Source organism: Helicobacter cholecystus (genome assembly GCF_003364215.1).
Taxonomy (GTDB): domain Bacteria; phylum Campylobacterota; class Campylobacteria; order Campylobacterales; family Helicobacteraceae; genus Helicobacter_G; species Helicobacter_G cholecystus.
Genome location: NZ_NXLU01000002.1, coordinates 1 through 57,671 on the forward strand (window position 1 = coordinate 1; position 57,671 = coordinate 57,671).

55 protein-coding genes (1 of these 55 running past the window's edge) are annotated in these 57,671 nt (G+C 35.9%); 34 read left to right on the forward strand and 21 right to left on the reverse strand.

Annotated elements, in window-relative coordinates; all coding sequences use genetic code 11:
• The 8 genes from CQA62_RS01835 to CQA62_RS01870 all read right to left on the reverse strand — a co-directional run.
• The coding region (locus CQA62_RS01835; RefSeq protein ID WP_147288244.1) for a beta strand repeat-containing protein at nucleotides 1-3,387 on the reverse strand (3,387 nt) is incomplete at its 3' end.
• Between the two features lie 241 nt (nucleotides 3,388-3,628).
• On the reverse strand, nucleotides 3,629-3,883 hold the full coding sequence (locus CQA62_RS01840) for a 4Fe-4S dicluster domain-containing protein (RefSeq protein WP_115585106.1): 255 nt from the start codon (nucleotides 3,881-3,883) through the stop codon (nucleotides 3,629-3,631).
• A gap of 10 nt (nucleotides 3,884-3,893) precedes the next feature.
• Entirely contained in the window at nucleotides 3,894-5,264 is a 1,371-nt protein-coding gene (hemN, locus tag CQA62_RS01845) for an oxygen-independent coproporphyrinogen III oxidase (RefSeq protein WP_104724634.1), read from the reverse strand.
• The gene (locus CQA62_RS01850; RefSeq protein ID WP_104724633.1) at nucleotides 5,257-5,664 is read right to left on the reverse strand and encodes a DUF2603 domain-containing protein; all 408 of its coding nucleotides are present in this window, start codon (nucleotides 5,662-5,664) and stop codon (nucleotides 5,257-5,259) included. The genes hemN and CQA62_RS01850 overlap by 8 nt, the downstream gene beginning before the upstream one ends.
• Complete coding sequence (gene argF / locus CQA62_RS01855; protein WP_104724632.1) at nucleotides 5,658-6,599, reverse strand: ornithine carbamoyltransferase; 942 nt, start codon at nucleotides 6,597-6,599, stop codon at nucleotides 5,658-5,660. The genes CQA62_RS01850 and argF overlap by 7 nt, the downstream gene beginning before the upstream one ends.
• Nucleotides 6,596-7,198 carry a hypothetical protein gene (locus CQA62_RS01860; protein WP_104724631.1) on the reverse strand — a complete coding sequence of 201 codons (603 nt, stop codon included), beginning with the start codon at nucleotides 7,196-7,198 and terminating at the stop codon, nucleotides 6,596-6,598. Before CQA62_RS01860 ends, argF begins: the two co-directional genes overlap by 4 nt.
• Before the next feature lie 27 nt (nucleotides 7,199-7,225).
• On the reverse strand, nucleotides 7,226-7,921 hold the full coding sequence (locus CQA62_RS01865; protein ID WP_104724630.1) for an LPP20 family lipoprotein: 696 nt from the start codon (nucleotides 7,919-7,921) through the stop codon (nucleotides 7,226-7,228).
• Between the two features lie 57 nt (nucleotides 7,922-7,978).
• A complete protein-coding gene (locus CQA62_RS01870) occupies nucleotides 7,979-8,503 on the reverse strand; it encodes a hypothetical protein (RefSeq protein ID WP_104724629.1) in 525 nt (174 codons plus the stop codon).
• Nucleotides 8,504-8,575: 72 nt separating this feature from the next.
• Here CQA62_RS01870 and der point away from each other — a divergent pair, with 72 nt between their 5' ends.
• Both der and CQA62_RS01880 read left to right on the forward strand, forming a co-directional pair.
• Nucleotides 8,576-9,955 (forward strand): ribosome biogenesis GTPase Der, encoded by a 1,380-nt coding sequence (gene der / locus CQA62_RS01875; protein WP_104724628.1) that lies wholly within the window; start codon nucleotides 8,576-8,578, stop codon nucleotides 9,953-9,955.
• Between the two features lie 3 nt (nucleotides 9,956-9,958).
• Nucleotides 9,959-10,387, forward strand: a complete 429-nt coding sequence (locus CQA62_RS01880; RefSeq protein WP_104724627.1) for a GNAT family N-acetyltransferase — start codon at nucleotides 9,959-9,961, stop codon at nucleotides 10,385-10,387.
• A 399-nt stretch (nucleotides 10,388-10,786) separates the two neighbouring features.
• Here CQA62_RS01880 and CQA62_RS01885 read toward each other — a convergent pair whose 3' ends face one another.
• A complete protein-coding gene (locus CQA62_RS01885) occupies nucleotides 10,787-12,754 on the reverse strand; it encodes an LTA synthase family protein (RefSeq protein WP_158653690.1) in 1,968 nt (655 codons plus the stop codon).
• A complete protein-coding gene (locus tag CQA62_RS01890) occupies nucleotides 12,747-13,607 on the reverse strand; it encodes a menaquinone biosynthesis family protein (protein ID WP_104724625.1) in 861 nt (286 codons plus the stop codon). Before CQA62_RS01890 ends, CQA62_RS01885 begins: the two co-directional genes overlap by 8 nt.
• Before the next feature lie 105 nt (nucleotides 13,608-13,712).
• On the opposite strand from CQA62_RS01890, the gene recA reads away from it, so the two are divergent.
• From recA to CQA62_RS01915, 5 genes are read left to right on the forward strand one after another with little or no spacing between them, the layout of a single operon-like run.
• The gene (gene recA / locus CQA62_RS01895; RefSeq protein WP_104724624.1) at nucleotides 13,713-14,750 is read left to right on the forward strand and encodes a recombinase RecA; all 1,038 of its coding nucleotides are present in this window, start codon (nucleotides 13,713-13,715) and stop codon (nucleotides 14,748-14,750) included.
• 12 nt (nucleotides 14,751-14,762) lie between these two features.
• Nucleotides 14,763-16,040, forward strand: a complete 1,278-nt coding sequence (eno, locus tag CQA62_RS01900; protein ID WP_104724623.1) for a phosphopyruvate hydratase — start codon at nucleotides 14,763-14,765, stop codon at nucleotides 16,038-16,040.
• Nucleotides 16,037-16,315 carry a septum formation initiator family protein gene (locus tag CQA62_RS01905; protein WP_104724622.1) on the forward strand — a complete coding sequence of 93 codons (279 nt, stop codon included), beginning with the start codon at nucleotides 16,037-16,039 and terminating at the stop codon, nucleotides 16,313-16,315. Before eno ends, CQA62_RS01905 begins: the two co-directional genes overlap by 4 nt.
• Nucleotides 16,312-16,917, forward strand: a complete 606-nt coding sequence (locus CQA62_RS01910; RefSeq protein ID WP_104724621.1) for an AMIN domain-containing protein — start codon at nucleotides 16,312-16,314, stop codon at nucleotides 16,915-16,917. The genes CQA62_RS01905 and CQA62_RS01910 overlap by 4 nt, the downstream gene beginning before the upstream one ends.
• Nucleotides 16,917-17,393, forward strand: a complete 477-nt coding sequence (locus CQA62_RS01915; protein ID WP_158653689.1) for a shikimate kinase — start codon at nucleotides 16,917-16,919, stop codon at nucleotides 17,391-17,393. Before CQA62_RS01910 ends, CQA62_RS01915 begins: the two co-directional genes overlap by 1 nt.
• Here CQA62_RS01915 and CQA62_RS01920 read toward each other — a convergent pair.
• The 5 genes from CQA62_RS01920 to secG form a co-directional block, all read right to left on the reverse strand.
• Nucleotides 17,374-18,051: a F0F1 ATP synthase subunit A gene (locus tag CQA62_RS01920; RefSeq protein WP_104724619.1), complete on the reverse strand. Its 678-nt coding sequence runs from the start codon at nucleotides 18,049-18,051 to the stop codon at nucleotides 17,374-17,376. The two genes, CQA62_RS01915 and CQA62_RS01920, sit on opposite strands and share 20 nt — an antisense overlap.
• A 105-nt stretch (nucleotides 18,052-18,156) precedes the next feature.
• Nucleotides 18,157-18,612 (reverse strand): RDD family protein, encoded by a 456-nt coding sequence (locus tag CQA62_RS01925; protein ID WP_104724618.1) that lies wholly within the window; start codon nucleotides 18,610-18,612, stop codon nucleotides 18,157-18,159.
• Nucleotides 18,612-19,223 carry an orotate phosphoribosyltransferase gene (gene pyrE, locus CQA62_RS01930; protein WP_104724617.1) on the reverse strand — a complete coding sequence of 204 codons (612 nt, stop codon included), beginning with the start codon at nucleotides 19,221-19,223 and terminating at the stop codon, nucleotides 18,612-18,614. Before pyrE ends, CQA62_RS01925 begins: the two co-directional genes overlap by 1 nt.
• A gap of 10 nt (nucleotides 19,224-19,233) precedes the next feature.
• A complete protein-coding gene (gene frr / locus CQA62_RS01935; RefSeq protein WP_104724616.1) occupies nucleotides 19,234-19,791 on the reverse strand; it encodes a ribosome recycling factor in 558 nt (185 codons plus the stop codon).
• A complete protein-coding gene (gene secG / locus CQA62_RS01940) occupies nucleotides 19,791-20,123 on the reverse strand; it encodes a preprotein translocase subunit SecG (protein ID WP_104724615.1) in 333 nt (110 codons plus the stop codon). Before secG ends, frr begins: the two co-directional genes overlap by 1 nt.
• Nucleotides 20,124-20,231: 108 nt before the next feature.
• Between secG and CQA62_RS01945 the strand changes: the two genes are divergently transcribed.
• From CQA62_RS01945 to CQA62_RS01975, 7 genes are all read left to right on the forward strand, one after another.
• The gene (locus tag CQA62_RS01945) at nucleotides 20,232-20,933 is read left to right on the forward strand and encodes a methyltransferase (protein ID WP_104724614.1); all 702 of its coding nucleotides are present in this window, start codon (nucleotides 20,232-20,234) and stop codon (nucleotides 20,931-20,933) included.
• Nucleotides 20,930-21,913, forward strand: a complete 984-nt coding sequence (gene trpS / locus CQA62_RS01950) for a tryptophan--tRNA ligase (RefSeq protein WP_267891711.1) — start codon at nucleotides 20,930-20,932, stop codon at nucleotides 21,911-21,913. Before CQA62_RS01945 ends, trpS begins: the two co-directional genes overlap by 4 nt.
• Before the next feature lie 241 nt (nucleotides 21,914-22,154).
• On the forward strand, nucleotides 22,155-22,721 hold the full coding sequence (locus CQA62_RS01955; RefSeq protein WP_104724613.1) for a heme-binding protein: 567 nt from the start codon (nucleotides 22,155-22,157) through the stop codon (nucleotides 22,719-22,721).
• A gap of 11 nt (nucleotides 22,722-22,732) precedes the next feature.
• On the forward strand, nucleotides 22,733-25,243 hold the full coding sequence (locus CQA62_RS01960) for a molybdopterin guanine dinucleotide-containing S/N-oxide reductase (RefSeq protein WP_104724612.1): 2,511 nt from the start codon (nucleotides 22,733-22,735) through the stop codon (nucleotides 25,241-25,243).
• Nucleotides 25,244-25,386: 143 nt separating this feature from the next.
• Nucleotides 25,387-26,919, forward strand: coding sequence for a flagellin A (locus CQA62_RS01965; protein WP_104724611.1), 1,533 nt, complete (start codon nucleotides 25,387-25,389; stop codon nucleotides 26,917-26,919).
• Nucleotides 26,920-26,971: 52 nt separating this feature from the next.
• Nucleotides 26,972-27,637, forward strand: a complete 666-nt coding sequence (locus tag CQA62_RS01970) for a 3-methyladenine DNA glycosylase (RefSeq protein ID WP_104724610.1) — start codon at nucleotides 26,972-26,974, stop codon at nucleotides 27,635-27,637.
• Nucleotides 27,634-27,996 (forward strand): hypothetical protein, encoded by a 363-nt coding sequence (locus tag CQA62_RS01975; RefSeq protein ID WP_104724609.1) that lies wholly within the window; start codon nucleotides 27,634-27,636, stop codon nucleotides 27,994-27,996. The genes CQA62_RS01970 and CQA62_RS01975 overlap by 4 nt, the downstream gene beginning before the upstream one ends.
• Here the strand turns inward: CQA62_RS01975 and CQA62_RS01980 are convergent.
• Together CQA62_RS01980 and galE are read right to left on the reverse strand one after the other, a co-directional pair.
• Complete coding sequence (locus CQA62_RS01980) at nucleotides 27,982-28,989, reverse strand: glycosyltransferase family 4 protein (protein ID WP_104724608.1); 1,008 nt, start codon at nucleotides 28,987-28,989, stop codon at nucleotides 27,982-27,984. The genes CQA62_RS01975 and CQA62_RS01980 overlap by 15 nt on opposite strands.
• Nucleotides 28,986-30,020, reverse strand: a complete 1,035-nt coding sequence (gene galE / locus CQA62_RS01985) for a UDP-glucose 4-epimerase GalE (protein WP_104724607.1) — start codon at nucleotides 30,018-30,020, stop codon at nucleotides 28,986-28,988. The genes CQA62_RS01980 and galE overlap by 4 nt, the downstream gene beginning before the upstream one ends.
• Nucleotides 30,021-30,109: 89 nt before the next feature.
• On the opposite strand from galE, the gene CQA62_RS01990 reads away from it, so the two are divergent.
• From CQA62_RS01990 to CQA62_RS02015, 6 genes are all read left to right on the forward strand, one after another.
• Nucleotides 30,110-31,024 carry a biotin synthase gene (locus tag CQA62_RS01990; RefSeq protein WP_267891712.1) on the forward strand — a complete coding sequence of 305 codons (915 nt, stop codon included), beginning with the start codon at nucleotides 30,110-30,112 and terminating at the stop codon, nucleotides 31,022-31,024.
• Nucleotides 31,021-31,827, forward strand: a complete 807-nt coding sequence (locus tag CQA62_RS01995; protein ID WP_104724606.1) for a YihY family inner membrane protein — start codon at nucleotides 31,021-31,023, stop codon at nucleotides 31,825-31,827. Before CQA62_RS01990 ends, CQA62_RS01995 begins: the two co-directional genes overlap by 4 nt.
• 43 nt (nucleotides 31,828-31,870) lie before the next feature.
• A complete protein-coding gene (gene tkt / locus CQA62_RS02000; protein ID WP_104724605.1) occupies nucleotides 31,871-33,775 on the forward strand; it encodes a transketolase in 1,905 nt (634 codons plus the stop codon).
• A gap of 325 nt (nucleotides 33,776-34,100) precedes the next feature.
• Nucleotides 34,101-34,916: a fumarate reductase cytochrome b subunit gene (locus CQA62_RS02005; protein WP_104724604.1), complete on the forward strand. Its 816-nt coding sequence runs from the start codon at nucleotides 34,101-34,103 to the stop codon at nucleotides 34,914-34,916.
• Entirely contained in the window at nucleotides 34,916-36,895 is a 1,980-nt protein-coding gene (locus CQA62_RS02010; protein ID WP_104724603.1) for a fumarate reductase flavoprotein subunit, read from the forward strand. The genes CQA62_RS02005 and CQA62_RS02010 overlap by 1 nt, the downstream gene beginning before the upstream one ends.
• Nucleotides 36,892-37,620, forward strand: coding sequence for a fumarate reductase iron-sulfur subunit (locus CQA62_RS02015; RefSeq protein WP_104724602.1), 729 nt, complete (start codon nucleotides 36,892-36,894; stop codon nucleotides 37,618-37,620). Before CQA62_RS02010 ends, CQA62_RS02015 begins: the two co-directional genes overlap by 4 nt.
• Nucleotides 37,621-37,686: 66 nt before the next feature.
• Here the strand turns inward: CQA62_RS02015 and CQA62_RS02020 are convergent, their stop codons facing one another.
• Nucleotides 37,687-38,811: a metallophosphoesterase gene (locus CQA62_RS02020; protein ID WP_104724601.1), complete on the reverse strand. Its 1,125-nt coding sequence runs from the start codon at nucleotides 38,809-38,811 to the stop codon at nucleotides 37,687-37,689.
• Between the two features lie 266 nt (nucleotides 38,812-39,077).
• Here CQA62_RS02020 and CQA62_RS02025 point away from each other — a divergent pair, with 266 nt between their 5' ends.
• From CQA62_RS02025 to CQA62_RS02090, 14 genes are all read left to right on the forward strand, one after another.
• Nucleotides 39,078-39,662 carry a restriction endonuclease subunit S gene (locus CQA62_RS02025; RefSeq protein WP_104724600.1) on the forward strand — a complete coding sequence of 195 codons (585 nt, stop codon included), beginning with the start codon at nucleotides 39,078-39,080 and terminating at the stop codon, nucleotides 39,660-39,662.
• A 2-nt stretch (nucleotides 39,663-39,664) separates the two neighbouring features.
• Nucleotides 39,665-41,155 carry a type I restriction-modification system subunit M gene (locus CQA62_RS02030; protein ID WP_104724599.1) on the forward strand — a complete coding sequence of 497 codons (1,491 nt, stop codon included), beginning with the start codon at nucleotides 39,665-39,667 and terminating at the stop codon, nucleotides 41,153-41,155.
• A gap of 100 nt (nucleotides 41,156-41,255) precedes the next feature.
• Nucleotides 41,256-42,161, forward strand: a complete 906-nt coding sequence (locus tag CQA62_RS02035) for an Abi family protein (protein WP_104724598.1) — start codon at nucleotides 41,256-41,258, stop codon at nucleotides 42,159-42,161.
• 106 nt (nucleotides 42,162-42,267) lie between these two features.
• A complete protein-coding gene (locus CQA62_RS02040) occupies nucleotides 42,268-43,503 on the forward strand; it encodes a restriction endonuclease subunit S (protein ID WP_104724597.1) in 1,236 nt (411 codons plus the stop codon).
• The gene (locus CQA62_RS02045; protein WP_104724596.1) at nucleotides 43,503-45,245 is read left to right on the forward strand and encodes an AAA family ATPase; all 1,743 of its coding nucleotides are present in this window, start codon (nucleotides 43,503-43,505) and stop codon (nucleotides 45,243-45,245) included. Before CQA62_RS02040 ends, CQA62_RS02045 begins: the two co-directional genes overlap by 1 nt.
• The gene (locus CQA62_RS02050; protein WP_104724595.1) at nucleotides 45,242-48,289 is read left to right on the forward strand and encodes a type I restriction endonuclease subunit R; all 3,048 of its coding nucleotides are present in this window, start codon (nucleotides 45,242-45,244) and stop codon (nucleotides 48,287-48,289) included. The genes CQA62_RS02045 and CQA62_RS02050 overlap by 4 nt, the downstream gene beginning before the upstream one ends.
• Nucleotides 48,264-48,926: a M48 family metallopeptidase gene (locus CQA62_RS02055; RefSeq protein ID WP_104724594.1), complete on the forward strand. Its 663-nt coding sequence runs from the start codon at nucleotides 48,264-48,266 to the stop codon at nucleotides 48,924-48,926. The genes CQA62_RS02050 and CQA62_RS02055 overlap by 26 nt, the downstream gene beginning before the upstream one ends.
• A 37-nt stretch (nucleotides 48,927-48,963) precedes the next feature.
• Nucleotides 48,964-49,668 carry a peroxide stress protein YaaA gene (gene yaaA, locus CQA62_RS02060; RefSeq protein ID WP_104724593.1) on the forward strand — a complete coding sequence of 235 codons (705 nt, stop codon included), beginning with the start codon at nucleotides 48,964-48,966 and terminating at the stop codon, nucleotides 49,666-49,668.
• A gap of 40 nt (nucleotides 49,669-49,708) precedes the next feature.
• A complete protein-coding gene (locus CQA62_RS02065) occupies nucleotides 49,709-51,427 on the forward strand; it encodes a pyruvate carboxylase subunit B (RefSeq protein WP_104724592.1) in 1,719 nt (572 codons plus the stop codon).
• Between the two features lie 11 nt (nucleotides 51,428-51,438).
• On the forward strand, nucleotides 51,439-52,473 hold the full coding sequence (locus tag CQA62_RS02070) for a D-alanine--D-alanine ligase (protein ID WP_104724591.1): 1,035 nt from the start codon (nucleotides 51,439-51,441) through the stop codon (nucleotides 52,471-52,473).
• Nucleotides 52,474-53,190, forward strand: coding sequence for an alpha/beta fold hydrolase (locus tag CQA62_RS02075; protein WP_104724590.1), 717 nt, complete (start codon nucleotides 52,474-52,476; stop codon nucleotides 53,188-53,190).
• Nucleotides 53,187-54,644, forward strand: a complete 1,458-nt coding sequence (locus tag CQA62_RS02080; protein ID WP_104724589.1) for a Mur ligase family protein — start codon at nucleotides 53,187-53,189, stop codon at nucleotides 54,642-54,644. The genes CQA62_RS02075 and CQA62_RS02080 overlap by 4 nt, the downstream gene beginning before the upstream one ends.
• A gap of 8 nt (nucleotides 54,645-54,652) precedes the next feature.
• Complete coding sequence (locus CQA62_RS02085; protein WP_104724588.1) at nucleotides 54,653-55,138, forward strand: HIT family protein; 486 nt, start codon at nucleotides 54,653-54,655, stop codon at nucleotides 55,136-55,138.
• Nucleotides 55,139-55,147: 9 nt separating this feature from the next.
• Complete coding sequence (locus CQA62_RS02090) at nucleotides 55,148-55,993, forward strand: ankyrin repeat domain-containing protein (RefSeq protein ID WP_104724587.1); 846 nt, start codon at nucleotides 55,148-55,150, stop codon at nucleotides 55,991-55,993.
• Here CQA62_RS02090 and xseA read toward each other — a convergent pair.
• The 3 genes in view from xseA to rsmH are tightly spaced (at most 1 nt apart) and all read right to left on the reverse strand, a layout consistent with a single transcriptional unit that may run on beyond the window.
• Nucleotides 55,979-57,205, reverse strand: coding sequence for an exodeoxyribonuclease VII large subunit (gene xseA, locus CQA62_RS02095; protein ID WP_104724586.1), 1,227 nt, complete (start codon nucleotides 57,203-57,205; stop codon nucleotides 55,979-55,981). The two genes, CQA62_RS02090 and xseA, sit on opposite strands and share 15 nt — an antisense overlap.
• The gene (locus CQA62_RS02100) at nucleotides 57,205-57,474 is read right to left on the reverse strand and encodes a hypothetical protein (RefSeq protein WP_104724585.1); all 270 of its coding nucleotides are present in this window, start codon (nucleotides 57,472-57,474) and stop codon (nucleotides 57,205-57,207) included. Before CQA62_RS02100 ends, xseA begins: the two co-directional genes overlap by 1 nt.
• A gap of 1 nt (nucleotide 57,475) precedes the next feature.
• Nucleotides 57,476-57,671: the final stretch of a 16S rRNA (cytosine(1402)-N(4))-methyltransferase RsmH gene (rsmH, locus tag CQA62_RS02105; protein ID WP_104724584.1), read on the reverse strand. Its footprint extends 716 nt past the window's final position; 196 of the gene's 912 nt are visible here — the last part of the coding sequence; the start codon falls outside the window, past its right edge — the gene reads right to left on this strand; the stop codon is at nucleotides 57,476-57,478.

The following is a 57,671-nucleotide window of genomic DNA, read 5'->3' on the forward strand; positions in this document are numbered from 1 at the left end:
AGTCTCTAAGAAAGATTTTTGAGTATCTCCAATGCTGACTTGCTTATCAGAGAGAGCAAGTTTGACTCCATCTTTATAGGTTTTACCTAAAACTTTATTGCTTGTAATATCTGTTGCACTTGAAGCATCAAAGGAATCTGCTGCATTATCATTATTGTTTGCAAAGAGTAGATTGACATTTCCTCCATTAGCATAAGAGATATAAGAAGAGGCCACAATATCTCCTTGCATCACAATATTTGTCTCTCCCTTTAAAGAAACTACTTTATACACTGGAATTGAGAGTGTAGATGTATCTATAGCTGCTACTCCTGGAGCTCCTGTTGAACCTCCTGCTGAACTTGGAGATTTTCTGAGGATGAGATTAGTAGTTCCATTATTTGTGAGGATACCGCTATTGTTTGTGGAGCCAGAAGTATTTTTAAGGCTAGGAGCAGTGGAGCTATTTTCTACTTGTAGGGTGAGGTAGGGAAGCCAAGTTCCATCTTCAAGGATAATGGAGTTAGAACCATTAGCAGTAGTAATATTTCCTGTGATTGTAGGAGCAGAAGTGGATTTACCTAAAAAAATGGCATTACTTCCACTATCTCTAGCTTCAATATTTCCTGTGATTGTGGCATTGTTTGAGGAAATTGCATTATCTCCGCGACTTGCAAGAATAGCTATTGGATTGTCTGCTTCAGTAGAAGTGTTGCCAATCTTAAGAGTGGAGACATTAATGGTGTTTTGACCGCGTAGATTATAGAAGTTGCCAATTCCTCCAATAGCTTTAATTGAGCTTGTCTCAATATTTGCATTAGCTTGAGCAGTCATCCAGTTTTCTTGTATATCTGCATCAGTAGAAGTAGGGGTAGTGTTAAACTCTTTACCTAAAATAATATTGACTCCATTATCTGTACCTGAGTTTTGAGCAAGAATATCTCCCTTAATTGTGCTTTGGTTTGAAGATCTATAAGAAGGTTGAGAGTTGGCAGAAGAAGTTTTGCTTAGATAGATTATATTTTTTCCACCAAGAGCTTGAATATTTCCATTAATTGTAGCTTGTGAGGCAGCAAGGTTGTTAAATCCATTATTTTGTGCTGAGATTGCAATAGGAGTTTCTCGACTTGTATTTTTGCTCTCAACCTTAAGAGTCTGCACATTAATTGTGGTTGTTGCAGTACGAGAATACCAGTTAGACTCTGATCCTGTAGATTTAATTGAATCTGTCTCAATATTCGCATTAGCTTGAGCATCGCTCCAATGCAAAACTTGTGCGGTTTGTGCAATCCCTCTTGCTGAGGGTGTCTCACTGCTTGCGATCTCTTGACTTAAGATGATAAGAGAAGCATCTTGATTTCCTGCATTATGGGCATAAATATTCCCTTTAATTGTGCTTTGCTCTGAAGTGTTTGTTAAATAAATTGCATTGCTCCCCCCAGCTGATTCAATATTTCCTGTAATGGTGGCTTTTGAGGCAGTAATCTTATTTTTTCCAGTCCCTCTAGCATAGAGATTACCTTGGAAAGTCAAGCTAGGACTAGTGTTGCTTGCTCCAGTATTTTGTGAAGCATCTCTAGTAGTTGGAGTAGCTCCTACCCAGATTGCATTGCTTCCACCACTTAGACTTTCAATATCTCCTGTAATACTTAGAGTGTTTGCAGCAAGGACATTGGAGCTTCTATTATTTGCTGCAGTAATGACTGTGCTTGTCTCTCTTGAAGATGAAGCGCTTCCAATTGTAAGTTCTTCAACGTTAATGTAATTCCCCCCAAAAATATATCCATCACCCTTGATACTCTCAACGCTATATTTCCCTTTTGCTTGGTATTTGCTATTTGCAAATTGAATATCAAAATTGTCTTTTTTCTTAGGTTTATCATTTGTTGTTTCAAATAATTCAGAGTCATAAACATATGTTTTTGTGCTTGATGCACCTCTTGCATTACTTTGAGTTGTAGTGTCTTCTTTATAGAGATCTTTCCCAATGATATTGCTTCCATTTCTTGCATTCAGTGTTTCTACTTTGAGAGTATGCCCTGAGCCTGTGCTCGTAGTGGCATTGAAACTTAGGATATTAGAAGTGATTGTAGTGGCTGGATCTTTCCAGTTTCCATTAATACTGATTTCTTTTAAAGTTAATGCATTATCTTGGCTCTTAAAAACCAAAATATTATTAGATGTTGTAGGAGATCCTACATTGGTATCAATAACTTTGATTGATGAGAGAGTTTGGGTGTCTCTAGTGTTTGTAGAACCAAATGTAGGCTTACTTTCAAAAATAAGGATATTGCTTCCACCTTGTCTTGCAAGAATATCCCCTGTGAGTTTTGGAGATTCTCCACTAGAAGTGCTTGAACCTAAAATCAGAACATTGCTTCCACCACTGGTTAAAATATTTCCATTGATTGTAGCTTTGTTTGCGATGATAAGATTTACTGTGCCGCTAGAAGCAGTAGTAATAACACCACTAGGTTCTGTGGAATCTGTTTGGCTAGAATTATTGCCAATGATAAGGGTTTCTACATTTAGGTAATTATTTCCAGAGATTTGAGTTGCCACAGAGCCAATAGAATATTCCCCTTTTGCTTGATATTTGCTATCTGCAAATAGGGTAGCAAAATTGTCTTTTCTTTTTGGTTGATTAGGATTAGAAGAGGTCTCAAAAAGTTCTTGGGCATACTGATAAGGATTTTTTGTAGTGTCTATATTGGTTGAAGGATTAGGAATTGCATAGAGATCTTTTCCAATGATATTAGCTCCACTTTTTGCACTAAGAGTCCCTACTTTAAAAGTAGTGCTTCCATTATTACTATCTGCAGCATTAAAACTTAAAATATTAGCAGTTGTTGAGGGAGCACCGTAAGCCCAGTTTCCAACTACACTCATTTCTGCTAAGTTTATTTTATTTTCACTATTACTAAAAGCTAATGTGTTAGTTGATGTTGCACCTCTTCCATTGTATGCATCAACGACTTTGATTGAAGAAGAGGAAGAAGTTTTGGTTGTATCAGTCTCTCCAATTGTGGCTTTATTTTGAAAGATTAGGAGATTAAAACTACTTCTTCGCACACTGCTACCCCCCACAAGAATATCTCCTTTAATTGTAGTAGAGAGGTCTGCAGCATCTCTAGTTACATTATTAACTTCAGAAGATCCAAAGATAAGGGTATTATCTCCAGATGATGAAACAATATTTCCTGTAATGGCGGTTTTACCTGCAACTATAAGGTTAGTGGCATTACTTGAAGCAGAAATTGCACTTTTATCTGTTTCACTTGATGTATCAATGGTTAAAGTTTTGACCGTAAGAGTGAGTGCTCCACTTGTTGTAATGATAGGTTGATTATATGTATCCATTGGATGTGTAGGATCATCTTGTATTGTTTGTGCGACCCCCTCACTCACACCAAGAGCTAAAGCAAGTGAACTTGCAATTATGGGCTTAAATAAAGAATATTTAGGGTTTAATTTATCCCCCCCCCCTTGACCTTCCTTGAAGAAGTAAAATTATTCTTTTCTTTCATTATGCTTTCCTTATAAGATAAAGTTATTTATTCTTTTTTAAAAAAAGAGCACGAATTATAACACAAATTAGCGGGGGGGGGGGGGTATCTTTTAGTAAGATAATATAAAATTTAAGTTTTTATTAAGAGATTATAGATTGGATTGAAAGTTCTTTGAGTTTTTTCTCTATTGTTTGTGTAATGGGCAGTTTAATAGGACAGAGTTTTTCACATTCTTTACAGAGTGTGCAGGTTGAGAGAATTTTGCTTGTAGAGGGAAATGCAGGAAGAGAACATAGATGCAAATAGCCTCTAGGAGAGTAAGTTTCATCACCGCTTAAGAGGAAAGTGGGGCAAATGGGATTGCATTTGGCACATTTGATGCAAACTTTATGCATTACTCTTTCCTCAAAGAGTTTTGCTAAATTTATTCTCCCCAATAGGGGCTTTGGCTAAAAACCCATCAAACTCCATAGCAATATTCCTAATGAGCATTCCTCCAGTAGGCGTGGCTTTAAGATGATTTTCTCCTATTTCAAGCAATCCTGCTTCTTTGTAGGGTTTAAGTGCATTAAGAGCGGTGTTAAAATAGGATTTAAAATCAATGCCAAATTGCTCTTGAATTTTTGAAAAATCTAAATAGAGATTGTTCATAATCTGCATAATGACTTCTTTTCTTAGGCGATCTTCATCACTGAGCCAAATCCCTTTGCTTGTAGGTAGTATCCCCTCATCTAGAGCCTTTTGGTATTCATGGAGATCTTTGTGGTTTTGAGCATAGAAGTTTACCCCCTCACTGATACTTGTAAGGCCAATTCCTACAGTTTGAGAAAATCCTTTTGTGGTATAGCCTTGAAAATTGCGTCTTAGCTCACCATTTTCTTTGGCGTAATAGAGCTCATCATCTTTTTTTGCAAAATGATCCATTCCAATAAGCTCATAGCCATGATTTGAGAGAAAAGAAATCATAAATTCTAGAATTTTAAGTTTTTCTTTAGGTGAAGGCAATGTGGTTTCGTCAATTTTCCTCATTGTTTTTTTCATCCAAGGCACATGAGCGTAATTAAAGATTGCCAATCGATCAGGAGAGAGGGTAAGAACTTTTTGGAGTGTTTGTTGGAAAGTTTGGAGGTTTTGATAGGGTAAACCATAAATAAGATCAAAATTAATGGAGTGAATGCCAAATCTTCTTGCAATTTGCACAGCTTCTGCCACAAGCTCAACGCTTTGGATTCTGTGGATAGCTTTTTGCACTTGAGCATCAAAGTCTTGCACACCAAAACTTACACGATTAAATCCCCCCTCTCTAAGCACTTGCATTTGATTAGAGTTAAAAAATCTTGGATCAATTTCACAGCTTATTTCTGCATTTGTGTGAAAATTGGGGAAGAATTTTCTAAGGAGCGCAATGACTTCTTTGAGTTCATCAGCATTGAAAAATGTAGGAGTTCCACCGCCAAAATGAAGTTGAATGACCTCACGTTTTGTATTTAGAAACTTTGATAAGATCTCTAACTCTTTTTTTAAATAAGAAATATAGACAGCTTTGTTTTCTTCTTTGCTTGTATAAATGACATTGCATCCGCAAAAATAGCATGCACTGCGACAAAAAGGCAGATGCACATAGAGTGAGAGGGGCAGAGAGCTAGAGTTGGATTGTTGCAAGGCTTTTTGATAGTCGATAGGATTAAAACCAGAGTGAAATTCATTTGCGGTGGGGTAGCTAGTATAACGAGGACCAGCTTTAGAATATTTGGCTATTTTTTCAAAATCAATCATTGTGCCTCCTGAGATAATCATCAAAATTAAAAAACAAATTAGGGTATTCTTGTTTGATTGTCTTTGCAAGAAGTTGAGTATCGACTTGTGCAATATCAAGATTAAGTTCTTCTAGCTTTTGTTTGGCTACGCTTAAGACATCATCAAAATCTAAGGGCATTAAATTTGCAATATCTTTTTCAAGGGACATTGCAAATCGCTCTTCTTGGGCTTGTTTCATATTCTGTAAAATTTGTTGAAGTAAATGGGCTGAGAGAATAACATATTCGTGATTTTCTTCATCGCAAACAAAACAAGGCTTATCCTCACTAAGACTACCTTCTGTAAATTTGATACTTAAAGTCTTGCTGTCAATCTGTTTTAATAATCCACTAGCAACACTTTGGGTAAGGTCTAGCATAGTTTCTCCTTATTTTGATACAAGTACACCATAATTCCTTTTTGGGCGTGCAAACGATTCTCTGCTTCTAGAAAAACTCTACTTTGAGTTCCTTCAAGCACCTCTTCGCTCACCTCATATCCTCGATATGCAGGAAGACAATGCAAAAAAATTGCATGGCTTTGGGCTAAGTGCATCATCTCTTTATCAACCTCAAAACCTTTGAAATCATTGATTTTTTTATTCTTTTGATCTTCTTGTCCCATAGAGATCCAAGTATCTGTTGTAACTACATTACACCCTTTTATTGCTTCTTTTGGATCATGGGTGGTGATAATCTTAGATCCACTTTCTTGAGCAAAACTCATAGCTAGGGCAAGAATCTTATGATCAACTTCATAGTTTTTGGGTGTAGCGATTCTAAGCTCAAAACCAAGTTTTGAGGCAAGGAGGAGCCAAGAGTGAGCCATATTATTCCCATCCCCAATATAGGCTACTATGGGTTTTTCACCCTCGAGACTGATTCCGCACTCAAGCATTGTGAGATAATCTGCCATTAATTGCACGGGATGGTAACTATCACTTAATCCATTAATCACAGGCACACTGCAATAAGAGGCAAATTCTTCAAGCCTAGAGTGTTCAAAAGTCCTGATCATAATCATATCTACCATTGAGCTAATTACTCTTGCAGTGTCTTTGATGGGTTCACCACGAGAAAGTTGAATGTCATTGCTTGAAAGAAATAATCCCACTCCTCCAAGTTGATAAATTCCTGCCTCAAAACTTACTCTTGTGCGAGTAGAATTTTTCTCAAAAATCATTGCTAGGATTTTTTGGGGCATCAAAGGGGTGGGAATATTATTTTTGAAGTCGTGTTTGATGTGTTTGGCTAGAGAAATGATTTCTAAAATCTCTTCTTTACTAAAATCTTTTAAGCTTAAAAAGTGTTTCATTGTCGTCTCCTAATGTTGGGTGGATTCATATCAGGAAAAGTATAATTTTGAATTGAGATAACAATCCCTTTGGTGAGATTTTTAAAAACGGTGTATTGAGGAGTTCTTTCATAAAAGATTTCTTGATTGTTGAGTAGAAATCTTTGTGTTAATACCCCTTCTTTTGTCATTCGCAATCCTCTAGAACCAAAAATATCTTGTGCGAAGAAAATATCATCAAAAAGATCACCATAACTCACATCCCCCAAAATTTTACGTGCCGCAAGAGATTTTGGAGCACATTCTCCTTGAAAACAAACCTCATTTTTTGTAATTTCAAGAGCTCCAATAGGAGCTCCCATTTCAAAAAGATCGATATGGATTGCATATTGTGAATATCTTACAACGGCTAAATCATAAAACTTAATTGTTGGAGTATTGATTAATAAAAGTTTTGTGCCTGAAACTCCTTCTAATAGCTCTAATGAATTAGGATCAATAGGCTCACCTTTTCCAAAGAGAGAAAGAAAATCATTCCAACCTTGTGAAGTTGATGAGCAGGCACTAAGAAAAAAGGCAAGAGAAATTCCCAAGATCAAATTGGTCAATGTTGCCTTCATTTCTTCTCCTTTTATACTCCAAACCTCTTAAATATTTCCTGAGAGAACTTTGTGCCAAATTTTACCATCAAGTTTGAGTTCCATACTCACTTGGCACAACCCATCTTTATAAACAGTTTCTGTAATTTCTGCATTTCTAATTAATGCTTGGACCTTTGTTTTAACAACAGAGTTTTGAAGCATCATATCCTTTACAGTATCTTGACCATTTACTCTAATCCCATACATTTTTTCACCAATTTGTCTGTAAGCATCAACAATTGCTGCCCTTTTAGCAAGAGCCAAAGCTTGTGAAGGGGAAATTGAAGTTTCAGGTGCAACACCCATTCCTACAGCATTAAGCTCAATTACATTGCTAGGAGTTAGCATTGGAGAATTTGGAATTAATGGCTCTTCTAACTCTGCACTTTTGCTAGGTTTGGCAAAACTTGGCTCGGGTGCTGGGGCAGGAGCTGGAGCTGGTGCTGGTGCAGGTTGTGGTGTCATTGAGGGTTCTATCTCATCAATAACAATAGTATTCACTCTTTGAATCCTTGAATCTTGTGGAAGCATATTTCCATTATTTCCATACATTGGGACAGGGGGTTGAAGTGGCACATAGTTTGCCTGATAATTTGCTGAAGGTGGAATCAAAGCTGTATCACTCACACCATCTGTGAATGCGCCACAGCCCACTAAGCTTAAAGCCGCCATGCTAATCATACTTGAGTAAGTCACTCTCATATCTCATCCTTTAATTTGAATTAATATTAAGAGCATATAGCAAATGGTGTTCCAATATTATTTATCACATTGAATAAAACGATAAGTTGCAATCAACTTATCAAAATAATACTGGTTATCAAGGTTGATGACAAAGTCTCTTTTTCCCGCAAGAGTATTGATAAGATCTTTTTGGATTACAAACTTACAATGTTCAATCTTAATAGGTTGTGTTGCATACATCAATTTGAAGACATTAGATTCTACTTCTTGAAGTCTATAGGCAATGGCCTTAAGATTAAAGCGATGTTGAAACTCATTGGAATTGGAATAAGACTTGACATTTTCATCATGGGATTGAAATTCTGTCCAAGTTCCATTAAGTCTAACAGTTTGTGTGGCTAAAGTGTTGTGAGGATTTTTGGAATTTAGAAAATCCAAAAGAGATGGTGAAGTGATTTGCAAATAGATTTCTCCATCTTTTTGTGTTTGGATAAAATCACCTTCTTTTGCTTCATACACATAGCTTTGAGTGATTTTTGCTCTTTGGATTTGAGAAAAAATAAAACAAAAAAGACTTAAAAATATGAGGCAATAACGCACAATCAAACCTTTATTTAAGCAAGTTTTTAATATTATACCTTTTTAAATTGATTCTCATATAAAGATAGGAAGATGAAAAGAATTGCAATTTTGGGAAAACCTAATGTTGGGAAAAGCTCTCTTTTTAATCGTTTTTTAAAACAGAGAAAGGCTATTACTTCAGATGTTGCAGGAACAACAAGAGATGTGAATTGCAGTGTTATGGATTTTGATGGAAATTTGATTGAAGTGCTTGATACTGGGGGCATTGATGAAGGCAGTGAGCTATTTTCAAAAATCAAGGAACTTAGCATTAAAGCAAGTGAAGAAGCGGATTTAGTTCTTTATATGGTTGATGGAAAGCTTTTACCTCAAGAAGAAGATAGGATGCTCTTTTATGCTATAAGCAAGAAAGCAAAACGCTGTGTGCTTGTGATTAATAAAATTGATAATGATAAAGAGAAGCAGAGGGGATGGGAGTTTGCAAGTTTTGGAGCAAAAGAGAGTTTTATGATTTCAGCAAGTCATAATCGCGGGATTTTAGCCCTCAAGGCTTATATTATTCAAGCTTTAGGCTTACAAACTCAAGTAAGTTTACAAAATGATGAAGAGCAAAGTTTGGAAGAGTTTTTAGCTCAAGAAGAAAAAGTAGAGGGAGAAGAGGGCAAGAGTATTAATGTAGGAATCATTGGAAGAGTGAATGTGGGGAAAAGTTCCTTGCTTAATGCCTTGCTTGGAAGACAAAGAAGTGTAGTGAGTTCTGTGGCGGGAACGACTATTGATCCAGTAGATGAGGAGATGGAGTATGAGGGGCAGAGGATAAAGTTTGTGGATACGGCAGGAATTAGAAGAAGAAGTAAGATTGAGGGAATTGAACGTTTTGCTTTGGATCGCACTCAAAAAGTCTTAGAGCAAAGTGATATTGCTTTATTGGTGCTTGATGTGAGTGAGGGCTTTGTTGAGCTTGATGAGCGTATTAGTTCTCTTGTAGATAAATATTCTTTGGGTGTGATTATTGTGCTGAATAAATGGGATATTAAAGCCAGTGAATTTGAGGAGATTAGAAGTGAGCTCAAGAGGAAATTCAGATTCTTAGAATATGCCCCATTTTTAAGTGTGAGTGCAAAAAATGGTCGCCATATTGAAGAGATTAAGAAAAAAATCCTAGAAGTGTATGCAAATTATTCTTTTAGAATCCCTACCTCAAGGCTTAATGAATGTATTGCAGAAGCAACAAAGCGTCATCAACTTCCAAGTGATCATGGAAAAATTGTGCGCATTTATTATGCAACCCAATATGAGACTTGCCCTCCACAAATTGCCTTAGTGATGAATCGTCCTAAAGCATTGCATTTTAGTTATCGAAGGTATTTAGTGAATTTTTTGCGAGAGAGTTTTAATTTTATAGGCACACCTATTCTTATCAGTGCAAGAGGGAGAAAAGAGCAAAGTGCTATTGAGGGTGAGGGATAAACAATGGAGTTTATTGTAAAAACTTTTGATGAGTTGACAAGCAGGGAACTTTATGAGTTGTATTATCTTAGAGTGAGTGTGTTTGTAGTAGAGCAAAAATGTGCTTATCAAGAGGTTGATGAACTAGATCTAAAAGCTTTTCATCTTTATCTCAAAGAAGAGGGGGAAATCAAAGCGTATTTACGAATTTTGCACAACAATGATGAGGCTAAAATTGGTCGAGTCATTAGCAAGAAAAAGGGAGGGGGAAGAGCGATTATGCAATATGCTTTAAAATATATTTATACACGTCTTAATATGTCAAAAATTAGCCTTGAGGCACAATGTTGTGCTCAAGGATTTTATGAAAAGTTTGGGTTTAAGAGTGTGGGTGAGAGATTTTTAGAAGATGGAATTTGGCATATCAAGATGATAAAGATTGAGAATATATAAGACTTTGATGGGTAAAAAGGATTTTTAGATCACTTTTGCAATGATGATTTTTCCCTGTTGGACTTTGTGCAGTTATTATTTCTTGGTATAGCCTAATCAAAAGATTAAAATCATGAATACAGATTTGGGTTTAACTGCTTTGTTGGGTGGATTTAGTTATTTCTTTTATTGTTTGATTGTATATGCCTTACTTTCATTATCAGGCATTTGAAAGATTTTAGCCTAGCTTAAATCATTGGATTGTATTGGTGGAATTTCTTTTATTTCTATATATTTTCTGATACTTCTTAAGAGTGAGATTCTGCGAATATGTTTAATCATTTTGTTTCATATTTTCTATGAGATATTTTTAATCCCCCTATGCTTCTGCCTCTGCTTCTTTATTTGCTTTCCCTAAAGTCAGGGATTTAGCACTCCCTTTGTCCTTGCTTGGATTTGCCACCATTGCAAATCTTGATAGCTTTGAAATTTTTGAGCTTTTTGTTTGGGAATGGAAATGGGGATTGTGGAGATCTCAAGGGGTGAAGTCCAAGGATAGAGACCACCACCCATATACACTCCTTTGCAATCTGCTTTAATAGCTTCATTGTAGGCAAAATTGCATGTTTCTTTAGAGTGCAACAAACTCACTCCACCATTGGCAAGATAATTTTGTTTGGAGAGTGAAAGATGATAGAGGGTGGGAAAAATATCTTTGTGTGAGCCTAGCATTTGGGGATCATAGTGAGCATTTGTATTTTTTAAATAAGCTTTGGGGACATAGAGATATAGGGGGACTGCAAAATCTATAAAACTTTTTTGCATTCCAAGACTTGAGAGACTTCGCATTCTATGATCTCCCGTGGCAAGTACAATTGTGTTGTTTTGATAGGGTGAGTGCTTAAGCCAAGTGAGGAATTGTCCAAAAGTGTCATTGCTGTATTGATAGGCTAGGGGCACAAGGGGAAAGTGCTTTTGTTCAAGATATTTTTTGAGTGATTCTTGATGATTGAGAGGATAGGGCTTGTAATGAGTAGGCACAATTTCTGGAGGATGATTAGAGATGGTGAGTGTAATAAAAAGTGTGGGTTTAGCACAAGAAGTTAAAAGCTTTTTAAGCATTTTATATAGGTATTCATCAGGGATTCCATAAGCACTTTGAAAGTTTTTAGCTTCAGGAAAAATATCAATCATGGAGTTCATATCATAAATCTTATTAACTCCTAAAATACGTAAATAATCCCCATATTCATGCCAACTTTCACTTCCTCCTGTAATAAAAATAATCTCATATCCAGCTTTAGAAAAAGTTTCAAAGATATTATTTTTTGCTTTGATTTTCTTGATTGAACTAAGAGAGATAGTTGCTGAGGGGGAATTGAGATAAAGAGAGGCAAAGCTTGGTGCAGTGCCATTACCAGCGGGCAAAAATCTTGTAAAGACTAAATCATTTTTATAATGTTCTCTAAATTCTCCAAGTAAATCAAAGTTTAAAGAATCATCAAAACTTAGCAGATTAAGCCCAAAACTCTCCATAAGATTGACAATGATATGAGGAGGATTTTTAGATAAGAAATCATTTTGAGGTGTGGTGGCATATAGGGCAGTGGGAGAACCTAGTGCAAGAGTGGAAAGTCTATCTCCTTCACTTTGTGAAACTATAGAGTAAGAGGCATTTTTCTTATAATCACTAATAGCCCAACTAAAGGCAATCACTGGATTTGGAACAAGGTGATTAATTGTAGGATTATTAGAAACTGTGCTTTGGGCCCTAAGTAATGGAGTGGAGATAATAGATCCCCTTAAAGCACAAATAAAAAGAGCCAAAAAAATGAGATTGAGAGGAATCAAGATAAGAGAAGGTAGGTTTAGGTTAGAAAAAAGCTTTTGATTTGCAAGTTTATACGTAAGGAGGGCAAAAGCAAGGGAGGTAAAAAGAATAGAGAAGATGGGATAATCTTTGAAAATAATCTGCAAAATCGCCCAAGTATCATCATTGGCTAAACCAAAGATAAAAATATCAATTTGGGTGTGATAGGTTTTGAAATAATAAAAACCAATCAACCAAGTTAAGGGGAATAGAAATCCTAAAAATGTAAGAAAATAGGTGCTAAGCTTATAAAAGAGTGGGGCAAGTTTTGGCATAAAAGGAGTGCAGAGTAAGCCAAAAAGGTAAAAAGGAATGAGTGCAGAGCAGATGATCCTCCCATCATAAAGTAATCCAACTTTCCATAATCTCATCAGGCTTTGTGAGGAATTTTGGAACAAATCGCTAGGAAGAAAAGAGCGAATCATTATGTATCGAGCAAGGATTCCTACAGCTAAAAAAAGTAGAGCAAAAAACAGTGTATTGCAAAGGATATAAAGATTAAAGCGAGTTTTATTCATATCGTAATTCTTTATATTCTTGGGGAATGATATAGTCTTTTGAGAGAAGTTTTTGTGTATAGAATCCTGCATTATAACCTAGCTCAAAGAGCTTATCTATAGCTTTATATTGGAGATCATTTAAGCATATAGAATGATGATTTGCATAAAGATTGAGATAGGTCTCCAGCTCTTGAGGATTGACGCGAATGAGCCCTCTTTGTAAAAGCATTTTAGAGAGTAGGGGTTTGTGATGAGTGGCAATTTTGACAGCTTTAATGAGAGTTTGTTCATAAGAGATAGCTTGAATGAGCGGAATTGAGCGAGAGAGTGCCATACCTCCTAGAGGTAAAGGCAGATCTTCTTTGGCAAGCTCACACCAAATATCCCACAAATGCGCCTCAACTTCTAAACTCTGATCAAAATTTAAAATCGATTCATGAATAAGCACTCCAGCATCCACCTCTCCTTCTAATACGCATTTTTCAATCTCTAAAAAATTTTTATACACAATCCTTGCGTCAGGATAATAGATGCGAAAAAGCAGAGCATTGCTTGTGTGTTCACCACTCAGAGCAACTTTGAAATTTCTTTTTAATTTTGCTCCTTTCTTTTTAATCAACTTAGGACCATAGCCCTCTCCAAAACTCACCCCAGTTTTTAGGAGTGCGTAATCTTTAGCAATAAGGGGATATAAAGCAAAGGAAATTGCTGTAATAGGATAGGTTTTTTGTAAAGCTAGAGCATTAAGTGTCTGAATATCAAGAGCGATATTTTCAAAAGATGTAGGAGGGGTAACCCAACCAAAGACAATTGCATAATACATAAATAAATCATCAGCATCAGGGCTGTGAGCAACAATAATTTTCTTCATTTTAAACCTAGACGATGAATTGTGATCATAGTGGGATTTTATCTAAAAGTGCAAAAATAAGATAGAATAAACGAAAATACATTTTTTGGAGTAAAAGAGGAATAAATGAGTATTGATGAACAGAAGAAAAAAGCCATCGAACTAGCACTCAAACAAGTTGATAAAGCCTTTGGAAAAGGTGCTTTAGTGCGTTTGGGTGATAAACAAGTTGAAAAAATTGATGCAATTTCTACAGGCTCGCTAGGCCTTGACATGGCCTTGGGGATTGGTGGAATCCCAAAAGGAAGGATTATTGAAATTTATGGACCAGAGAGTTCAGGTAAAACAACTTTGAGTTTACAAATCATTGCGCAATGCCAAAAAAATGGAGGGATTTGTGCCTTTATTGATGCAGAGCATGCTCTAGATGTATATTATGCAAAGAAGCTTGGAGTAGATACTGAAAATCTTCTTGTTTCCCAACCTGATAATGGTGAGCAAGCACTTGAGATTCTAGAAACTCTAAGCAGAAGTGGAGCAGTGGATTTAGTCGTGATTGACTCTGTAGCAGCTCTTACCCCAAAGGCTGAGATTGAGGGAGATATGGGAGATCAACATGTGGGGCTTCAAGCAAGATTAATGAGTCATGCATTACGAAAAATCACAGGTGTGCTTCATAAAATGAATACAACACTTATTTTTATCAACCAAATTAGAATGAAAATTGGAATGATGGGATATGGAAGTCCTGAGACAACTACAGGAGGAAATGCATTGAAGTTTTATGCAAGCGTGAGAATTGATATTAGACGCATTGCAACACTCAAACAAAATGAACAACAAATTGGAAATAGAGCCAAGGCCAAAGTGGTAAAAAACAAAGTAGCACCTCCTTTTAGAGAGGCTGAATTTGATATTATGTTTGGTGAGGGAATTTCTCTTGAGGGAGAAGTGATTGATTATGGTGTGAAACTTGATATTATTGATAAAAGTGGAGCATGGTTAAGCTATGGCGCAACAAAGCTTGGACAGGGAAGAGAGAATGCAAAGTTTTTTCTTAAAGAAAATCAGGCTGTGCGTGAAGAGATTGTGGCAAAAATCAAAGAGCAAATTGGTGTGCAAGAAGAGATTATGCCTTTGCCTGATGAACCAGAGGAGTTATAACAAAGGAGTAAAATGCCAAAGATAGCAGATATTAAAGCGTTTGAGGTTTTGGATAGTCGTGGGAATCCTACATTAAGAGCTGAAGTTTTACTTGATGATGGAGCTTTGGGTGAAGCGATTGTTCCTAGTGGGGCAAGTACGGGAAAAAAAGAGGCTCTTGAGCTTCGCGATGAAGATAAGCAACGTTATCTTGGGAAGGGGGTGCTTAAGGCCTGTGAGAATGTCAATACAGTGATTAAAAATAATCTTATAGGACTTGAGGCTTATGAGCAAAGCAAAGTAGATCTTTTACTCCAAGAGCTTGATGGAACGCAAAATTTCTCTAATCTTGGTGCAAATGCAACTTTGGGAGTGAGTATGGCATTCTCAAGAGCTTGTGCAAAATCTTTGCATCTCCCATTGTATCGATATTTAGGAGGTATGAGTGCAAGAGTTTTACCTGTACCAATGCTCAATATCATTAATGGGGGAAGTCATGCAAATAATAATGTAGATTTTCAAGAATATATGATTATGCCCTTAGGATTTGAGAGTTTTTCTGAGGCACTGAGAGCTTCAGCAGAGGTGTATCAAAATCTCAAAAAGATTCTTCATGATAGAGGAGAGATTACTGCTATTGGAGATGAAGGGGGATTTGCTCCAAATTTTTCAACTAATCAAGAGCCTATTGAGGTGATTTTGCAAGCAATTGAGACTTCAGGCTATCAAGCAGGAGATCAAATTGCTATTGCCTTGGATATAGCAAGCAGTGAATTTATGGGGGAGGATGGAAAATATCATCTTAAAGGAGAGGGTAGGGTATTGACTTCAGAGGAGCTTATAGAATATTATGAAAAGCTTATTAAAAGGTATCCTATTGTATCAATTGAAGATGGATTAGGTGAAGATGATTGGCAGGGTTGGCAGCTTCTTACAGAGAAATTGGGGAAAAGGGTTCAGCTTGTTGGAGATGATTTGTTTGTAACTAATCACAAAATTTTACAAGAAGGGATTGATCAAGGAATTGGAAATGCAATTTTGATTAAGCCTAATCAAATTGGGACAATTTCTCAAACAATTAAAGCTATTCATTTGGCCCAGCTTCATTCCTATCGTAGTATAATGAGTCATCGAAGTGGAGAAAGTGAAGATACTTTTATTGCTGATTTTGCTGTGGCACTTAATACTGGGGAGATTAAAACTGGCTCAACTGCAAGAAGTGAGAGAATGGCAAAATATAATCGTCTTCTTCAAATTGAGCAAGAACTTGGAGGGGGAGAATATTTAGGATGGAAGATTCTTAATCAATGAGAGAGGATCTAGGAGAGATCTATATCCAAGAAAAAAAACTCTTTAACAAAAAATATATTTATATTTTTTTGGGAGTTGTTTTAGCCGGAATCTTTTCATATTATCTTTTTAGCTTGATTTGGGGGACAAACTCTTATGAGGTCTATCAAGCCCTTAGAGCAGAAAAAAAAGCACTTCAACAAGAGGTTGTAGAGCTTGAAAGCAAAAATGTTGAATTACAAAAAATAATTTTTGAACTCAAAGGCTTAGAGCCTACAAAAGAGGAGAACAAGTGAAAAAAGCCATTTATATCAGTGTTATGTGTTTAAATTTATTGCTTGGGCGTGAAGATCCTTTTGAATTAAAAATGACACCTAAAAAAAGTCCACAAAGTGTGGAAGGAGAAATTAGCCAACCCTTAGAAAGTCTTGATGTTAAGCTTCCTAGTACAACAAGGATTCTTAAGGAAGTTAAATTTATTTATCAAAAGATTGATGGTTCAATTGGTGAGAAGAGTGTCAAGATTGAGAGAGATATTGATTGGCATTATCCCATTACAATCTCTCAAATTGGGGATAAGAGTATTATAGAAGAGAAAAAACCTATGAGTTATACTTTAGGAGATTTTGAGTTTATTATTATCGGGAAAAGTATTCGTATTTACTCCCCTTATAAAATTTTGCAAAATTTTGTTCTTCCTAAGCCTTTTAGAATTATTATTGATTTGCGCCGGACAGAGAAGATTATTAATCAAGATATCAAACTTAAGGGAAGATTCTTTACTGATATCTCTTTGGGAACCCATCAAGATTTTTATCGTGTGACACTTGCGCTAGATGGGCAGTATGGTTACAATATTGAGCAAGATGAAAAAGGATATATTATTACCTTGAAATGATGCATCTTGTTTTAATTGGCTTTATGGCAAGCGGTAAAAGCACATTTGCTAAGCAACTTTCTGCTTCTTTAAAACTCCCTGTTTTCTCTACTGATGATTGGATTAGCTCACAAACTCAATTGAGTATTTCAGAGATTTTTACTTCTTATGGAGAGAATGAATTTAGAGTCTGGGAGCAAAGGGCATATAGAGTTATTATGGATTTGGAACAAAGATATATTATTGATTGTGGGGGTGGATTTATTTTGCAAGGTCGAATGAAAGAGCTAGGAAGAGTCTATTATCTTGATGTTTCTTTAGAGATTATTGAAAAAAGACTTTGTGGAAAAGAGAGGCAAAAGCGCCCTTTAAGTAAGGATTTTAAAGAACTCTATATCCAAAGAAAGAGATTGTATGAGAAAGAAAGTCTTCTTAAAGTTAATCAGATTGAGGAGATTATAGAAGATTGGAAAAGGATTAATGCTCCTCTTCCATAATTGCTCCAGCAATATAGACATAAGTGAGAATCATAAATACAAAAGCTTGCAAAAATGCCATTAGAGTAAGGATTGCAAAAGCAGGAAGTGGTGCAACCCAAGGGGCAAGCATAAGCATAACAAGCAAGAACATATCATCCCCCTTAATATTTCCAAATAGACGAAAAGAAAGTGAAATAATTCTTGAAATATGAGAAATGATTTCAATAGGGAGCATTAAAGGTGCAAGGATTTTCATTGGACCCATAAAATGAGCAAAATAATGAATAAGTCCCTTTGCTTTAATCCCCTCATAGTGATAATAAAAGAAAACAACTAAAGCAAGAACAAGTGTAAAGCTCCAGCTTGAAGTTGGAGATTCAAATCCAGGAATAATTCCAATGGCATTTGAGAAAAATACAAAAAGTGCAATTGTTCCTGTAAGTGGAAGATATTTGACTGCAATTTCACGACTGACCACATCACTTGCAACATCTAAGATTCCATTGAGTAAAAACTCATAAACATTTTGAATTCCTGTAGGAATGATTTTCATATTGTGTGTTGCAAGTCTTGCAAATAAAACAACAAGCAAGGCAACAATAATTGTATAAAACCCAATGATAAAATCATGATTAGGGTTGATTAAACCGGCAAAAGTAAAAACTCTTCCTTCCATTTTTTAACCTCATTATAAAATCTTGTTGAATTTATAATTCTATCTTAAATTTTTGCAAGAAGTAAGAAAAACAAGGGATTTATGGGCAATTTTACTCTAATAGTGCTAATTTTTAGAGGGTTTATGAGGAGAGATTTCAATCTTAGTTTGACAAAGCCAATCTTGAAAACTCATCCTATCTTTTCTAAAGAGGGGAAAAACAAATCCAAAAACAAGTCCTAGACTGCTTAACCAAACAAAAAATCTCAAAAAGCATCGAAAAAATCCAAGTTTATTGCCTTGTTGATCCTTTAAAACAAGCTCTTGTGCCCTCATTCCTGGAGTTTGGGATACAATAGAGCAAAATAGAGAATCAATAAGCGCATAAAGAAACCAGCAAATAAAGATTGCTCCTTGATTGGCCCAGAGAGCCTCTTTACTTCCTAAAATCACATAAGTGGTAATATAGAGAATAGGGGTGTAAATCATAAAGAGATCAATGACAAAAGCCTTAAATCGTAGAAAAAAGAATTGGCTTGTCTTTTTATTCACTTGTGGAGCTGGGGACTTAATCCTGCCCATCAGTTTCCACGACTTCCTGGTTTAATTGCAGGAGTTTTACCTTCTTTGCAAAGCGGACAATCCTTGGGTGTATAAATATCAAAAATAAAATCCTCTAGTGCAAAAAGAGGAATATGAGAAGGAAGTTTTCCCTCGGGCCTTCCTTCAAGATTTGAACCAACTCGTTTGCAAAAACCACGATTAGCCAAACCACCAAATCCAACAATCTTAGCGCCCAAGCTTTCCACACAAGAAGCAGATTCTAATGCCGATCCCCCAGTGGTGATAATATCCTCACAAATAAAAATCCTCTCACTCTGCATAACTTCAAAACCTCTTCTAAGAGTCATTTTTCCTTCAACTCTCTCTGTAAAGATAAATCTCACATCCAATGCCCTTGCAAGTTCATATCCTGCAAGAATACCGCCAAGAGCAGGAGAGCATACACATTGCACTTCTAATCCATATTCTCTAATTTGTTTAGCTAAGGCTTGAGCTAATTCTTGAGCAATTTTAGGGTTTTCAAGCACTTTTGCAGATTGGAGATAGTGGGCAGAATGATTGCCACTACTAAGGAGGAAGTGTCCTTGAAGTAGCGCATTGCAATCAGTGTAGTATTTCTTAATATCCATCTTTTCACCTTTAGATTTTCATAATCTCTTCTTCTTTGTTTTTAACCATTTCATCAATTTTCTTAACAAATTCATCAGTATATTTTTGGATTTCATCTTGGCCTTTTTTGCTCAAATCCTCTGTGATTTCTTTGTCTTTTTCTAATTTTTTGATTGCATTATTACTGTCTTGTCGCACATTTCTAATCCCAACTTTTGCTTTTTCACCCATAGCCTTTGCATCTTTTGCTACTTCTTTTCTTTGCTCTTGTGTCATTGGGGGAAAGAAGAGTTTGACACTTTCACCATCACTATTTGGATTGACACCAATATTGGCTTCTTGGATTGCTTTCTCCACTTCTTTGATCAATGTTTTTTCCCATGGGGTAATCACAATAGTTGTTGCATCTGTGGCGATCACTGAACCAATTTGATTAAGTGGAGTGGGTGTGTTGTAATAATCTACTTTAATATTGTCTAAAATTGTAATTGAAACCTTTCCACTTCTAAGAGTGGAGAAATCTCTTTTGAGAGAATCAATAGTTTTTGTCATTGAGGTTTTGGTTTGAATATAAATCTCGTTTAACATTATTTAGCCTTTTGTGTTGGGATTGTTGGAGCGCTTGGTATACTGGGAGCCTGTGGAGCTTGGATAGGAGAAGATGTCGGAAGATCTGACATAATGCTTTGTTGTGTCTCTTTAATATAAAGATAGCTAAGGGCAATTGTATTAGCTAAAAATAATGCGCCAAAGAATAGAGTAACCTTAAGAAGAAAACCATTGGCACCTTTTGCACCAAAAACACTCTCATTACTTCCGCTGTAATTTACGAGTCCTCCACTTGAACTTTTTTGAAGTAAAACTAAAAGAGTAATAAAAACTGCCAAAATGATCTGGACAACAAATAAAACTGAAATCATTGAAAAATCCTTGCTCAAAGAATAATAAATTTGAGATTCTACCAAAACTTTTAGACTATAATTTTAGTTTTTAGATAATAAAATAATCAGCAAGATTAAGAAAGAATAATGAGATTTTTTTCCTTTGATTGTAATGCTTCAAGCTATCATAGTTATGCATTAGCACAATGTATTTTTGCAAAAAAATTAGCCCAGAAACTTGCAAATCAACAATTTTATTCTATTGCAGAATTGGGGTGTGGGAGTGGGGTTTTACTCGAATATTTACTCAAAAGTCAAGTAGAATTTAGAGAGTATGATGCTTGTGATATTTCAGAGAAAATGCTCAAAAATTTTATTTTTCAAAAAGAGGGTGTGAGCAAGATTTGTAAAGATTTTGATGATTTTTTATTTGAGAATAAAAAACATTATTCTTTAATTTGTTCAAGCTCAGCATTACAATGGGCAAAAAATTTTGATAAAACCTTAAGGCTTATTGCTCAAAAATGTGATGAAGTTGCACTCAGCATTGTGGATAGTTATACTTTTACGAGTTTGCACTCTTTTTTGGGAACTTCTTCACCTTTGCTAGATTATGAGGAAATTCAAAAAAGTCTTTTAAAGTATTTTGAGGGTGATTTTCAAATCTCACGCGTAGATTTGCGTTTTCAATCTCCCCACAAGACGCTTTTACATCTTAGGAAAAGTGGGGTTATGGGTGGAGGGGTACTAAACTTTGCTCAAAGTAAAAAACTCCTCTTGTATGATGGGGGGCTAGAATATGAGAGTGTGATTTTTATAGGAAAACCAAGAAAAAAGGAGAAAAATTGAAAAAAAGAGTGTTTTCAGGAATTCAACCCACAGGAAAAATGACAATTGGAAATTACATTGGAGCTGTGAGGCGATGGGTGGTAAGTCAAGATGAGTATGAAAATATTTTTTGTGTAGTTAATTCTCATGCAATTACAACTTATCAAGATCCTAAACTTTTAAGAGAGCAAAGCTATGATATGGTAGCCCTGCTTCTTGCTTGTGGAATCACTCCCAGTAAGTCTAATCTTTTTATTCAAAGTGAAATCGACTATCATCCTGCACTTGCGTGGATATTAGATTGTAATATTGCAATGGGTGAAATGGAGAGAATGACGCAATTTAAGGATAAGAGTAAGAAAAATCCCAAAAATATTAATGTGGGCTTATTTAATTATCCTGCACTTATGGCAAGTGATATTTTACTTTATCAAACCGATTTTGTTCCTGTAGGAGAAGATCAAAAACAGCATCTAGAGCTTGCACGTAATGTAGCTCAAAAGTTTAATCGAGATTTTGGAGAGTGTTTTAAGATTCCAGAGCCATTGATTGCAGAAGTGGGTGCAAGAATTATGGGTCTAGATGATCCTCAAAGCAAGATGAGTAAATCCAATCCAGCAAATAATCACGCAGTTTTTGTGCTTGATAGTGCTGATGAGATAATGAAAAAGTTTAAAAAAGCTACAACCGATTCTCTTGCAAGTATCGAGTTTAATCCTGAAAGAAAAGCAATTTATAATCTTTTGAGTATTTATGAAATTTTTTCAAACAAGAGTCGTGAAGCCATTATTCAAGAGTTTGAGGGCAAGGGTTATGGGATACTTAAGACCACTATTGCAGAATGTGTAATTAGTTCTCTAGCACCTATCCAAGCCGAGTATGCTAAGCTTAGAGCAGATGAGAGTTATCTTAAGGATATATTAGCTCAAGGCAAGGCGAATATCCAACCTATTGCAAAAACAACCTATGAGAAAGCCAAAGAACTCATCGGGCTTATTTAAATAATAAATTTTAGAGGATTTTAAATTGTTTCAAAAAGTAACACATATGATTAAATCCTCTAGAAATCATATTTCTAACAATAAAATTTAAAAAAACTTTCAATAAAAGTAATTCAATTTTTTTCTTTTTTACGTTGTATTTAAATTTGTATAACGAGGGTTAAAGATTTTAAAAAAACTAGAGAATATAATTCTTGTCATAGAATTTAATTAAATTCTAATCTTTCTAAGAGGAGTGATGATGTTCATTCGAGTTTTAACCTTGAGTTCATTATTGAGCATATTAGTCTTTGCAGATCAGTATGCAACAAGTGTGAAGCCACTTTTTGCGGATAACTCTAGCACAAAGGTAATTGGAAAACTCCTTCCTACAGCGGAAGTGGAAGTAATCAAAAAAGAAGGAAGCAGAGTGCTTATTTCTATTTCAGGTTTTCAGGATGGCAATAAACCTGCAATTTATTTTGTTGCAGGAAAAAGAATTCTTAATGCAGGATTTGATGGAAAGGCAGAGGTAAAATTTCTCAAAATTGGCGAGGAGGTGGTTGATAAAAAAGTGTATAGCAAAGTAAAAGTTGAAGTATGGACAGAGGATAGTGATTTTACCTCTGATCTTAAAGCTTTGTATACAAAAGCAAATGATCTATTCTCACAAAATTGTTCTATGTGCCATGGCTTGCATCCAACAAAAGAATTCAGCGCAAATCAATGGCCAAGTATGTTTAAGTCAATGGCAGGAAGAACAGGAATTGATAAGAAAGATTATCAACTTGTCATTGAGTATTTGCAAAAACACGCAAAAGATATGTAAAAGGAGAAGATATGAAAACAATTGACACTCATAGAAGGAATCTTCTTAAATACGCAGGACTTTTTGCTTCTATTCCATTTGTAAGTCAGATAATTGATAAAAGCCATCTTCTTGCAGCAGGGGTTAATCAATTTAGTACGGATTTAGTTCTTAATGGTGAAGTTTATACAGCAGCTCATTGGGGTGCTCTTAAGGTTAGTGTTAAAAATGGCAAGATTATTAAGAGTGAAAATGCATTTGAGGGGATGATTGATAATCCACTTCAAAGTGTGACAGCAGATTTGGTTGAAGGTCAACGCACCAATCGAATCAAAGCTCCCATGGTAAGAAAGAGTTATCTTGAGAAAAAAGCTAACCATAGAGAGCTTAGAGGTGCTGATGAATGGGTAGAAGTGAGCTATGATCAAGCAATTAAACTTGTCAGCGATGAGGTTGCAAGAGTAAGAAAACAAAAAGGTGCGAGTGGAATTTATGGGGGTTCTTATGGATGGAAATCTAGTGGAAATTTCCATAATGCTAGAACCTTGCTTCATAGATATTTGACTATGGGAGGCGGATTTGTAGGGGGGCTTGGAGATTATTCTGCTGGGGCTGCTCAAGTGATTATGCCTCATGTTATGGGAACACTCGAAGTTTATGAGCAACAAACCTCTTGGCCATTGATTATGCAACACTCAAAAGTTGTTGTGATTTGGGGAGCAAATCCTGTAGATACGCTTAGAATTGCTTGGACATCAAATGATGGAGTAGGGTTAGAATACTTTACAAAGCTGAAAAATAGTGGTAAGAAAATCATTATTATTGATCCTATTAAGAGCAATACAGTTGAGTTCTATGGAGAAAAAGCAGAGTGGATTTCTCCTAAGCCAAATACAGATGTTGCAGTAATGCTAGGCATTATTCATACAATGCTTTTAAGTGGAAAATATAATAAGGAATTTATTGAAACTTATACAGAGGGATTTGATAAGTTTGCAGACTATGTTATGGGAAAGGGTGAAGATCAAACACCAAAAACTGCTGAGTGGGCAGCTAAAATCTCAGGTGTCAATCCAGAGAAAATTAAAGAGCTTGCAAGCCTTTTCTTTGAAAATCGGACAATGCTTATGACGGGTTATAATATGCAAAGGCAACATCATGGTGAGCAGGTTCATTGGATGGCAGTAGCTCTTGCATCTGCAATTGGACAAATTGGATTGCCAGGGGGTGGATTTGGGATTAGTTATCACTATGCAAATGGTGGAAGTCCAACAACAAATGCTCCTATAATTGGTGGAATGACAGTGGGCAAATCCAGTAGGGGTGGGGCTGAGTGGCTTAATAATGAATCTTCAACTGCAATTCCAGTAGCAAGGATTGCTGATTGTTTGCTTAATCCTGGAAAGACGATTGATTATAATGGAAGAAAAATCACTTATCCTGATATTGATTTAGTGTATTGGGTGGGTGGAAATCCACTTGTTCATCATCAAGATACAAACCTCTTAATTAAAGCTTGGAAAAAGCCAACAACTGTTATTGTGCATGATATGTATTGGACACCCACTGCAAAAATGGCAGATATTGTTTTCCCTATTACAACTCCTTATGAGAGAAATGATCTTACAATGAGTGGGGATTATAGCAACCTTAATATTAATCCAATGAAGCAAGTGGTTGCTAGAATGCCAAAGAGTAAGCATGATTATGAGGTATTTGCAGATCTTGCAAAAGCTGGGGGATTTGGTGAGCAGTTCACAGAAAATAAGAGTGAAATGCAGTGGCTTGAGGAGTTCTACAATGCAGCCTATAATCAAGCAAAAAAAGCTGGAGTATTGATGGCAAATGGAAATGAAATGCCTGATTTTGCAACATTTTGGAATGCAAATAAGCCTCTTGTATTTTCTCCAACGCCAGAGGGTGAGGAATTTGTAAGATATGGAGAGTTTAGAGAAGATCCAATCCTTAATCCTTTAGGAACGCCAAGCGGTAAGATTGAGATTTATTCTGAAACTATTGCAAAAATGAATTATAAAGATTGCAAAGGTTACCCAATGTGGTTTGAACCCATAGAGTGGCTAGGAATGAATAACAAACCTGCCGAGTTTGCACTTGTTAGTCCACATCCAAGCCTAAGGCTTCATTCCCAATTAAGCAATACTGCTTTAAGGGAGAAGTATGCAGTAGCAGATCGTGAGCCTATTTGGATCAATCCCACTGATGCAAAGTCTAAGGGAATTAAAAATGGAGATATTGTAAGAGTATTTAATGCACGCGGTCAGATTCTTGCGGGTGCTGTTGTAAGTAATATTGTTCCAGAAAGTGTGGTGAGAATCTATGAGGGTGCTTGGTATGATCCTGAGGATCCTGCAAAAGAGGGAACACTTTGTAAAAATGGAAATGCAAATGTGTTGACACTTGATCTTCCAACAAGCGAACTTGCAGATGCAAATATTGCAAATACAGCGCTTGTTAATATTGAAAAATATAAAGGTAAAGCACCAAAACTTACAGCCTTTATGCCTCCAAAGGGTGCAGAGTAATCCTCTCTCTCCCTTTAAGGGGGGGGGTCTGTTTCTCTTCCTTGCTCAATAAATCTATAAAAACTCTTTAGAAAAAAAGAAAGCTTCCGATATTCTCATTACTAAACAGGGAAGTTTAGATTAAAAAATAAAAAGGAGTTTAAATGGCTTTTCAAGTCAATACAAATATTAATGCGTTAAATGCGCATGCCCAATCTGCTTTTACACAAAGCAAACTTAAGGGATCATTAGAGAAACTGAGCTCAGGTTTAAGAATTAACAAGGCAGCAGATGATGCTTCAGGTATGGTTATCGCCGATTCTTTAAGAGCTCAAGCTTCAAGTTTGGGTCAAGCAATCCGAAATGCAAATGACGGAATTGGAATGATTCAAATTGCTGATAAGGCAATGGATGAGCAAATTAAAATTTTGGAAACTATCAAAGTAAAAGCTGCACAAGCTGCACAAGATGGTCAATCAGCCCAGTCAAGAAGAGCAATTCAAAATGATATTACTCGTCTTATTCAGGGACTTGATAACATTGGTAATACAACAAGTTACAATGGTATTTCATTGCTTACTGGTTCATTTACTAATAAAGAATTCCAAGTTGGTGCATATTCAAACCAAACAATTCGTGCAACAATTGGTGCGACTACATCTGATAAAATTGGACAAGTTAGAATTGAAACAGGTGCAAATATATCTGGTGCGAGTGAAATTTCTTTGACCTTTAGACAAGCTGATGGTGTAAATGATGTAACTTTAGAAAGTGTGGTTATTTCTCACTCAGCAGGAACTGGTCTTGGTGCTTTGGTAGAAGCCATTAATAAGAATTCTGATAAAACAGGAATTAGGGCTCAAGCTAATGTTCAATCCACTTCTGATAGTGCGGTTAAAGCTGGTGATATCAAGGGTCTAGAAATCAATGGCACAAGCTTTGGTGACATTATTGGTGTAAGGGATAATGATTCTGATGGAAGATTGATTGCTGCAATTAATGCTGCAACATCTGATACTGGAGTTGAGGCTTTTACAGATAATCTTGGACGATTGAATTTAAGAAGCATTGATGGAAGAGGAATATATGTAAAAACTGCTGATTCTGGAGCAAATGCAGCGATCACATCTCTTAATGGTGGACAGACTTTGACAACTGGTTCTAGCAATTATGGAAGATTATCTTTGACAAGATTAGATGCAAGAGATATTCAAGTAATTTCTGCACCTGGTTTTTCTGGAGCATCTGATTTTAAAGCAATTGGATTTGGTATCGGACAAGCTGCTGAGACTACAGTTAATTTAAGAAGTGTTGTTGGAGATTTTGGATCTTCTATAAAATCTGCTGCTGGTGGAAATTATAATGCAGTAATTGCAAGTGGATCAAGTTCACTTGGCGCTGGTGTAACAAGTCTTGTAGGTGCAATGGTTGTAATGAACATTGCAGAATCTGCACAAAAGACTTTGGATAAGATTAGAGCGGATATGGGTTCTGTACAAAATCAAATGACAAGCACAATGGACAACATTACAATCACTCAAGTGAATGTTAAGGCTGCTGAGTCTAATATTAGAGATGTTGATTTTGCCGCTGAGTCTTCTGACTTTAGTAAATACAGTATTCTTGCTCAATCTGGTAGCTATGCACTATCACAAGCAAATTCACTGCAACAAAACATTCTAAGACTTCTTAGCTAAGTTTTTAATCCTTCCCTAACTCCCCTTGGGGTGGGAGGATAAAGTAGAAAATATGCAAATTCAAAATTCTTTTGAACTTCTTTCTTATTTAAAAACTCTTGATTTGCTTGATCAATCTCCCTCGTGGTGGTGGCCAAATTATGGAAGTTTTGAAGTGGTTGTAGGTGCAATTTTGACGCAAAATACACGTTGGGAAAATGTGCAAAAATCTCTTCAAAACCTCCATAGCTCAAAGATTTTACAAAATCAAAATGAAGAGGATTTAATTTCACTTTGTAGAAGTGATGATAAAATTTTAGCCTCACTTATTGCTCCTAGTGGCTTTGCAAATCAAAAATCAAAGCGTCTTATTCTTTTGGCTACAAATATTTTAGAGGAGTTTGGGAATTTTGAGAGTTTTGTCAATAATGTCAGTGCTGAGTGGTTGATTGCTCAAAAGGGTATTGGGGCTGAGAGTAGGGATTGTATTTTAAATTATGCATGTTTAAGAGAGGTAATGGTGGTGGATCGCTACACTCAACGTTTGCTTGCTTCTTTAGGATATGAAATGTTTACATATGATGAAATTCAAAATTGGCTGATGGGTGGGCTTGAATGGGGGGATTTAAATACTCTCTATCCCAAAGAGGTATCATTAGCCCAAATTTATGCACGTTATCATGGCAAAATTGTAGAGTTAGGTAAAAGAGGGGCCAAGGATTTAAAGGATTTAAAATGAGAGCTTTTGTTTTAATGAGTTTTTTTATTTCTCTGCTTTTTTCTTGCACAGGAGATTGCGCAAGTTGTCATGCAAATCTTGATTATAAGAATGATGAGCGCCATAAGGCAATGATTGAATGCAAAAGTTGCCATACTGAGGAGAAGATGAATGCAATTGATATGGGGGCTTGTGGACAAGATTGCTTTGCTTGTCATTCTCCTTTAAAGCTTCAAAATCCCACCTTAAGTAAAGAGCATAAAATGATTGCTGAATGCATTGCATGCCATAAAGATCTACAAAAAAATCCTTTTGATCCCAAAAATCTCTTTAATCAAAAAAGCATTTTTGAGCAAATCCCTAATTCAATGAAAAGATGATCTTTGTAACTTTTGATAGATTAATAAATAGATAAAAATAAAGGTCGCACTTCCTAATACAAGCATCTTTTCATGAGTATAAAAGCAATACGCATAAATCATAAAAGGAAGCACAAAGCTCAGAATAATAAAAGTGGTTTTAGAATTACTTTGTATTTTTTGAAAAAGGAGTTGATGAAGGTGATGATTGTCAGGAAGCATAGCAGCAGTTTTTTCTTTAAATCTGCGTCTATAAATTGAAAAAATCACTTCCCAAAATGGATAAATCAATAATCCCATGCCAAACCATGGGCTAATATTTGAATCTTTTGTTTGTGTAAGCTGGATAAGAAATGCCGCTAAAATAAATCCTAAAAAATAAGCCCCACCATCTCCTAAAAAGATTTTTCCTTTTGGGAAATTTAAAAGTAAAAACCCCAAAATTCCTCCCATAAGCGCAAGTAAAATAAGCAACTCTCTATTTCCTATGCAAAGCAGAGTAATAAAGAATAATCCAAAAAGTGCAATGCCTCCAGCCAAGCCATTAAATCCATCAATAATATTGAGTGCATTAATCATTCCAACAATGGCAAAAATTGTGAAGGGAATTGCAATATAGCTAGGGAGGATGATTCCAAAACCAAGATTGCTCAGGTATAAATCACTCAAATAGATAAAAACTCCGCCCCCTAAGCATTGCAAAAATAGGCGAACTTTTGGACTTAAGGAAGCGTTGAAATCCTCAATTAAACCGCTCAAAAAAACTAAGCTTCCACCAATGAGAATTGCATACAAAAATGTAGATTGTGTGTATAGCAAAGAAAGCGAAGTGAAGAAAAAGGGTGTAAAAATTCCTATTCCTCCAGCACGAGGAGTAGGGAGAGAGTGAAATCTTTGAGGTTTATCACTTGTGGCAGTATCTACAAAAAGTCCAAATTTTCTTGAAACCCAAATTATAAAAAGATTAAGTAGAAATGAGCAGAGCAATCCTCCAAAGATAAAAAAAGCAATCAAACCTTATTCCTTAAATTTTTTTCCCACTCATAAGAACTTTTGCAAATTAATTCTAAATCATTATAAAGGGGTTTCCAAGATGTGTGGGCAAGAAGTTTATCATTCCCTGCAATCAAAATAGCAGGATCACCTTCCCTGCGAGGTGAAATCTTGACTTTAAAATCAATCCCTGTAACTTTTTTCATTGTCGCAATCACTTCTTTTACACTATAGCCTTTGTTATATCCCACATTAAAGATATTAGACTTTTGCTCTCTTAAAAGGTAATCATATGCACTTAAATGTGCTCTTGCCAAATCATTGATATGAAGATAATCGCGAATACAAGTCCCATCGGGAGTAGAATAATCATCCCCATAAATCCCCATACTCTCTCTTATTCCAATTGCACACTCACTGGCTACTTTGATTAAATGTGTAGCGTTAAGGCTTCTTTGTCCCAAACCTTGAGCATCAGCAAGCTCATTTGGAGTGTTATACACATTTGATCCTGCAACATTAAAATATCTTAAGGCAATATAGTTAAAATCATGTGCCAAAGCAGTATCTCTAAGCACCCATTCACTCATTAATTTTGAACTTCCGTAAGGATTAATAGGATCAGTTTGTGTGCTTTCTACAACAGGATTAACCGAGGGCTCACCATAAACTGCTGCAGTGGAACTAAAGATAAAATTTTTAATTTTGTGTTGAATGCAGAGATTAATGAGATTTGTTGTATTAAGAGTGTTGTTAAGATAATATTTTAAAGGATTGCAAACAGATTCACTGACAATGATTGAGGCTGCAAAATGAATAACACAATCAAAATAATTTTCTCTTAAAAATGCATCAATTTTCTCTACTTCTTGCAGTGATACTTCAAACAAGCTTACACGATTGGGAAATTTAGAGTTAAGATATTCAAAAGTTTCTCTAAATCCAGTGCTAAGATTATCAAGTAAAACAATTTTTGCTTGGGTATTTTTCAAAAACTCATAGGCTGTGTGAGAACCAATATATCCGCATCCTCCACTAAAAAGTAGATTCATTGTTTATCCTTAAAAATATTTTTATTCATTATACTGCAAAAAGAAGATGGAATCTTTTTAGCCTTGTTGATACAATACTCTTAGAAAGTTTGAAGAAGGAAGAGGGAATGAATAAAGATATTTTTTTGTGCTCAATTAGCAATGTTAGTAGTGGAGGGTGTAGTGAAGATTGTGCTTATTGCACCCAAAGCGCAAAATATGACACTGGGGTTGCACGTTATAAATACAAAGACATTCAAGAAGTCATTAAAGAAGCTAGGGAGCTTAAAAAGTATGGAATGGTAGGGTTTTGTCTTGTCACTTCTGGACGAGGACTTGATGAGAGGAAATGTGATTATATTGCCTCTTTAGCTCAGGGAATTAAAAAAGAAATTTCAGATATTCATCTTATTGCTTGTTGTGGGCGTGCAGATTTGGATCAACTCAAATATCTCAAGCAAAATGGAATTGATAGTTACAACCACAATCTTGAAACAGCACAAAAATTTTTCTCCAAAATTTGCACAACTCATACTTGGGAAGAGAGATTTGAGACTTGTGAAAATGCTTTAAGGGCGGATCTTGGACTTTGTAGTGGTGGAATCTTTGGACTTGGAGAGAGTTGGGGAGATCGCATTGAGTTGCTTAAGGCTCTAAGAGAACTTTCTCCTCACTCTATGCCTATTAATTTTTTTATCCCCAATCCTCATCTTCCTCTTAAGCAAGATAAATTAAGTGTGCAAGAGGCCTTAGAATGCATTACTTTAAGTAGAGAATATCTTCCTAGGGCAAGATTAATGATTGCTGGAGGAAGAGAGGTAGTATTTGGTGAGAATCAAAAATGTATGTTTGATGCAGGAATTGATGCAATTGTGCTTGGAAATTATTTGACAACACTAGGAGAGAGTCCAAAGAGGGACTTGAATATGTTGGAGAGTTATGGGTTAGGGGTAATTGAGGCTAAAAGAGGAGTGTCTTTATTGGAAGGGTATGGATTAAGAGTGGCTAAAGAGTGCAGAGAATGAGAGAATATTTACAAAGTGCCAAAAAGCGTTTTTGGCAGATTTACAATTTCCTCACCCATGAAGATGAGCTTTTTGTTTATGCTTCATCTTTAAGTTTTTATACGATTTTTGCCCTAATTCCCTTGCTTTTGATTATAAGTTCCATTTTGATTGTATTGCCTAATTTTCAAGAAAAATTTGGAGAATTTCGCTCTATTATCTTGCAAAATGTTCTTCCTGCACATCTAGAGCTTATTACCCAATGGATTGATTCTTTTATTTCTAATGGTTCAAAAATGGGGATTGTAGGGTTTGTATATATTATTTTTGCTTCTATTATGTTTTTTAGAAACTATGAATATATTACTTCTAAGATGTTTAACTCTACTGTAAGAAAATTTTTTAACTCTATTTCTTTATTTTGGACACTTATCACTCTTTTTCCCCTTGTATTGGGGATTTCATTTTATTTTGCTTTTCAATTTAAGGGATTATGGGAAGAGGGAATATTGAGTGTGTTGATGCCCCTTTCACCTATTATTGTAGGCTGGTTTATGTTCTTGCTTTTATTTAAGATTTCAGCCAATAAAGAGATGGCTTTTAAAGCCTTGTTTTTGGCTTCTGCTCTCACTTCACTTTGTTGGAATATTGCAAAATGGGTTTTTGTCTATTATATATACTATAATCAATCTTATGTTTCAATTTATGGCTCACTTTCTTTTGTGTTATTCGGAATGCTTTGGGTTTATGTTTCTTGGTTCATTGTGCTTTTTGGTATGAGAATTTGTGAGGGATTAAATCAAAAGTTTTATAGCCACTCTTAAAAAAATGTAAAATTTAGGCTTTGAAATTAATAAGGAGAAAATTATGCAAAACAATTTAGATGCAATGGCAAATACAATTAGATTTCTATCAGCTGATATGGTGCAACAAGCCAATAGCGGTCATCCGGGCGCACCTATGGGATTGGCAGATATTGCAGTTGTGCTTACCCATCATCTTACTCTCTCTCCTAAGCATAGCACTTGGCTTAATCGTGATCGAGTGGTTTTTAGCGGAGGTCATTGCTCAGCTTTGGTGTATTCTCTTTTGCATTTGTGGGGATTTAATGTGAGCCTTGATGATCTTAAAAACTTTCGCCAACTTGGAAGTAAAACACCAGGACATCCTGAGTTTGGACATACTCATGGAGTAGAGATTACAACGGGTCCTTTAGGGCAAGGGATTGCTAATGCTGTGGGATTTGCTATGGCAAGTGTGTATGCAAAGAATCTTCTAGGAGAAAATATAATTAATCATCATGTATTTTGTCTTTGTGGAGATGGAGATTTAGAAGAGGGAATTAGCTATGAAGCATGTTCGCTTGCAGGACATCATAAACTTAGCAATCTTATTTTGATTTATGATAGTAATCGTATTACCATTGAGGGGGATACGCAAATTGCTTTGAGTGAAAATATAAAAGAGAGATTTAATGCCCAGGGATTTGATGTATTTGAGTGTGATGGGCATAATTTCTCAAGTATTGAACAAGCAATCCTCAATGCAAAGGCATCTACCAAACCTTCATTAATTATTGCAAAAACAACAATTGGAAAAAATGCATTCACATTGGAGGGAAGTCATAAAACTCATGGTGCACCTTTAGGAGAGAGCATCATTGCTCAAAGTAAAGAAGCTTTAGGATTAAACCCTCAAGAGAGATTTGTTGTTACTCAAGAAGTAAAAGAAGCATTTAGACAAGCTATGAGCAGAGGAGAAGAGGCATATAACAGTTGGGAGGCTTCTCTTAGTGCTGAGGTCAAGACAAAAATACAAGAGCTTCAAAATCCTGATTTTTCAAAGATTATTTATCCAAACTTTGAAGTAGGCAAAAAAATTGCTACAAGAGTGAGTAATGGCGAGATTTTAAATGCAATTGCAAAAGTGCATCAAGGATTTTTGGGTGGAAGTGCAGACTTAGGGCCATCAAATAATACGATTTTAGTCGGTGAGGAGGATTTTCCTAAAGGAAGAAATATGCATTTTGGTGTCAGAGAGCATTCAATGGGAGCGATTTGTAATGGAATTGCAAACTATGGGCTATTTTTACCTTATTGTGCAACTTTCTTTGTTTTTAGTGATTATATGGCGCCCAGTGTAAGGGTGGCAAGTATTATGAATTCACAAGTATTTTATATTTGGACACATGATAGCATTGGTGTGGGAGAGGATGGTGCAACACATCAGCCCATTGAGCAACTTTCTCATTTTCGCTCTATGCCAAATCTTTATGTATTCCGTCCAGCAGATGCAAATGAAAATGTTGCATGTATGCAAATTGCCCTTACTCTCAAAGCCCCAAGTGCTTTTGTACTTAGCCGTCAAAATCTTGAGGTTCTTCCACCTGTGCAAAAAGCTAAAGTACAAAAAGGGGGTTATGCAGTGCTAGAGTGTGATCATCCAGATATTATCTTGCTCTCTAGCGGTTCTGAGGTGAGTATTGCGCTTCAAGCGGCAAAAGTAATGAGCGAGCAAGGTAGAAAAGTGCGAGTAGTGAGTATGCCTTGTCTTGAGTTGTTTGAAAAGCAAGAGGAAGATTATCAAAAGAGTCTCTTAAGTGATAGGGATAAGACTATTGCAATTGAGGCTTCAAGAGGTCTTGAGTGGTATAAGTATGCAAAAGAAGTGATTGGAATGCGTAGTTTTGGAAAATCAGGAAAAGGGGATGAGCTCTTTAAACATTTTGGATTGAGTGTAGAACAGATCTTAGAAGTGGTAAAAAAACTCTAATCTTTCTTCTGAAGGAGGGGGTGGAAATTTTTCTTTATAAAAATTAATTAACTTTTTAAAGATTAATCAAAAAAATATCCTTTTATAAAAGAATAAAAATCCTTTACTTTATCGATATCTTGGTGATTTTAGAATTTCTAAAATAAGAAAAAAAGTGTAAATAAAAATCTATAAGATGATCAATAATATTACATTTGGTTACATTGAAATAAATTTAAATCCTTAAAAATATGTTTTTCTTTGCATAAAGTTGAGTTTTTTTGAGAGTATTTTAATAAGGTTATGAGTGAAATAACCCTCTTTAAAAAACACAAAAGGAGTATCAATGTCTTTTGAAAAGGAGATTATTGAGAGTTATGCAGGTGTAACACCTGAGCGAAAAAAGAGTCGCCTACCTGCACGGCTTGATTGGTGGCAGAGTGCCACAGGATTATTTTTGGGTTTATTTATGATAGCCCATATGTTTTTTGTTTCAAGCATTTTGATCAGTCCAAAGCTATTTGATTGGATGGTCGCAAAAGCTGAGCTTGATTTTGTATTTGGTCACAGAAAGCCCATTGTAACCTCTTTTATTGTTTTAATTGTTTTGGTTGTTTTTATGGTCCATGCATTTTTAGCAATGAGAAAATTTCCCATCAACTATAAGCAATTCTTAAAAATGAGAACTCATAAAAATTTAATGAAACATGGAGATACGAATTATTGGTGGATTCAGGCAATGACTGGATTTGTGCTTTTCTTTTTTGGAAGTGCGCATCTTTTTGTAATTATGCTCTCCCCTAATAGCCCTGATGCTTTGATTGGGATTGGTTCAGTGGCATCTTCATTACGTTTTGTTGAGCAACATTTTTGGATTCTTTATCTTGTGCTTTTAGTCGCAGTTGAATTGCATGGAAGTATTGGATTATATCGATTGGCAGTAAAGTGGGGTTGGTTTGATCACTGGGGTAAGACTCCAGAAGCCACAAGAAAAGTTTTACAAAAAGTCAAAATGGCAATGACAATCTTCTTTTTAACACTGGGATTTCTTACCTTTGGAGCCTATATCAAATATGGGATTGAATTCTCAAATCTTGAAAAAAGAATGCAAAAAGCTATGAATCACAATGAAGTCGATGTGCTAATTATGGAGGTGCAATAATGAAAATTATCTATTCTGATGCTTTGATTGTTGGTGGAGGATTAGCAGGTCTGAGATCTGCAATTGGTTGTCGGCAATTAGGACTTAAAACAATTGTTTTATCTTTAATTCCTGTGAAGCGTTCTCACTCAGCAGCAGCTCAAGGGGGGATGCAAGCAAGTTTGGGAAATGCTAAGAAAGCTCAAGGAGACAATGAAGATGTGCATTTCATTGACACAGTTAAGGGGAGTGATTGGGGGTGTGATCAAAAGGTAGCAAGAATGTTTGCAGCCACTGCTCCTAAAGCTATCCGTGAACTTGCAGCTTGGGGTGTGCCTTGGAGTAGGGTAAAAGCAGGGGAGAGAGTGGCGATCATTAAAGGACAAAAAGAGATTTTTGAAGAAGATCAACAATCCCATGGATTGATTAATGCAAGAGATTTTGGTGGAACAAAGAAGTGGAGAGCTTGTTATACAGGAGATGCTACAGGACACTCAATGCTCTATGCAGTCGCTAATGAAGCAATTAAACTTGGAACTGAAATTTTAGATAGAAAAGAGATGATTGCAGTCATTCATCATGAAGGAAAATGCCATGGTGTGGTTGCAAGAGATTTAGTGAGCGGTGAGCTGATTGCCTATATTGCGAAAGGAACGCTTGTGGCAACAGGGGGATATGGAAGGATTTATAAAAATACCACCAATGCCGTGATTTGTGACGGTGTAGCCGCTGGAGCTGTGCTTGAAACTGGAATTGCACGTTTGGGAAATATGGAAGCAGTGCAATTTCACCCTACACCCATTGTGCCGAGTGGCATCCTCTTAACTGAAGGATGCAGAGGAGATGGTGGATTACTTAGAGATGTCGATGGACACGCATTTATGGTAGATTATGAGCCAGAGAAGAGGGATTTAGCAAGTAGAGATGTTGTCAGTCGAAGAATGCTAGAGCATATTAAAGCAGGTAAGGGGGTTAAATCCCCTTATGGCGATCATCTTTGGCTTGATATTTCAATCCTTGGAGCAGAGCATATTCATAAAAATCTTAGAGATGTTTGGGAAATTGCATATTGTTTTAATGGTATTGATTTGACAAAAAAAGGGGTTTATGCTCCTGTGCGTCCAATGCAACATTACTCTATGGGGGGAATTAGAACCAATCATAAAGGAGAGAGTGCATTAAAAGGACTTTTTTCTGCAGGTGAAGCAGCGTGTTGGGATATGCATGGATTTAACCGACTTGGAGGAAATTCTGTTGCTGAGGCGGTTGTAGCTGGAATGGTTGTGGGGGATTACTTTGCAGAACATTGCAAGAATGCAGAGACTCAAATTTCAACCCAAGTCATTCAGAGTTTCCTTGATCGTGAGCAAGCAAAGCTTGAAGCAATTCTTAAGAGAGAAAATGGAGAAAATGCATTTAAGCTCAAGGCTCAGATGCAAGAGATTGTAGAAGAATACATTGGAATCTTTAGAAGCGAAGAGGGGCTTTTAAAGGCTGTAAATGGACTTGAAGAGCTTTGCAAACGCTCTGCAAACATTAGTGTTAAATATAAAGAGCTCAGTGCAAATCCTGAGCTTGAAGAAGCCTATAGAGTGCAGAAGATGATTAAAATTGCTTTATGTGTAGCTAAGGGGGCATTAGAGAGAAGAGAAAGCAGAGGGGCGCATAGCCGAGAGGATTACCCAAAGAGAGATGATGCCAATTGGCTAAAGCGCACTCTAGCTTATTGGAAAAATCCAGAGGATACATTGCCAACATTAGAATATGAAGACTTGGACATTATGGAAATGGAAATTGCTCCTGCATATCGTGGATATGGACCACAAGGAATGATTATTGAAAATGAAAAATCTGCAATTCGAGCTAAAGAAATTGAGGAGATGACAGAAAAACTCAAAGCAGAAGGAAAAAATAGATGGGAGATTCAAGATGCATTGATGCACTTTGAGCTTCAACCTCGTTATAAAGCTAGAATTGAGAGAATAGGAGAGCCACTATGAGTAACAGAGTTTTAACTTTTAAAATCTTTAAATATAACCCACAAAGTGCAGTGTCAAAGCCCCACTTTGTAGAATACAAGATTGAAGAACTTGATTCAATGACAATTTTTATTGCACTCAATCAAATTAGAGCTGAGCTTGACCAGTCTTTGAGTTTTGATTTTGTATGCCGAGCAGGGATTTGTGGAAGCTGTGGAATGATGATTAATGGTCGCCCACGACTAGCTTGCCGAACACTTACAAAAGAGTTTGAAAGTGGAATAATTACTCTTATGCCTCTTCCTGCATTCAAACTCATTAAAGATCTTTCTGTGGATACGGGAACTTGGTTTGAGGGAATGAGTAAGAGAGTGGAAAGCTGGATTCATAATAATCACAATAAGAATGTAGATTTAACAAAATTTGAGGAGAGGGTGGAGCCAGAAGTTGCAGAAGAAGTTTTTGAGCTTGATCGATGCATTGAGTGTGGGTGCTGTGTAGCAAGCTGTGGAACAAAAGTAATGAGAGATGATTTTATTTCTCCTGCAGGACTTAATCGTGTGGCAAGGTTTTATATTGATCCCCATGATGATCGAAGCGATGATGATTGGTTTGAACTTATTGGGGATGATAATGGAGTCTTTGGGTGCATGTCCCTTCTTGCCTGTCAAGATGTGTGCCCCAAAGAACTCCCTCTTCAAACAAAGATTGCTTACTTGCGACGCAAAATGGTGCAGTGTAAATAAATACTTTAAAGTGAGCGCTTAAAAAAGGGGGTGAGAAGCCTCTAAAAGAGGATTAAGGGTGGGAAATTATTTAAGCTCAAAGAGTGTTATTTCGCATTCACTTCCTAGTCTCATTGGCACTCCCCAAAATGCCGTCCCTTGATTGATATAGATAAGAGTATCTCCTAAAGTATGCAAACCTCTAACAAAAGGTTGTTCAAGTTTGACAAGGAAATTAAAGGGGAAGATTTGCCCGCCATGAGTATGTCCGCTAAGGATAAGAGAAAAGGGTGAAGGGGTAGGGAGGAGCTCAATGACTTTAGGCTGATGAGAGAGTAGAATTGTGGGAAGTGAGGGATTGAGTGCTTGGATAGTTTGATTCATATCTGGAAAAATAAGGTCTTTTTTAGGAAAGAGTTTTTGATATTTTTTTGCATTCAAATCAGCAATTCCTGCAAGATTAAGCACAGGAGTAGAATTAATTTCAAGCACAAAGCTTTCATTCACAAGAGTTTTAATCCCTAGCTTTTGGATTTCTTCAAGAATCTTGTGCGTATCATAAAAATACTCATGATTGCCTAGTGCATAAAATATCCCATATTTTGCTTTTAAATGGCTTAAAAGTTGGATTTGAGGGAGCACACTCTGGCTTGGTGCATCAATAATGTCTCCAGTCAGTAGGATTAAATCAGGTTTAAGCGCATTACTTTGAGTGATGATTTTTTTAAGTTTAGAAGAGGTGAGATAGCTCCCTCCAATATGCAAATCACTTAATTGTAAGACTTTAAGGGGTGTGGAGAGATGGGGGATATGCAGAGATTGGGTATAGATTTTTGGAGGTTGTAGGGCTTTAAAAAGAGAGTAAACAATCCCAAGAATTGCGATAGAGCATAAGCTTATCGCCCATAATCTTTGAAATTGCAAAATACTAGGAGCAAAGAGTTTGCATATCCCAAAAATCAGTAAAGAGAGCAAGGAAGTGCAAAAGAGCAAAAATAATACTCCTAGAGCCACTGAGAAATGTTGTGTGAAGAGCTTGGGGTGATGAAGAAAGGCAAGATAGGAAAGGGAACAGATATAAAGTAGGGCAGAGAGTGTAAGAGCCAAGAGTTTGTAAGTGTTTCCAAATATAGGGCGAAAGAGTCCAAAATATACACAGCCACTCATGACTAGTCCAATCAATCCAACGATGATTAATCGCTCAATATTCATTTTTACTCCTCATTGTTTTTTTATAAAATTGCGTAATATAGCAAAAAACTTAAGAAACTCAAAAAAATAGAATTAAATATTGTGTGGATTTTTGTCACATGCTAGGATCTAGGATCCCTATATAAAATCTAAAATTTTTTTAAGAAAATTTAAGGGTATTGCATATCTTTTGTGAAATAATTTATAAAATTGCATTACTCATCAATAATACAATTTATAAATTGTGATATACTGCTAATTTTAAAAATTAAGACAGTGAGGAATGAATGCAAAAACTTCAAGATATTGCACATCTTCAAGTAGGATTTACTCTTGCAAGAAATAAGGCAACACCTAGTAGTTTGCAGAGCTACTCTTATCAAATCCTTTCTATGAATGCTTTTCCTAGTGATGGAATCCAAATGATCTCTGGGCATGAAGGCTTATATGTCTGTAGTGAAAAAATTTCTGAAAATTATTTTATAAAAAAGGGTGATGTGGTGATTCGCTTAAGAGATCCTATTGGCTGTATTTATGTGTCAAAAGATGAGCAAAAATTGCTTGTTTCCTCACTTGCAGTGATTGTGCGTATAGAGAAAAGTAAGATTTTGGGTGAGTATCTCGCCTATTATCTGAATTCAAGTCTTGCACAAAGTTATTTTCAGACAAAAATAAGGGGAACAACAATTCCAATGATTAGGGTTGCAGATATTAAGCAAATGCCTATTCCCCTCCCCTCCCTAAAAAAGCAAAGCCAAATGATTGCTTTGATGCAAGAGGGGGATAGGGAAATCTCTTTTCTTAATGAGCTCATCGAGCAAAAGAGGATGCTCAAACATCAATTTTTCAAATCACTGATAACAAAGGAGTAAAAATGGCTATTGCACAAGAAACAATTAATTCAATTGTGTGGAAAGCTTGCGATGCATTTCGCGGAAGTATGGATAGCTCAAAATATAAAGACTATATTTTAAGTATGCTTTTTGTTAAATTTCTCTCTGATTTTCATAAAGAAAAGCTCCAAGAGCTTGAAAGGAAATATAAAGGGGATGAAGAGAGGATTAAGCGAAGTTTGGCTAGAGAAAAATTTATTCTTGGACAAAATTGCACTTTTGAGTATTTGCTCTCAAACAAAGAAGCTAAAAACTTAGGAGAAATCATCAACAAAGCCCTAGCCAAAATCGAAGAAGATAATCCCCACAAACTTGATGGAATCTTTAGAAATGTAGATTTTAATGATAAAAATCTTTTAGGAGAGACTAAAGAGAGGAATGCCATATTGCGCAATCTTTTAGAAGTATATTCTGATGAGAGACTTAATCTCTCTCCTAGTAAAATCTCTGGACGTGATGTCATTGGTGATGCTTATGAGTTCCTTATCGCAGAGTTTGCAAGTGATGCAGGGAAAAAAGGAGGAGAGTTTTTTACTCCTAGTGAGGTTTCTACCCTCTTAGCTAAGCTTGTGAGTGCAAAAGAAGGGGAGAGGATCTATGACCCTACTTGTGGATCTGGTTCTTTACTCATTAAATCAAGCAAAGAAGTAGGAAGTGAGAATTTTGCAATCTATGGACAGGAGAAAAATTCCCAAACCCATTCACTCTGTAGAATGAATATGTATCTGCATGAAATTAATGATGCCAAAATACAGTGGGGGGATACGATAAGAAACCCACTACAAATCCAAAATGATTGCTTAATGAAGTTTGATGTCATTGTGGCAAACCCTCCTTTTTCTCTTGATTCATGGGGGAGTGAGGAGGCAAAAGATGATAAATGGGGAAGATTCTCACACTATCCCCTCCCACCCAAGGGAAATGGAGATTATGCTTTTATCATTCATATGATCTTCTCTCTTGCTCCTAAAGGGAGAATGGGTGTAGTGCTTCCGCATGGCGTGCTCTTTCGTGGAAGTGCTGAGGGTAAAATCAGAACTCAACTCATTGAAGAAAATTTGCTTGATGCTGTGATTGGACTCCCTGCTAATCTTTTCTATGGCACTTCTATTCCTGCTTGTATTCTTATCTTTAAAAGAGATAGAGAGCAAAGTGATATTCTCTTTATTGATGCAAGCAAAGAGTTTGAAAAGGGCAAACGTCAAAACAAACTCACACAAGAAAATATCAATAAAATTCTCACCACCTATAAGCAACGCAAGACAATAGAGAAATACTCCTCCCTCGTAAGTCTTGAGGAAATAAAAGACAATGACTATAACCTCAATATTCCTAGATATGTTGATACATTTGAAGAAGAGGAAGAAGTAGATATTCCCTCTACACTGCAAAAAATTGCAAAACTTGAACAAGAGATTGCCAAAACTCAGAAAAAAATGGATCACTATCTTAAAGAATTGGGGTTAGTGTGAAAAAGTTTTTTTCAATTTTAAGCCAATGTTTAGGTTTATTACTATATGATTTTGCTAACAGACCTCTCGGGTGCTTAGCACTGACTGGGAGGTGCTTTCTATGAATTACAAAGACTTTCAAGATTATCCCCAACTCATACAAATTCTTAAAAGTAGAAAATTAATGATCACAGATGAAGATCAAGCAATTGAGTTTTTGAAAAAAGTCCATTACTATCGCTTGAGTGCCTATTTTATTCCTTTTCAATATCCTAAGAATTCAGATCAAAAAGATATTTTCAAAGATAATGTAACTTTTGAAGATATTGCAAATCTCTATAATTTTGATGCTGAATTAAGGGAATTGTTTTTTTCTTATGTCAGTGATTTTGAAATCATTTTAAGAGCCCAACTTTCTCATATACACACAAAAAAATACAATCCTTTTGGATATATGGAAGATCCTCACTCACTCAAAAGAGAGCTGAGGATTAAGGATATTTTTCTTTTTTATGAGTTTATTTCTCAAGCCAACAAAGAAAAACAACGTTCACATGAAGAGTTTATTGAGCATATCAAGAAAAAATACAAAATTAATGATCTTCCACTGTGGGTTTTAGTAGAAATATTGTCTTTTGGTGCGATGTCTAAGTTCTTTAAACTCATGCAACTTCCAGAGCAGTTAGAGTTCTTAGAATTTTTGGAAATGAAAGATATAAGAGTGAATGTATTTGAGAATTGGCTTGAATCTCTTGCCTATGTAAGGAATATTTGTGCTCATCATGGCAGATTGTGGAATAAAAATTTAGTCAAAAAATTTAAAGAAGATATCAAATATCCTTTTCTCAATCAATCAGTGTCAAGAGATAAAGTTTTCTTCGCCCTCAGTGTCCTAGCCCAAATCCTTAAAGACTCTTCGATTAAGAGACGATTTAAAGCCTTATTACAGAAATATCCTCACATTCCTACAAAATCTATGGGAATCCCTCAATCTTGGGAGACTCTAAGCCCTTGGAGCGATCTATGAAACATCAGATTTTAAACCTTCATCTCCCTAAGGTCATCAATGCAAAAAATGCACAAATTCCACAACTCTTTCCATTTTGGAAACACCCACTTACAAAGGAGGGCAGATGATCCCTAAGGGCTATAAACACACAGAGCTTGGAATCTTGCCTCGGCATTGGGAAGTGGTGAGATTGGGGGATATTGGGAAAATTATTGGTGGTGGGACTCCTGATACAAAGAATTTAAAATATTGGACACAAAAAAATGGAATTGTTTGGCTTACACCAACAGAGATTAAAACAAAATATATTATGAAAAGTGAAAGACAGATTACAGAGAAAGGGTTAGAGGAATCATCAGCTAAGAAGCTACCAATACATACCATTCTCATAACAACAAGAGCAACAATAGGGGATATTGGAATTGCAAAGGTGGATTGCACAACCAATCAGGGATTTCAATCTCTCGTGTGTTCAAATTCTCTAAACTATGAATTTGCTTACTATGTGCTACAGACATATCAAATTAAGAAGTATTTCATACGTTTTGCTTGCGGTTCAACATTTCTTGAGTTAAGCTCTAGAGAAGTTAGAAAAACAAAAATCCCTCTCCCACCTCTAGCAGAGCAGGAGAAAATTGCGGAGATTCTCAGCACTTGGGACACACAGATTCAAAATCTCTGCTCCCTTATCAAAGACAAGCAAACCCTCAAAAAAGGACTTTGCCAAATCCTCCTTACAGCCAAAACCCGCTTTAAGGGATTTGATAAGGATTGGGAAGTGGTGAGATTGGGGGATATTTTTTCAATCTTGAAAGGTATAGGACTTACAAAGGATGATATAGTCCCAAATGGAAAATTAAAGTGTATCTTATATGGCGAACTTTATACAACATATGACGAGGTTATTTATAAAGTAATAAGTCAAACCAATCTAAAACTAGGGACACTATCAAAAAAAGGAGATATTTTAGTTCCAGCTTCTACAACAACTAGTGCAATAGATATAGCAATAGCAACATCACTCGAGGAAGAAGGTATATTGCTTGGTGGGGATATCAATATTTTTAGACCAAAGATAAGAAACATTTGTAGTGCTTTTATTGCTAGACTCTTACGTGAAGTTTATAGAAACAAAATTGCAAGTTTTGCTCAAGGAACTACAATTATTCATCTTTACGCCAGTAACATACAGAAAATACCTATTAAGCTTCCACTCCTTACAGAGCAGAAAAAAATCGCAGAGGTTCTAAGTGAGGCAGATAATGAGATCAAACTCTTAGAACAAAAGCTCGAATCTCTGAAATCTCAAAAAAGAGGATTAATGCAAAAATTACTCAATGGAAAGGTGAGGGTGAAGTAATGTATTTAAAATTTATCGGAATTAAAAATATTGGAGCAATCGAAGAATTAAGAATAGAGTCTAGCTTTACAGAAGAGGGAAATCCTAAACCTATTGTTATTGTGGGAGAAAATGGCACAGGTAAAACAATTTTGCTTTCAAGCCTTATTGATAGTTTTTATGAGATTGGAAGTATGCTTTTTGATAATATTGGAAAACAGCATGGAGCTTCAAGAAGGCTTTATAAGGTTCAAGGAGGGGGCAATTTGCGTATAAACTCACAAAATGGTTTTGTAGCTTTGGGGTTTGAAGCTTCAGACTCTCAAATTATTGAATACGCAGACACAATAAAAGCCAATATACAAGAGATTCAAAGGATGTTTCCCTCATTTAAATTACAATTCCAATCTACTGGGAAAAGTATTACTCAATTTAATAATCAAATTAAAAAAAAATTACAATTAGAGTGGAAAACCCAAGCTCATTATTATCAACCTGCATATCGCTATGAAGAACCATTTTGGAAAAATCCTGTATTTTATGAAGAATCTCTTTTTAAATTGCAACGAAGGTTTATAAATAACCTTAATAAGGAAATAGAGATAATTTCATCTTCTGAAAAAAATAAAAGCTTTGTTATGGATATTGTTTTAGATTCATATCTTTATTCAGGTGAGAATCAAAAAAGACTAGAAGTAATCAATAGCTTAATTCAGAGAATTAAGGGGGATTCTGAAGCTCATCTTGCTTTTAATAGAAGACAAATAACAAATTCAAGAATTACCATTTTCTCAGGAGGTAAAATGCTTGTTCCCAGCATTGATTGTCTTTCTTTAGGAGAGAGTGTTTTATTTAATATGTTTGTCAATATTATTAGACATTGTGATTTGTTCGAATCCTCAATGGAAGAAATGAGAGGTATTGTCGTTATTGATGAGGTTGATATACACTTACATAGTAAACTCCAAAGCGAGATTTTGCCAAGTCTCATTGAGCTTTTTCCAAAAATTCAATTTATTCTTACAACCCATTCTCCTCTTTTTGTTTTGGGAATGCAAAAAGAGTTTGGGGATGAGGGATTTGATCTTATTGAAATGCCAACAGGGAAAAAAATCACAACAGAGAGATTTAAGGAGTTTGATGAGGCTTATAGAGTTTTGACTGAGACAAAAAAATTTCAAGATGATTTAGAAAAACAAATTGCAAATACTCATAAGTCTTTTGTTTTTGTAGAGGGGAGTATTGACATTGACTATATTGAAAAAATATGTGAACTATTTGAGTGTAAGGATATTTTAGATAAAGTGCAACTTTGTGATGGAGGTGGATATCAAAATCTTAATAAAATATGGGAAATGAGGAAAAACAACTTCTTTCAAAATATAAAAAACAAAGTTTTGCTTCTCTATGATTGTGATACAAAAACCAAAGACGAAAAAAATGAAAATTTAGTAAAAAGAATTATTCCTCCACTAGAAGTTTCTTTAGTTGATAGGGGAATAGAAAATCTTTTTTCTAAAAATACGATTAAGAAAATCGATGTAGAAAACCCTCAATTTTTTACTTATTTCTCAGAGATGAAAACGAGGACAGATGGGAAAGAGGAGACTATTCCTGAAAGATATCAAGTCAATAATAATCAAAAAAGAAATCTGTGTAATTGGATTTGTGAAAATGGCACAAAAGAAGACTTTGAAAACTTTAAAGTAATTATTGAGATTTTAGAAAACTTTTTACAAGAAGAAAATAAGGAACCCCAATGAAAACCTACTCAACCACAGAATACGCCACCATTCAAAAGCCTCTTATAGAGTTTCTTAAAAAAATGGGCTATACCTATATCTCTCCCCAAGAGATGCAAAATATGAGAGTAAATGCAAGTGAAGTGATTCTTAAAGACATTTTACGCACTCATCTATCTAAAGCCACTTTCACACACAAAGGAGAGAATATCCCCTTCTCCCTTGAAGGCATTGCAAGAGCATTGCGAGAGTTACAATCCCCTAGCGCTGAAGGGCTTCTTAAAAGCAATGAAAAGATAAGCAATAAGCTCCTTTATGGTATTGAAGTCCCCCAAACTCTGCAAGATGGAAGTGTCAAAAATCAAACCCTCCCCCTCATTGATTTTTCTAACCCTTATGCCAATGATTTTAGTTTCACGCAAGAGTTTGAAGTGCTTAGAGTGCAAAAGGGGGAGAGGCAAAGGCATAGACGCCCTGATATTGTAGTTTTTATCAATGGTATCCCCATAGTCGTCATTGAGCTTAAAAAATCAAGTGTAAGCATAGAAGAGGGGATTTCTCAGATGATTCGCAACCAAAAAGAAGAGGAGATTCCTCAGCTTTTTAGATTCATTCAGCTTACTTTTGTAGGAAGCAACCAAGAGGCTAAATATGGCACAGTAGGCACACAAAAGAAGCATTATGCAAGCTGGGTGGAAGAAGATGAGAAATATCTGCCCCCATTTTTTGGTGAATTAAATGCTAATGCTATAGAAAAACTGATGTATTCACTTCTCAGTAAAGAGCGATTATTGGAGATGATTAGCTCTTTTATCGTGTTTGAAAAATCTAGCAAAAAAGTTGCACGTCATCAGCAGTATTTTGCAATCAAGCAAACGCTTAAAAGAGTGCAAAGCCACAGTGGAGAGGTGGGAGAAAAACCAAGAGAGGGCGGGTTAATCTGGCATACACAAGGCAGTGGAAAGTCTCTGACAATGAGCCTTCTAGCCACAGAGCTTAAGCACTCTATCTCTGGAGCTAAAATCATCATTGTCACTGATAGAAAAGATTTGGACACTCAGATTCATAAAGTCTTTGGCAATGTGGGCATATGTGTCTCCCAAGCCAAAAGCTCTACACATCTAAAGGAGCTTTTAGGTCAAGGAGTGAGTGTGATCACAACTTTAGTGCATAAATTCCTATCCCTTAAAGATAAAGTAATCCAAGAGGGTAGAGATATTTTTGTGCTTGTGGATGAGGCTCATCGCACACAGGGTGGAGAGCTTCATGCATGTATGAAAAAGGTTTTCCCTAATGGGTGCTATATTGGCTTTACAGGCACACCTTTACTCTCTAAAGAAAAAGGCTCATTGCAGAAGTTTGGGGGATTTATCCATAAATACACCATTAAGCAAGCCCTTAGGGATGAGGCGGTTTTACCTCTGTATTATGAGGGGAGAATGATTGAGCAGTTTATCAATAATGAAGCGGGGCTAAATAAGAGATTTGAAATTCTGTGTAGGGATTTAAGTGATGAGCAAAAATCTGATCTTAAGGCTAAATTTACCCAATTTAGAAAAATAGCTCCCAATCTAGAGCGATTGGAGTGGATTGCATGGGATATTTATAATCACTTCAAAGCCTATCCCTTTAAAGCAATGCTTGCCACAAGCTCTAAGTATGAAGCCATCAAATATCATCAAATCTTTCAAAGCAAGGGTTGGCTAAGAAGTGCTTTTGTCATCTCTGCTCCTGATATGAGAGAGGGGTATGAAGAGGTAGAGAGTGACAATGCAGATGAAGTGCGAAGAGCTTGGGAAGAGTTGATGAAAAAATATTCAAATGAAGAAGCTTATATGCAATACATTCAAGATGAGTTTGTGCATGGGGATGAGATAGAGCTTTTAATCGTTGTAGATAAGCTCCTTACGGGGTTTGATGCACCCAATATTGGCTGTTTGTATATTGATAAGTCTCTTAAAGAGCATAATCTCCTCCAAGCCATTGCACGAGCCAATCGACTTTTTGAAGACAAGGAATGTGGGTTAATTATTGATTATCGAGGGTTATTGGAGGATTTAAGCAAGGCCTTGAGCGAATATGAGGCACTCTCAGGATATGACGCACACGATATCGCTCAAGCAGTCATCAGTCTTAAAGAACACTCTTTGGGCATAAGGGAGAAATATCAAGCTTTAGAGAAGTTTTTTTCTGGAGCAAAAAGCCAAGAGGATTATGAGGTCTTTTTGGGGGATAAGGAAAAACGCGAAGAGTTTTACTCTCTTCTTTTGGAGTTTTCAAAAAGTCTTAAACTCCTTTTCTTAGGAGAAGGATATCAAGAGGATTTTACTTCAAAAGAGATTGAAACTTTTAAGAGGGCATTGAAATTTTATATACAGCTTAAAAGTAGTGTGCAGATTCGCTATCATCAAAAGGTGGATTTTAAAGCTTATGAGAAGCAAATGCAAGAGCTCCTTGATCGCTATGTTGGGGCAAATGAAGCTCAGGTACTTGTTGAACTTGTAAAAATATTTGATGAGAATTTTTTAAGTGAGGGCGAAGGGATAACACAGAATGCACAAGCAGATAGAATCTTGAGTGCGACAAGTCAAGTTGCTATACAAGAGAGGGAAAAAAATCCATTTTTCTATGATGATTTAAGTCAGCGGATTAATAGGATTTTAGAGGATTATAGACAGAATAGAATCGATGAGGCTACAAAACTTTTGAGAGCCAAAGAAATTTATCAAGAGCTTAAGGGTTATAACAATAACACAGACCAAAACTATCCCAAAGCCTTAAACAAGATTGCTCAAAAAGCTTTTTATGATAATCTCAAATCAAAGTTTAATGATGAGCAAAAACTTATAGAATTTGTGCTTAGACTTGATGAAGTGTTTGTGCAAAAGTCTCAAAAACCCGATTGGGAACATAATAGTGAGGTGAGTAAGCAAATTGAGCAAATTATTGATGATTTACTCTATGAATATGAGGTGGATATTGCCTCTAATAGGGTGGAAGAGTTGATTGTGCAAATCAGAGAAATAGGGCAAAAAAACTATGCAGGAAGTCAAAATAGTTTATAAAGAGATTAAAAATATTATTCTTAAGGTTAAGCCTTCTTGTGAAGTGGTTTTAAGTGTGCCAAAAGATACAAGCAAAAAAGAGATTGAATATATTTTACACAAAAGAAAAGAGTGGATAGAGCAGAGGTTGGAGAGGTTTAGAGAGAATCAGCCTTTAGCTAAGCAACTTTTAAGTGGTGAAGATATTTACTATTTGGGCAAACGCTATCGTCTTAAGGTGCTTGTGCGCGAAGTTGAGGGGGTGAAGCTTAGAGGGGGATATCTTGAGGTCAGTGTAAGAGAGAGGGAGGATTATAAACGCAAAGAGAGGCTCATTAAAATGTGGTATCAGACAAGAGCTAGGCAGTATTTTAGGGAGGCTTTGGATAAATACAGCACATTGCTAGGCTTTGAGAAAATCCAAACTCTTAGAATCAAGGAAATGAAAACAAGATGGGGGAGTTGCAATCCTACTAAAGCCTATATTAATCTTAATCTTGCTCTTATCCAAAAGAATAAGAGAGCTATTGAGTATGTTGTTTTGCACGAACTTGCTCATCTTAAATATCCTCATCATAATAAAGATTTTTATCATTTTGTGATGTTATATATGCCTGATTGGAGGGAGAGAAAGCTTAAACTCCTTGAGGGGATGTAGGCTATCATTACATTACTGCATCATAAAGGAATTAAACATGAAAGTTTTATTTTCTCCTTCTGAAGGTAAGATTTTCCCCACATTAGAGGGAAAAATGAGTGAAAAAATCTCTAAGATTTATAAAAGTTATTTTGATTTTACCCAAAGTGCAACTGAAAGAGAGCTTGGCAAGATGATGGGTTATTCTAAACTCTGTGATATCACTCAAGCACTGGGTGTAATCACTTCTTTTCCTAAGCTCTCTTCTGCTATAGAACTTTATAATGGGGTGGCTTATGATGCTCTGGCTTATCATACTCTTAAAGAAGAAGAGAGGGTGTGGATTAATAGGCATACTTTGATTTTTAGTAATCTTTTTGGCGCGGTGGGTGCAGAGGAATTATTGCCCTTTTATAAACTCAAGCAAGGAGAGGGGTTTAGCGCTTTTAGCTCTAAGGAGATTTATAAAGCTTGTGAGAGAGAACTTGATGAGGTCTTGAATGAAGAGTTTGTGCTAGATTTAAGGGCAGAGTTTTACAAAAAGCTCTATATGCCCAAAGTCCATCATTTTTCTATGGAGTTTTATAAAAATGGCAAAAAGGTGAGTCATTTTGGGAAATACTATCGTGGCATCGTGCTTAGAGAATTAGCGAAATGCAAAGGAATGGAGGGCATAGAGGAAGCATTAGAGCAATATGGACTTTTAAGCAGTGGGAGTAAAAATTCCAAAATTTGCACGACTTTAACTTTTACTCTCTCCTAAGGTTTGATAAAATTGTGCTTTTAAGCTAGAAGGAAAGAAAATGAAGGGCATTAAAATTACTGAAAACTCATTACGAGACGGGGTGCAATCACTTCTAGCCACACGTGTGAGCACACAAGATATGCTTGAGGTTGCTAGAATTTTTGAACCTATTGGCTTTCATAGTGTTGAGGTATGGGGAGGGGCAACTTATGATGCATGTTTGAGATATTTGAATGAAGATCCTTTTGAGAGATTGAAACTTTTTAAAGAAATTTTTGTCAAAACTCCGCTCCAAATGCTTCTAAGGGGTCAAAATCTTGTAGGTTATCGCCACTATAGTGATGATGTGCTCAAAGAATTTATTGCCTTAAGCACTCAAGGGGGGATTGATATTTTTAGAATCTTTGATGCTCTCAATGATAGTTCAAATCTCAAACTGAGTATTGAGGAGGTGCGAAAGAATGGGGCAGAGGCTCAAGGGGCAATTTGCTATACCACCTCACCCGTGCATCACTTAAAATTTTTCATCTCCTATGCTAAAGAGCTTGTAGAGCTAGGCTGTCAAAGTCTTGCAATTAAGGATATGGCAGGACTTTTGCGACCTTATGATGCTTATGAGTTGGTTAAAGCAATTAAAGAAGAGGTGGGTGTGCCTTTGAGTGTGCATATTCACGCAACAACGGGATTTGCTTTTGGTTCAATGCTTAAGGCTATAGAAGCAGGAGCAGATGTGCTAGATTTAAGTAATTCAGCCCTAAGTGGTGGGACCTCTCACCCTTGCACTCAAGCTCTTGTTGCAACACTGCAAGGCACACAATGGGATACAGGCTTAAGTCTAGAGCCAATGGAGGAAGCTTCAAAAATTTTAAGAGAGATAAGAGCAAAATATTCAGAGTTTGAATCCAGTTATAATTCAGTGGATACTGAGATTTTACTCTCTCAAATCCCAGGGGGAATGATTTCAAATCTTGCTTCACAACTCAAAGAACAAAATGCTCTAGAGAGAATGCCAGAAGTGGCAAAAGAAATTATTGCAGTCAGAGAGGATTTTGGCTATATCCCACTTGTTACACCTACAAGCCAGATTGTGGGGACTCAAGCAGTTCTTAATGTCTTGCAAAATCATAGATACAAAACTCTTACAACAGAATCAAAAAACCTTATCTTAGGGCTTTATGGAAAAACTCCAGCCCCTATTAAAGAAGAGCTTGTGCAAAAGGTTTCAAATCAAGGACTTCCCCAAAAGCCACAAAATGAATTGCAAAAGGCACAAGAGGAAAGTAGGGAATTTGCTCAAAGTAGAACAGATGTGATTTCTTATGCACTCTTTGGGGATGTGGCAAAGAATTTTTTAAAAGGGGAGAGAAAGCCCATTGTGCCTAGTCCTAAGACAAATTTAGGCCATCATTTCCAAGCTAAACTTTTAAGACAAGATTATAAAATTGAGATTTTAGAAGTGCAGAGCACCCAAGAGGGAGAAAGCGTAAAATTAAGGATTGATGATGAGGAGAAGGAAGTGTTCTTTAGCGCATCAAATCCAAAAAGTGGAGAGTATGAGGAAAATGAAAAGGCAATTTATTCTCCAATGGGCGGGACTCTGAGCAAGATCTTTGTCAAAGAGGGGGATAAAATCACAAAAGATACAGTGCTTGGCGTGGTTGAGGCAATGAAGATGGAGAATGAAATTCTTAGTCATCAAGAGGGGGAGATTGCTCAAGTGTGTGTAGAATCTGGAAGCAATATCCAATCAAGCACAATCTTGTTTTTACTCAAGTAGAAAGGAAAAATATGTCAATCAGTATTTTATTTGGTGGGAAGAGTTATGAGCATGAGATCAGTATTGTCAGTGCAATTTCTCTTTCAAAAATTATCAATTTTACTCATTTTATTTTTTTAGACCCAAGCCATGAGTTTTATCTCATTCCTCAAGAAAAAATGAATTCTAAAACCTTTAGTTCTCTTGAATATAAGCAGTGTAAAAAACTCTTGCTCAAACAGGGGGATTTTTACATATCTAGTTTTTTTACAGAGAAAGCTTTGGGAGTTAGGAAGCTTTTGAGTGTTGTTCATGGGGGAGATGGGGAGGATGGAATCCTCTCTTCACTTCTTGAATTCTATTCCATTCCCTTTATTGCTCCACGCACAAGTGCTTGTGTGCTTAGCTTTGATAAGCATCTTACAAAACTCTTTGCAAAAGAGCGAGGAGTGAGAGTTTTAGATTATGAAGTTTATGATCGGAAGATGGCACCAAAAACCCTAACACAATATCCCTCAATCATTAAACCTTTGAGATTAGGGAGCTCTATTGGTGTTGGAATTGCAAGGGATAAGGAGAGTTTGGAGTATTTGCTTGATAGTGCATTTGAATATGATCATAGAATTTTAGTGGAACCCTTTATTGAAGGTGTTAAAGAATACAATCTTGCAGGTTATAAAAATTTAGAGGGAGAGTTTGTATTTTCTGTTGTAGAAGAGCCTAAAAAAGAAGAATTTTTAAATTTTGAAAATAAATATCTTGATTTTTCAAGAACTTCTACTCTCTCTCAAGCACAAATAACCAAAGAGTTAGAGAAGAAGCTTCAAGAGGCTTTTAGAATACTGTATGATAATTGTTTTGAGGGTGCAATCATTCGTTGTGATTTTTTTGTGATTGATGATGAGGTGTATCTTAATGAAATCAACCCAATTCCAGGTTCTATGGCAAACTATCTTTTCTTAGATTTTGCTCATGTGCTTGATGATGTGGGAATCCCAAGTCCAAAAACAATTGATGTTAATTACACCTATATTCATAAGATTCAAAAAGCCAAGGGGAAAGCATAATTGGCAAAGAGAATTGTTATTTATCAGGGAAAAGAATTTGAAATCTCTTATGAGATTCTTAATCCAAATCAAACTCAGAGTATTGTTTTTTTACATGGCTGGGGAAGTAATAAGGAGGTGATGAAGAGCGCATTTTGCAAAATCTTAGGAGAAATGCGACATATTTATATTGATCTTCCAGGATTTGGAAAGAGTCCCAACTCTGAAGTGATTAGCACATATGATTATGCACACATTATCAAACTCTTTTTACAATCCTTGCCCTTTAAAGTGGATATTATTGTAGGACATAGTTTTGGAGGAAAGGTTGCAACCTTGCTTCTTCCTCCTTCACTTGTTCTTTTAAGCAGTGCGGGAATTGTTTGCCCTAAACCCTTAAGCGTGCGAGTAAAAATCATTTTTGCTAAAATTCTTAAAAGACTTAGAATTTCAAATACTTTTTTTAGAAGCAAAGATGCACAAGGATTGAATTCCGCAATGTATGAAGTTTTTAAAAATGTCGTAGATGAAGACTTCACACAGATTTTTGCAAATTGCACTTCTAAAACCTTGCTTCTTTGGGGTTCAAAAGACAAGGCCACCCCTCCAAGTAGTGCAGAGAAAATAACCTCTTTAATTAAAGGAAGTGTTTTAAGATTTTTAGAGGGAGATCACTATTTCTTTTTATCTCATCCAAAGGAAGTGGAGAGATTGCTTTTAGAATGGAGTAAAAAATGATAGATGCAGTATTATTAAATGCTTTAGATGTTTTATTTTTATTAAGTTTGGGATACTATCTGATTACCAATTTGCAATGGTATAACTATAGCCTTTATCGTGTAATCAGTAAGCATCATAAGTGGCGATGGCATATTTTGTATTTCTTTGCTCCTATTGCATTATTTATCCTTTTTAACCTTTTGGGTTATGGAGGATTTTTTTATCTTTTCTGCTTATTTATTTATATCCCACTTCTCTTCTTCTGGGCAAAAAAGCTTGATAAGCCTTTAAAATGGACAGGACGTGTTTTTCGATTTTATGGGATTTACCTCCTTTTTATTTTACTTGATGTTGTGCTTCAAATGGCATACGGTAAGAATATTTATTCTTATTTTATTGCCCTTGCTTTTGCTCTTTTAATTTCCAATCTTTTTGAGTATTTTCTTCTTAATCGCTATAAAAAAATTGCAAGTGAAAAAATTGCTTCAATGCCACATTGTAAGATTATATTAATCACTGCAAGCTATGGTAAAACAAGCATTAAGAACTATCTTACACAAATTCTTAAATCTCGTTATATGGTGCATTCTACTCCACGCAGTGTCAATACTCTTGTAGGAATTATTGCAGATATTAACACTCAGCTTGATTATAGAAGTGAGTTTTATATCGTAGAAGCAGGTGCAAGACAAAAAGGAGATATTGCACAAATTGCACAATTCCTTAATCCCCAATATGTCATTATTGGTAAGATTGGTGAGCAACATTTAGAGTATTTTAAAAGTTTGGAAAACATTATAGAAACCAAGTTTGAAGCCTTGCAAAGTAATCGCTTAAGGCATGCTCTTGTAGAATCAAGTAATCCTATTCCACAATATGCACTCAATAGGGTGCAAAAAGCTCCTACAGGCATCAGAAATATCATAGCCACTTTAAATGGAACAAAATTTGAGCTTGAAATTGATGGAGAGTATAGAGAATTTCAAACTCCCGTGCTAGGAACTTTTAATGCCTACAATATAGCATTGGCGATTTTGATGGCAAAAAAGGTTGGAATGAGTTTAAGCGAGATTGTCACAAAGGTAAAAAAACTTAATGGTGTAGAGCATCGTTTATATAAAAGCGAAGTCAATGGTCGTGTGATTTTAGATGATAGCTTTAATGGGAATCTTGAAGGAATGCTAGAGGCAATTAGAATTTCCTCAGAGCATCAAGGCAGAAAAATTATTGTTACCCCTGGGATTGTAGAAAGCACACAGGAAGCAAATACTCAGCTTGCACATGAAATTTCCAAAGTTTTTGATATTGCAATTATTACAGGTGAACTGAATTGCAAAACCCTTTCTACTGCTATTACGAGGAGTAAAAAAATTCTTCTTAAAGAAAAGAGTATGTTAGAAAATACACTTAAAGCCACAGTTAAAGATGGGGATTTAATCCTTTTTGCCAATGATGCCCCAAGCTATATTTAGAGTTTAGAATGCAATATTTATATTCTCCTTGGCGCAGCGCTTATTTACAGGAAAAAAAGAAAAGCTCTGAGTGTATTTTTTGTCATCTCTCAAAAGTTGATGTTGGACAAGAGTGGGTATTTTACAAAGATGAAATTTGCTATGGTGTGCTTAATGCCTATCCTTATACTCCTGCACATTTTATGATTATTCCTCACCAGCATATTGATTCTCCTCATTTATTACAAGAGAGAGAATGGTTACATATCTCAAAGAAGGTTTTACAAGGGATTAATATGCTCTATGAGTTTGGTGCAGAGGGGATTAATACAGGGATAAATATCAAAGAGGCAGGAGGTGCTGGAATTCCTGAGCATTTACATTGGCATATTCTTCCTCGATTTAGAAGAGATACTAATTTTATGACTTCTATTGCAGATTGTCGCATTTATGGTTGTGATTTTGAAGAAATTTTTAATACAATTTTATCATTAGCCAAAAAACACTTGAAATAAGGAGAGTAGATGAAGAAAATTATTTTAAGCTGTTTGCTTCTTGGAAGTTTTTTGGGAGCAGATGATCGTTGGAATTCTTATCTTTTTAGTGATGACTATACAACAGTAAGAAAGGGGATTAGCCTAGGGGCTGATATGAATGTGCGTTGGAGAGGAATGACACCTCTTTATAATGCTTGTCGAAGTGGTTGGGGAGATGTAGTTGAACTCATGATAAGGCGAGGTGCTGATGTTGATGCAGAGAGTTATGGGGAAACCCCTTTACTTAAAGTGAGTGGAAAAAAAGTTAATGATGTCAGACTTGCACGAATTTTAATTAATAATGGGGCTGATGTTGATGCACAAGATGCACAAGGTAATACACCTCTTTATCATGCAATTTTGAATAAAAACTCTGCAATGATTAAACTCTTGCTTGATAATGGTGCGGATATGTATATTAAAAATAAACGTGGAGATACGGCAGCGCGTTATATTCTTTCAAAAAAAGTTATGCCACTTGTAAGTTTGGACAATCAAGATCTTACAATCACAGCCCAATCTTTTCTTCTTGGAAAAAGTGCCGTATCCATTGGAATTGTTAATAAAACAAAGCAGTTTATGAAAGTTACTCAAATTGCATTGTATTTTAATGGTGAATTAGTTGGAGAAATGCAGGTGAATAAAAGCATTCCACCTAATGGAAAAGTTCCAAATATTGGGACAATTAAGCTTCCAACCTCTGTATATCAATCCTTTAAAATTGAAAATAATGGAAGAAGTGTTGTTGCTTATGGAATGGCTATTGAATATAGCCTAGATAACTCATCAAAAAGCTTTGATAATCAAAAGCAAGTTGAATTAAACCTTTGGTAAAACTTGAGCAAATAATGAAGTTTTTGAGTTTGTAAGTTCAAAAACTTCTCCTTCACTCAAATCCTCCAATTCTAAAATTTCTTGATTTTTTGTAATTTGTGCATAACCTTTTTGTGTTTTTGGACTTTGGAGTTTATAGATGTTTTGAAGCTCTTGAAGTCTTCTTTCAAAAGGAAGCAGGGGGTTGAGTGTGAGTAGAGAGCCAGGAAAGCAAAGTAGAGAGCTTTTATACTCAAGTAGGGATTGCATTTTGAATTTAAGCATTTCTTTGAGATTTTGAATTTGTCTTTCTTGGAGCAAAAGTTTTTGAGCAGGAGAGGCGAGAGTGTATTTCTCTTTAAGGGTGAGTAGAGTTTGGGATTTATGTTTAAGTAAATGAGAAAAGAGATAGGAGAGACTCTCTTGCATTTCATTCAGTCGGTATAGCCAATCGATGCGATCAGGCAAAATCATCTCCATGCATGCAGAAGGAGTGGGTGCTCTCCTATCCGCAACAAAATCACTGATTAACACATCACTTTCATGCCCAATCGCAGAGACAATAGGAGTTTTGGCCTGAAAAATTGCATCCGCAACAATTTCTTCATTAAAAGCCCATAAATCTTCTTTACTTCCCCCACCCCTAGCTAAAACAATAATGTCCATTCCTAAAGTATCTGCATAAGCGATATTTTGGGCAATGCTCTCTTTTGCGCCTTCGCCTTGGACAAGGGTGTTAAGGATCTTAAATTCTACAAGATTCCAACGTTTTAAAGCAACTCTAAGCATATCTTGCAACGCTGCACCTGTGCTTGAGGTGAGTAAAGCAACTTTTTTAGGAAAGAGGGGGAGGGGTTTTTTATTTTCAAAATAACCCTTGGCTTCTAGCTTTTTCTTGAGTATTTCATAGGCTTGAAATAAATCCCCCATCGCATGAGAAATAAGTTTTTTACACAAGATTTGATAATCTCCTCTAGGCGGGTAGACACTGATTCCTCCTAGTGCAATAATTTTTTGTCCATTTTGGGGCTTGAAGTCAAGGTATTGTGCATTTCCTCTAAAAAGCACACATTTGATACAGCTTTGAGAATCTTTAAGTGTGAAATAAATATGCCCACTTGTATGGATTGTGAGATTGCTAATCTCTCCTTCTACACATACAGACAGGAAAGTTTGCTCTAAAATTTCTTTAATTTGAAGGTTGAGTTCATTAACACTAAGCGCTTTTTGCACTAATCCATTCTCAATACTTGTTGAAATTTAAAATCTTCAAGATTTTTTTTAAGCATACGGTTTTCTTCTTTGAGAAGGTCAAGACGATTTTTGATTTTTGTTACATCACGGCTAAGATAGTAAATCTCACTTGAGAAATAAATTTTTGGTGCAAAAAGAATAAAAAAACACAAAAAGATAAGCAATGCTCTAAGTAAATCTCTTCCATCAATAATCTTTTCTTCAGGAAGAGGGGCAAGCAATTCGTCTTTTTCATTTTCACTTAGCATTTTATTTTCCAAATTTAAAAGCTCTTAGTTTGGCACTACGAGATCGCGGATTTTTTTGGATTTCTTCTTGTGTGGCAACTAAGGGTTTTTTTGTAAGAATTCTACCACGACTATGAGTATTTCCACACTCACACCTCATCAATTCTTGGGGACAAATACAATTCTTTTCCCACTCCTTAAAGGCTGTTTTAATGATT

What these genes read in the sequence shown, in the direction of transcription:
- CQA62_RS01880 (WP_104724627.1), top strand. Translation starts at nt 9,959, where the DNA reads ATGGAGTTTATTGTAAAAACTTTTGATGAGTTGACAAGCAGGGAACTT.
- CQA62_RS01960 (WP_104724612.1), top strand. Translation starts at nt 22,733, where the DNA reads ATGAAAACAATTGACACTCATAGAAGGAATCTTCTTAAATACGCAGGA.
- eno (WP_104724623.1), top strand. Translation starts at nt 14,763, where the DNA reads ATGCCAAAGATAGCAGATATTAAAGCGTTTGAGGTTTTGGATAGTCGT.
- CQA62_RS01890 (WP_104724625.1), bottom strand. Translation starts at nt 13,607, where the DNA reads ATGAAGAAAATTATTGTTGCTCACAGCCCTGATGCTGATGATTTATTT.
- galE (WP_104724607.1), bottom strand. Translation starts at nt 30,020, where the DNA reads ATGAATCTACTTTTTAGTGGAGGATGCGGATATATTGGTTCTCACACA.
- yaaA (WP_104724593.1), top strand. Translation starts at nt 48,964, where the DNA reads ATGAAAGTTTTATTTTCTCCTTCTGAAGGTAAGATTTTCCCCACATTA.
- CQA62_RS01865 (WP_104724630.1), bottom strand. Translation starts at nt 7,921, where the DNA reads ATGAGAGTGACTTACTCAAGTATGATTAGCATGGCGGCTTTAAGCTTA.
- hemN (WP_104724634.1), bottom strand. Translation starts at nt 5,264, where the DNA reads ATGATTGATTTTGAAAAAATAGCCAAATATTCTAAAGCTGGTCCTCGT.
- CQA62_RS01975 (WP_104724609.1), top strand. Translation starts at nt 27,634, where the DNA reads ATGAGAGCTTTTGTTTTAATGAGTTTTTTTATTTCTCTGCTTTTTTCT.
- CQA62_RS02010 (WP_104724603.1), top strand. Translation starts at nt 34,916, where the DNA reads ATGAAAATTATCTATTCTGATGCTTTGATTGTTGGTGGAGGATTAGCA.
- CQA62_RS01840 (WP_115585106.1), bottom strand. Translation starts at nt 3,883, where the DNA reads ATGCATAAAGTTTGCATCAAATGTGCCAAATGCAATCCCATTTGCCCC.
- CQA62_RS02085 (WP_104724588.1), top strand. Translation starts at nt 54,653, where the DNA reads ATGCAATATTTATATTCTCCTTGGCGCAGCGCTTATTTACAGGAAAAA.
- der (WP_104724628.1), top strand. Translation starts at nt 8,576, where the DNA reads ATGAAAAGAATTGCAATTTTGGGAAAACCTAATGTTGGGAAAAGCTCT.
- CQA62_RS02100 (WP_104724585.1), bottom strand. Translation starts at nt 57,474, where the DNA reads ATGCTAAGTGAAAATGAAAAAGACGAATTGCTTGCCCCTCTTCCTGAA.
- CQA62_RS02040 (WP_104724597.1), top strand. Translation starts at nt 42,268, where the DNA reads ATGATCCCTAAGGGCTATAAACACACAGAGCTTGGAATCTTGCCTCGG.
- CQA62_RS02035 (WP_104724598.1), top strand. Translation starts at nt 41,256, where the DNA reads ATGAATTACAAAGACTTTCAAGATTATCCCCAACTCATACAAATTCTT.
- CQA62_RS02065 (WP_104724592.1), top strand. Translation starts at nt 49,709, where the DNA reads ATGAAGGGCATTAAAATTACTGAAAACTCATTACGAGACGGGGTGCAA.
- recA (WP_104724624.1), top strand. Translation starts at nt 13,713, where the DNA reads ATGAGTATTGATGAACAGAAGAAAAAAGCCATCGAACTAGCACTCAAA.
- argF (WP_104724632.1), bottom strand. Translation starts at nt 6,599, where the DNA reads ATGAAACACTTTTTAAGCTTAAAAGATTTTAGTAAAGAAGAGATTTTA.
- CQA62_RS02045 (WP_104724596.1), top strand. Translation starts at nt 43,503, where the DNA reads ATGTATTTAAAATTTATCGGAATTAAAAATATTGGAGCAATCGAAGAA.
- CQA62_RS01915 (WP_158653689.1), top strand. Translation starts at nt 16,917, where the DNA reads ATGCATCTTGTTTTAATTGGCTTTATGGCAAGCGGTAAAAGCACATTT.
- secG (WP_104724615.1), bottom strand. Translation starts at nt 20,123, where the DNA reads ATGATTTCAGTTTTATTTGTTGTCCAGATCATTTTGGCAGTTTTTATT.
- CQA62_RS01995 (WP_104724606.1), top strand. Translation starts at nt 31,021, where the DNA reads ATGAGAGAATATTTACAAAGTGCCAAAAAGCGTTTTTGGCAGATTTAC.
- CQA62_RS02090 (WP_104724587.1), top strand. Translation starts at nt 55,148, where the DNA reads ATGAAGAAAATTATTTTAAGCTGTTTGCTTCTTGGAAGTTTTTTGGGA.
- CQA62_RS01965 (WP_104724611.1), top strand. Translation starts at nt 25,387, where the DNA reads ATGGCTTTTCAAGTCAATACAAATATTAATGCGTTAAATGCGCATGCC.
- CQA62_RS01920 (WP_104724619.1), bottom strand. Translation starts at nt 18,051, where the DNA reads ATGGAAGGAAGAGTTTTTACTTTTGCCGGTTTAATCAACCCTAATCAT.
- CQA62_RS02005 (WP_104724604.1), top strand. Translation starts at nt 34,101, where the DNA reads ATGTCTTTTGAAAAGGAGATTATTGAGAGTTATGCAGGTGTAACACCT.
- frr (WP_104724616.1), bottom strand. Translation starts at nt 19,791, where the DNA reads ATGTTAAACGAGATTTATATTCAAACCAAAACCTCAATGACAAAAACT.
- CQA62_RS02070 (WP_104724591.1), top strand. Translation starts at nt 51,439, where the DNA reads ATGTCAATCAGTATTTTATTTGGTGGGAAGAGTTATGAGCATGAGATC.
- CQA62_RS02050 (WP_104724595.1), top strand. Translation starts at nt 45,242, where the DNA reads ATGAAAACCTACTCAACCACAGAATACGCCACCATTCAAAAGCCTCTT.
- CQA62_RS02025 (WP_104724600.1), top strand. Translation starts at nt 39,078, where the DNA reads ATGCAAAAACTTCAAGATATTGCACATCTTCAAGTAGGATTTACTCTT.
- CQA62_RS01925 (WP_104724618.1), bottom strand. Translation starts at nt 18,612, where the DNA reads ATGGGCAGGATTAAGTCCCCAGCTCCACAAGTGAATAAAAAGACAAGC.
- tkt (WP_104724605.1), top strand. Translation starts at nt 31,871, where the DNA reads ATGCAAAACAATTTAGATGCAATGGCAAATACAATTAGATTTCTATCA.
- CQA62_RS01905 (WP_104724622.1), top strand. Translation starts at nt 16,037, where the DNA reads ATGAGAGAGGATCTAGGAGAGATCTATATCCAAGAAAAAAAACTCTTT.
- CQA62_RS01885 (WP_158653690.1), bottom strand. Translation starts at nt 12,754, where the DNA reads ATGAATAAAACTCGCTTTAATCTTTATATCCTTTGCAATACACTGTTT.
- CQA62_RS02080 (WP_104724589.1), top strand. Translation starts at nt 53,187, where the DNA reads ATGATAGATGCAGTATTATTAAATGCTTTAGATGTTTTATTTTTATTA.
- pyrE (WP_104724617.1), bottom strand. Translation starts at nt 19,223, where the DNA reads ATGGATATTAAGAAATACTACACTGATTGCAATGCGCTACTTCAAGGA.
- CQA62_RS01955 (WP_104724613.1), top strand. Translation starts at nt 22,155, where the DNA reads ATGTTCATTCGAGTTTTAACCTTGAGTTCATTATTGAGCATATTAGTC.
- CQA62_RS02055 (WP_104724594.1), top strand. Translation starts at nt 48,264, where the DNA reads ATGCAGGAAGTCAAAATAGTTTATAAAGAGATTAAAAATATTATTCTT.
- CQA62_RS02020 (WP_104724601.1), bottom strand. Translation starts at nt 38,811, where the DNA reads ATGAATATTGAGCGATTAATCATCGTTGGATTGATTGGACTAGTCATG.
- CQA62_RS01860 (WP_104724631.1), bottom strand. Translation starts at nt 7,198, where the DNA reads ATGAAGGCAACATTGACCAATTTGATCTTGGGAATTTCTCTTGCCTTT.
- CQA62_RS02015 (WP_104724602.1), top strand. Translation starts at nt 36,892, where the DNA reads ATGAGTAACAGAGTTTTAACTTTTAAAATCTTTAAATATAACCCACAA.
- CQA62_RS02030 (WP_104724599.1), top strand. Translation starts at nt 39,665, where the DNA reads ATGGCTATTGCACAAGAAACAATTAATTCAATTGTGTGGAAAGCTTGC.
- CQA62_RS01970 (WP_104724610.1), top strand. Translation starts at nt 26,972, where the DNA reads ATGCAAATTCAAAATTCTTTTGAACTTCTTTCTTATTTAAAAACTCTT.
- CQA62_RS01850 (WP_104724633.1), bottom strand. Translation starts at nt 5,664, where the DNA reads ATGCTAGACCTTACCCAAAGTGTTGCTAGTGGATTATTAAAACAGATT.
- CQA62_RS01945 (WP_104724614.1), top strand. Translation starts at nt 20,232, where the DNA reads ATGAGATTTTTTTCCTTTGATTGTAATGCTTCAAGCTATCATAGTTAT.